At 59.0% G+C, this 57,671-nt stretch carries 51 protein-coding genes, 1 tRNA gene and 2 pseudogenes (3 of these 54 only partly in view); 35 read left to right on the plus strand and 19 right to left on the minus strand.

The window, feature by feature from the left end:
* Positions 1-18, plus strand: partial view of an LPS-assembly protein LptD gene (locus ACYZT3_RS26860; protein WP_462031091.1) — the 3' portion only. The gene continues 2,784 nt to the left of window position 1, outside the view; 18 of the gene's 2,802 nt are visible here — the last part of the coding sequence; its start codon lies beyond the left edge, outside the window; the stop codon is at positions 16-18.
* Positions 1-1,315: the 3' portion of a peptidylprolyl isomerase SurA gene (surA, locus tag ACYZT3_RS26865; RefSeq protein ID WP_462031092.1), read on the plus strand. 2 nt of this gene lie to the left of the window's left edge; the window shows 1,315 of its 1,317 coding nt (coding positions 3-1,317); the start codon is cut by the window's left edge — 1 of its three bases falls inside, at position 1; its stop codon occupies positions 1,313-1,315. The genes ACYZT3_RS26860 and surA overlap by 20 nt, the downstream gene beginning before the upstream one ends.
* The gene (pdxA, locus tag ACYZT3_RS26870) at positions 1,312-2,301 is read left to right on the plus strand and encodes a 4-hydroxythreonine-4-phosphate dehydrogenase PdxA (RefSeq protein ID WP_282381913.1); all 990 of its coding nucleotides are present in this window, start codon (positions 1,312-1,314) and stop codon (positions 2,299-2,301) included. The genes surA and pdxA overlap by 4 nt, the downstream gene beginning before the upstream one ends.
* A complete protein-coding gene (rsmA, locus tag ACYZT3_RS26875; protein WP_462031093.1) occupies positions 2,298-3,116 on the plus strand; it encodes a 16S rRNA (adenine(1518)-N(6)/adenine(1519)-N(6))-dimethyltransferase RsmA in 819 nt (272 codons plus the stop codon). The genes pdxA and rsmA overlap by 4 nt, the downstream gene beginning before the upstream one ends.
* 123 nt (positions 3,117-3,239) lie before the next feature.
* Positions 3,240-3,620: a Co2+/Mg2+ efflux protein ApaG gene (gene apaG, locus ACYZT3_RS26880; protein WP_123368659.1), complete on the plus strand. Its 381-nt coding sequence runs from the start codon at positions 3,240-3,242 to the stop codon at positions 3,618-3,620.
* Positions 3,620-4,501, plus strand: a complete 882-nt coding sequence (locus tag ACYZT3_RS26885; protein WP_282381895.1) for a symmetrical bis(5'-nucleosyl)-tetraphosphatase — start codon at positions 3,620-3,622, stop codon at positions 4,499-4,501. Before apaG ends, ACYZT3_RS26885 begins: the two co-directional genes overlap by 1 nt.
* 33 nt (positions 4,502-4,534) lie before the next feature.
* Positions 4,535-4,864 carry a thiosulfate sulfurtransferase GlpE gene (glpE, locus tag ACYZT3_RS26890; RefSeq protein ID WP_046045372.1) on the plus strand — a complete coding sequence of 110 codons (330 nt, stop codon included), beginning with the start codon at positions 4,535-4,537 and terminating at the stop codon, positions 4,862-4,864.
* Positions 4,865-5,160: 296 nt separating this feature from the next.
* Positions 5,161-7,083: a PrkA family serine protein kinase gene (locus ACYZT3_RS26895; protein ID WP_033056218.1), complete on the plus strand. Its 1,923-nt coding sequence runs from the start codon at positions 5,161-5,163 to the stop codon at positions 7,081-7,083.
* A 202-nt stretch (positions 7,084-7,285) separates the two neighbouring features.
* Positions 7,286-8,557, plus strand: a complete 1,272-nt coding sequence (locus ACYZT3_RS26900) for a YeaH/YhbH family protein (protein WP_282381882.1) — start codon at positions 7,286-7,288, stop codon at positions 8,555-8,557.
* A complete protein-coding gene (locus ACYZT3_RS26905) occupies positions 8,554-10,116 on the plus strand; it encodes a SpoVR family protein (protein WP_282381879.1) in 1,563 nt (520 codons plus the stop codon). Before ACYZT3_RS26900 ends, ACYZT3_RS26905 begins: the two co-directional genes overlap by 4 nt.
* 63 nt (positions 10,117-10,179) lie before the next feature.
* Positions 10,180-11,409, plus strand: coding sequence for a multifunctional CCA addition/repair protein (locus ACYZT3_RS26910; protein ID WP_282381876.1), 1,230 nt, complete (start codon positions 10,180-10,182; stop codon positions 11,407-11,409).
* Positions 11,410-11,475: 66 nt separating this feature from the next.
* On the opposite strand, the gene ACYZT3_RS26915 is transcribed toward ACYZT3_RS26910, so the two are convergent.
* From ACYZT3_RS26915 to folB, 3 genes are all read right to left on the minus strand, one after another.
* The gene (locus ACYZT3_RS26915; RefSeq protein WP_462030744.1) at positions 11,476-12,471 is read right to left on the minus strand and encodes an IS110 family RNA-guided transposase; all 996 of its coding nucleotides are present in this window, start codon (positions 12,469-12,471) and stop codon (positions 11,476-11,478) included.
* Between the two features lie 292 nt (positions 12,472-12,763).
* Complete coding sequence (gene folK / locus ACYZT3_RS26920) at positions 12,764-13,282, minus strand: 2-amino-4-hydroxy-6-hydroxymethyldihydropteridine diphosphokinase (RefSeq protein WP_282381452.1); 519 nt, start codon at positions 13,280-13,282, stop codon at positions 12,764-12,766.
* Entirely contained in the window at positions 13,273-13,629 is a 357-nt protein-coding gene (gene folB / locus ACYZT3_RS26925; RefSeq protein ID WP_282381450.1) for a dihydroneopterin aldolase, read from the minus strand. Before folB ends, folK begins: the two co-directional genes overlap by 10 nt.
* 74 nt (positions 13,630-13,703) lie before the next feature.
* On the opposite strand from folB, the gene plsY reads away from it, so the two are divergent.
* Positions 13,704-14,273 carry a glycerol-3-phosphate 1-O-acyltransferase PlsY gene (gene plsY / locus ACYZT3_RS26930; RefSeq protein ID WP_462031094.1) on the plus strand — a complete coding sequence of 190 codons (570 nt, stop codon included), beginning with the start codon at positions 13,704-13,706 and terminating at the stop codon, positions 14,271-14,273.
* Between the two features lie 35 nt (positions 14,274-14,308).
* Here plsY and tsaD read toward each other — a convergent pair whose 3' ends face one another.
* Complete coding sequence (gene tsaD / locus ACYZT3_RS26935) at positions 14,309-15,334, minus strand: tRNA (adenosine(37)-N6)-threonylcarbamoyltransferase complex transferase subunit TsaD (RefSeq protein ID WP_282381444.1); 1,026 nt, start codon at positions 15,332-15,334, stop codon at positions 14,309-14,311.
* 199 nt (positions 15,335-15,533) lie between these two features.
* On the opposite strand from tsaD, the gene rpsU reads away from it, so the two are divergent.
* The 6 genes and pseudogenes from rpsU to ACYZT3_RS26965 form a co-directional block, all read left to right on the plus strand.
* The gene (rpsU, locus tag ACYZT3_RS26940) at positions 15,534-15,749 is read left to right on the plus strand and encodes a 30S ribosomal protein S21 (RefSeq protein WP_002551877.1); all 216 of its coding nucleotides are present in this window, start codon (positions 15,534-15,536) and stop codon (positions 15,747-15,749) included.
* Positions 15,750-16,231: 482 nt separating this feature from the next.
* On the plus strand, positions 16,232-18,211 hold the full coding sequence (gene dnaG / locus ACYZT3_RS26945; RefSeq protein ID WP_282381440.1) for a DNA primase: 1,980 nt from the start codon (positions 16,232-16,234) through the stop codon (positions 18,209-18,211).
* Positions 18,212-18,278: 67 nt separating this feature from the next.
* A complete protein-coding gene (rpoD, locus tag ACYZT3_RS26950) occupies positions 18,279-20,129 on the plus strand; it encodes an RNA polymerase sigma factor RpoD (protein ID WP_282381437.1) in 1,851 nt (616 codons plus the stop codon).
* 121 nt (positions 20,130-20,250) lie between these two features.
* A complete protein-coding gene (locus ACYZT3_RS26955) occupies positions 20,251-23,997 on the plus strand; it encodes an EAL domain-containing protein (RefSeq protein ID WP_282381434.1) in 3,747 nt (1,248 codons plus the stop codon).
* Positions 23,998-24,012: 15 nt separating this feature from the next.
* Positions 24,013-24,089, plus strand: a tRNA-Ile gene (locus ACYZT3_RS26960).
* Between the two features lie 403 nt (positions 24,090-24,492).
* Positions 24,493-24,602 (plus strand): annotated as a pseudogene (locus tag ACYZT3_RS26965) (DUF3077 domain-containing protein); the annotation flags it as partial.
* Here ACYZT3_RS26965 and ACYZT3_RS26970 read toward each other — a convergent pair.
* Complete coding sequence (locus ACYZT3_RS26970; RefSeq protein WP_462032431.1) at positions 24,601-25,227, minus strand: peptidase M41; 627 nt, start codon at positions 25,225-25,227, stop codon at positions 24,601-24,603. The pseudogene ACYZT3_RS26965 and the gene ACYZT3_RS26970 sit on opposite strands and share 2 nt — an antisense overlap.
* A 165-nt stretch (positions 25,228-25,392) precedes the next feature.
* Here ACYZT3_RS26970 and ACYZT3_RS26975 point away from each other — a divergent pair, with 165 nt between their 5' ends.
* The 10 genes from ACYZT3_RS26975 (at position 25,393) to ACYZT3_RS27020 (ending at position 36,293) form a co-directional block, all read left to right on the plus strand.
* Entirely contained in the window at positions 25,393-25,854 is a 462-nt protein-coding gene (locus ACYZT3_RS26975) for an Lrp/AsnC family transcriptional regulator (protein ID WP_007980298.1), read from the plus strand.
* A 156-nt stretch (positions 25,855-26,010) separates the two neighbouring features.
* Positions 26,011-27,693, plus strand: coding sequence for a flavin monoamine oxidase family protein (locus tag ACYZT3_RS26980; protein WP_462031095.1), 1,683 nt, complete (start codon positions 26,011-26,013; stop codon positions 27,691-27,693).
* Between the two features lie 12 nt (positions 27,694-27,705).
* On the plus strand, positions 27,706-28,500 hold the full coding sequence (locus ACYZT3_RS26985) for a carbon-nitrogen hydrolase family protein (RefSeq protein WP_462031096.1): 795 nt from the start codon (positions 27,706-27,708) through the stop codon (positions 28,498-28,500).
* A gap of 38 nt (positions 28,501-28,538) precedes the next feature.
* Positions 28,539-30,971: a pyrroloquinoline quinone biosynthesis protein PqqF gene (gene pqqF / locus ACYZT3_RS26990; protein ID WP_462031097.1), complete on the plus strand. Its 2,433-nt coding sequence runs from the start codon at positions 28,539-28,541 to the stop codon at positions 30,969-30,971.
* A 155-nt stretch (positions 30,972-31,126) separates the two neighbouring features.
* Positions 31,127-31,201, plus strand: coding sequence for a pyrroloquinoline quinone precursor peptide PqqA (gene pqqA / locus ACYZT3_RS26995; RefSeq protein ID WP_009045898.1), 75 nt, complete (start codon positions 31,127-31,129; stop codon positions 31,199-31,201).
* 87 nt (positions 31,202-31,288) lie between these two features.
* On the plus strand, positions 31,289-32,200 hold the full coding sequence (pqqB, locus tag ACYZT3_RS27000) for a pyrroloquinoline quinone biosynthesis protein PqqB (RefSeq protein WP_462031098.1): 912 nt from the start codon (positions 31,289-31,291) through the stop codon (positions 32,198-32,200).
* 129 nt (positions 32,201-32,329) lie between these two features.
* A complete protein-coding gene (pqqC, locus tag ACYZT3_RS27005; protein ID WP_462031099.1) occupies positions 32,330-33,082 on the plus strand; it encodes a pyrroloquinoline-quinone synthase PqqC in 753 nt (250 codons plus the stop codon).
* Positions 33,079-33,354: a pyrroloquinoline quinone biosynthesis peptide chaperone PqqD gene (gene pqqD / locus ACYZT3_RS27010; protein ID WP_282381417.1), complete on the plus strand. Its 276-nt coding sequence runs from the start codon at positions 33,079-33,081 to the stop codon at positions 33,352-33,354. The genes pqqC and pqqD overlap by 4 nt, the downstream gene beginning before the upstream one ends.
* Complete coding sequence (pqqE, locus tag ACYZT3_RS27015) at positions 33,347-34,501, plus strand: pyrroloquinoline quinone biosynthesis protein PqqE (RefSeq protein WP_282381454.1); 1,155 nt, start codon at positions 33,347-33,349, stop codon at positions 34,499-34,501. Before pqqD ends, pqqE begins: the two co-directional genes overlap by 8 nt.
* Positions 34,467-36,293, plus strand: a complete 1,827-nt coding sequence (locus ACYZT3_RS27020) for an alpha/beta hydrolase family protein (protein ID WP_462031100.1) — start codon at positions 34,467-34,469, stop codon at positions 36,291-36,293. Before pqqE ends, ACYZT3_RS27020 begins: the two co-directional genes overlap by 35 nt.
* Positions 36,294-36,335: 42 nt before the next feature.
* Here ACYZT3_RS27020 and ACYZT3_RS27025 read toward each other — a convergent pair whose 3' ends face one another.
* The 3 genes from ACYZT3_RS27025 to ACYZT3_RS27035 form a co-directional block, all read right to left on the minus strand.
* A complete protein-coding gene (locus ACYZT3_RS27025; RefSeq protein WP_007904205.1) occupies positions 36,336-36,494 on the minus strand; it encodes a YqaE/Pmp3 family membrane protein in 159 nt (52 codons plus the stop codon).
* A gap of 70 nt (positions 36,495-36,564) precedes the next feature.
* Positions 36,565-36,885 carry a helix-turn-helix domain-containing protein gene (locus ACYZT3_RS27030; protein WP_462031101.1) on the minus strand — a complete coding sequence of 107 codons (321 nt, stop codon included), beginning with the start codon at positions 36,883-36,885 and terminating at the stop codon, positions 36,565-36,567.
* Positions 36,878-37,234, minus strand: a complete 357-nt coding sequence (locus ACYZT3_RS27035) for a type II toxin-antitoxin system RelE/ParE family toxin (protein ID WP_462032432.1) — start codon at positions 37,232-37,234, stop codon at positions 36,878-36,880. The genes ACYZT3_RS27030 and ACYZT3_RS27035 overlap by 8 nt, the downstream gene beginning before the upstream one ends.
* Before the next feature lie 277 nt (positions 37,235-37,511).
* On the opposite strand from ACYZT3_RS27035, the pseudogene ACYZT3_RS27040 reads away from it, so the two are divergent.
* Positions 37,512-37,666 (plus strand): annotated as a pseudogene (locus ACYZT3_RS27040) (LysR family transcriptional regulator); the annotation flags it as partial.
* 227 nt (positions 37,667-37,893) lie between these two features.
* Here the strand turns inward: ACYZT3_RS27040 and ACYZT3_RS27045 are convergent.
* From ACYZT3_RS27045 to bioB, 10 genes are all read right to left on the minus strand, one after another.
* On the minus strand, positions 37,894-39,672 hold the full coding sequence (locus ACYZT3_RS27045) for an acyl-CoA dehydrogenase C-terminal domain-containing protein (RefSeq protein WP_462031102.1): 1,779 nt from the start codon (positions 39,670-39,672) through the stop codon (positions 37,894-37,896).
* 187 nt (positions 39,673-39,859) lie between these two features.
* Positions 39,860-41,656: an acyl-CoA dehydrogenase C-terminal domain-containing protein gene (locus tag ACYZT3_RS27050; RefSeq protein ID WP_462031103.1), complete on the minus strand. Its 1,797-nt coding sequence runs from the start codon at positions 41,654-41,656 to the stop codon at positions 39,860-39,862.
* 90 nt (positions 41,657-41,746) lie between these two features.
* Positions 41,747-43,036, minus strand: coding sequence for a GGDEF domain-containing protein (locus ACYZT3_RS27055; RefSeq protein ID WP_282381408.1), 1,290 nt, complete (start codon positions 43,034-43,036; stop codon positions 41,747-41,749).
* Between the two features lie 197 nt (positions 43,037-43,233).
* Entirely contained in the window at positions 43,234-45,039 is a 1,806-nt protein-coding gene (locus tag ACYZT3_RS27060) for a phenylacyl-CoA dehydrogenase (RefSeq protein ID WP_282381406.1), read from the minus strand.
* 277 nt (positions 45,040-45,316) lie between these two features.
* Positions 45,317-45,613, minus strand: a complete 297-nt coding sequence (locus ACYZT3_RS27065; RefSeq protein ID WP_150658478.1) for a pyrroloquinoline quinone biosynthesis protein PqqE — start codon at positions 45,611-45,613, stop codon at positions 45,317-45,319.
* A 121-nt stretch (positions 45,614-45,734) separates the two neighbouring features.
* Complete coding sequence (bioD, locus tag ACYZT3_RS27070; RefSeq protein ID WP_462031104.1) at positions 45,735-46,415, minus strand: dethiobiotin synthase; 681 nt, start codon at positions 46,413-46,415, stop codon at positions 45,735-45,737.
* Positions 46,415-47,224 (minus strand): malonyl-ACP O-methyltransferase BioC, encoded by an 810-nt coding sequence (gene bioC / locus ACYZT3_RS27075; RefSeq protein ID WP_282381394.1) that lies wholly within the window; start codon positions 47,222-47,224, stop codon positions 46,415-46,417. Before bioC ends, bioD begins: the two co-directional genes overlap by 1 nt.
* Positions 47,217-47,948, minus strand: a complete 732-nt coding sequence (locus ACYZT3_RS27080) for an alpha/beta fold hydrolase (RefSeq protein ID WP_282381392.1) — start codon at positions 47,946-47,948, stop codon at positions 47,217-47,219. Before ACYZT3_RS27080 ends, bioC begins: the two co-directional genes overlap by 8 nt.
* Complete coding sequence (gene bioF, locus ACYZT3_RS27085; protein WP_462031105.1) at positions 47,941-49,119, minus strand: 8-amino-7-oxononanoate synthase; 1,179 nt, start codon at positions 49,117-49,119, stop codon at positions 47,941-47,943. Before bioF ends, ACYZT3_RS27080 begins: the two co-directional genes overlap by 8 nt.
* Positions 49,120-49,196: 77 nt before the next feature.
* Complete coding sequence (gene bioB, locus ACYZT3_RS27090; RefSeq protein ID WP_462031106.1) at positions 49,197-50,252, minus strand: biotin synthase BioB; 1,056 nt, start codon at positions 50,250-50,252, stop codon at positions 49,197-49,199.
* Between the two features lie 91 nt (positions 50,253-50,343).
* Between bioB and ACYZT3_RS27095 the strand changes: the two genes are divergently transcribed.
* The 5 genes from ACYZT3_RS27095 (at position 50,344) to rarD (ending at position 55,986) form a co-directional block, all read left to right on the plus strand.
* The gene (locus ACYZT3_RS27095; RefSeq protein ID WP_282381386.1) at positions 50,344-51,084 is read left to right on the plus strand and encodes a ComF family protein; all 741 of its coding nucleotides are present in this window, start codon (positions 50,344-50,346) and stop codon (positions 51,082-51,084) included.
* A gap of 63 nt (positions 51,085-51,147) precedes the next feature.
* Positions 51,148-51,912, plus strand: a complete 765-nt coding sequence (locus ACYZT3_RS27100) for a TOBE domain-containing protein (protein ID WP_282381384.1) — start codon at positions 51,148-51,150, stop codon at positions 51,910-51,912.
* Between the two features lie 58 nt (positions 51,913-51,970).
* On the plus strand, positions 51,971-53,872 hold the full coding sequence (locus ACYZT3_RS27105; RefSeq protein ID WP_282381382.1) for a PhoX family protein: 1,902 nt from the start codon (positions 51,971-51,973) through the stop codon (positions 53,870-53,872).
* Between the two features lie 114 nt (positions 53,873-53,986).
* The gene (locus tag ACYZT3_RS27110) at positions 53,987-54,961 is read left to right on the plus strand and encodes a serine/threonine protein kinase (protein ID WP_282381380.1); all 975 of its coding nucleotides are present in this window, start codon (positions 53,987-53,989) and stop codon (positions 54,959-54,961) included.
* 137 nt (positions 54,962-55,098) lie between these two features.
* Entirely contained in the window at positions 55,099-55,986 is an 888-nt protein-coding gene (rarD, locus tag ACYZT3_RS27115) for an EamA family transporter RarD (RefSeq protein ID WP_282381378.1), read from the plus strand.
* A 215-nt stretch (positions 55,987-56,201) separates the two neighbouring features.
* Here rarD and ACYZT3_RS27120 read toward each other — a convergent pair whose 3' ends face one another.
* A complete protein-coding gene (locus ACYZT3_RS27120; RefSeq protein ID WP_282381376.1) occupies positions 56,202-56,720 on the minus strand; it encodes a glycine cleavage system transcriptional repressor in 519 nt (172 codons plus the stop codon).
* A 479-nt stretch (positions 56,721-57,199) separates the two neighbouring features.
* Between ACYZT3_RS27120 and ACYZT3_RS27125 the strand changes: the two genes are divergently transcribed.
* Positions 57,200-57,671, plus strand: the beginning of a protein-coding gene (locus tag ACYZT3_RS27125) for a malate synthase G (RefSeq protein WP_462031107.1). Its footprint extends 1,706 nt past the window's final position; the window shows 472 of its 2,178 coding nt (coding positions 1-472); its start codon is at positions 57,200-57,202; its stop codon lies off the right edge, out of view.

The raw sequence follows: 57,671 nt of genomic DNA on the forward strand, positions 1-57,671 counted from the left end.
GAAGACCAAGCTTTCTGATTGTCTGCGCCCGCTGATGCTGGGCGCGCTGTTCCTGGGTACCGCGGCGAACGCCGCGGTACAGTCCATCGATAAAGTGGTGGCCATTGTCGACAACGACGTGGTCATGCAGAGCCAACTGGACCAACGCGTCCATGAAGTTCAGCAAACCATCGCCAAGCGCGGTTCAGCCGTGCCGCCGGCCGGCGTGCTGGACCAGCAGGTGCTTGAGCGCCTGATCGTCGAAAACCTGCAACTGCAGATCGGCGAACGTTCCGGTATCCGCATTACCGATGAAGAACTGAACCAGGCTGTCGGCACCATTGCCCAGCGCAACAACATGTCCGTGGATCAGTTCCGCGCCGCCCTGACTCGCGATGGCCTGTCTTATGAAGACGCCCGCGACCAGATTCGCCGCGAGATGGTCATCAGCCGTGTGCGTCAGCGTCGTGTGGCCGAGCGCATCCAGGTTTCCGAACAGGAAGTGAAGAACTTCCTCGCTTCCGACCTTGGCAAAATGCAGTTATCCGAAGAGTTCCGTCTGGCCAACATCCTGATTCCAACGCCGGAAAGCGCCAACTCCGACGCTATTCAGAATGCGGCCAAACAAGCCGACGCGGCTTACCAGCAGCTCAAGCAAGGCGCTGACTTCGGTCAGTTGGCAATCGCCAAATCCGCCAGCGAAACCGCACTGGAAGGTGGCGACATGGGCTGGCGTAAAGCCGGTCAACTGCCACCGCCGTTCGATCGCATGCTGAGCACCATGACTGTCGGCGACATCACTCAACCGATGCGCACCCCGGGCGGCTTCATCATCCTGAAGATCCTCGACAAGCGTGGCGGCGAGACCCAGGTGCGTGACGAAGTGCACGTGCGTCATATCCTGGTCAAACCGAGCCCGATCCGCGACGAGGCTAAAACCAAGGCGTTGGCTGAGTCGCTCTATACCCGTATCAAAGCGGGCGAAGATTTCGGCGAACTGGCGAAAAGCTTTTCGGAAGATCCGGGTTCCGCCCTCAACGGCGGCGACCTGAACTGGATCGACCCGAATGCATTGGTGCCTGAATTCCGCGAAGTGATGGCCAAGACCCCGCAAGGTCAGCTGTCCAAGCCATTCCAGACCCAATACGGTTGGCACGTTCTGGAAGTCCTTGGCCGTCGCGCCACTGACAGCACCACCCAGGCCCGTGAGCAACAAGCGATGACCGTACTGCGTAACCGCAAATACGACGAAGAGCTGCAAACCTGGCTGCGTCAGATCCGTGATGAAGCGTACGTAGAGATCAAACTCCCTGGTGCAAACCAGGCAGCGCAGTGAAACCCAAGCGTTTCGCGCTGACACCCGGCGAGCCGGCCGGCATAGGTCCTGACCTGTGCCTGCTGCTCGCCTCGCAAGCCCAGCCACACCCCCTGATTGCCATTACCAGCCGCGACCTGCTCCTAGAGAGGGCCGCGCAACTGGGCGTGGTTGTCGATTTGTTGCCGGTCACCCCGGACAGCTGGCCGGATGTACCTGCGCCGGCCAACAGTCTGTATGTCTGGGATACACCGCTCAACGCCAAGGTTACCGCCGGGCAACTGGACAAGGCCAACGCGGCTTTCGTCCTGGAAACCCTGACCCGAGCTGGCCAAGGCTGCCTGGACGGGCATTTTGCCGGCATGATCACGGCCCCTGTGCACAAGGGCGTGATCAATGAATCCGGGATCGCCTTTTCCGGGCACACAGAATTTCTCGCCGACCTGACCCATACCGCACAAGTGGTGATGATGCTCGCCACTCGCGGATTGCGCGTGGCGTTGGTCACCACTCACCTGCCTCTTCGCGAGATTGCCGATGCGATCACGCCGGAGCGACTGGAACGGGTCACGCGAATTCTGCACACCGATCTACAAGAAAAATTCGGCATCGCCCAGCCGCGCATCCTCGTGTGTGGGCTCAACCCCCATGCCGGCGAAGGCGGACACCTGGGCCATGAAGAAATCGACATTATCGAACCTACATTAGAGCGCCTGCGCGGCGAAGGAATGGACCTTCGCGGCCCCCTGCCCGCCGACACTCTGTTTACCCCCAAATATCTGGAGCACTGCGACGCGGTGCTGGCGATGTACCACGACCAGGGCCTGCCGGTGCTGAAGTACAAAGGCTTCGGCGCAGCAGTCAACGTGACCCTCGGCTTGCCGATCATCCGCACATCGGTCGACCACGGCACTGCCCTGGACCTGGCCGGCAGCGGCAAAATCGACACTGGCAGCCTGCAAGTCGCCCTGGAAACCGCTTACCAGATGGCCGAGACCCGTTTATGACCGAGCATTACCAACACAAGGCGCGCAAACGCTTTGGCCAGAACTTCCTGCACGATGCCGGCGTTATCGACCGCATCCTGCGCGCCATCCGCGCCAAACCCGAAGACCGCCTGCTGGAAATCGGCCCGGGCCAGGGCGCACTGACTCAAGGCCTGCTCAACAGCGGCGCGCAGTTGGACGTGGTGGAGCTGGACAAGGACCTGATACCAATCCTCAACCAGCAGTTCGCCGGCAAGGACAACTTCAACCTGCACCAAGGCGACGCGCTGAAGTTCGACTTCAACAGCCTGAATGCCGCGCCGAACAGCCTGCGTGTGGTCGGCAACCTGCCGTACAACATCTCCACGCCACTGATTTTCCACCTGCTAAACAACGCCGGCATCATTCGCGACATGCACTTCATGCTGCAAAAGGAAGTGGTCGAGCGTCTGGCGGCAGGCCCTGGTGGCGGTGACTGGGGTCGTCTGTCGATCATGGTTCAGTACCACTGCCGGGTCGAGCATCTGTTCAACGTCGGCCCGGGCGCGTTCAATCCGCCGCCGAAAGTCGACTCGGCCATCGTGCGCCTGGTACCCCACGCGGTACTGCCGCACCCGGCCAAGGATCACAAGTTGCTGGAGCGCGTTGTGCGCGAAGCCTTCAACCAGCGCCGCAAGACCCTGCGCAACACCCTCAAATTGCTGTTGAGCAACGATGAGATCGAAGCCGCCGGCGTCGATGGCAGCCTGCGCCCCGAGCAACTTGATCTGGCCGCTTTCGTGCGTCTGGCTGACAAGCTCAGCGAACAAGTCCTACAAAGGCCTGCTGATATCTGACAGGCCGGAAGCGTTATCGGGTAGGACACCGGCCGTCATGTCTGGTTTACTACCCGATACTTGGCCTAGACTGAGTTCCATCAGCTACGCCCCGCGTTCCGCTTCGATTTTAAGGCCTCTTGCATGTCCGATCCTCGTTATCAGGTCGACGTCAGCGTCGTCACCCGCTATCTGGCAGAACAATCGCAACCCGAGCAAAACCGCTTTGCCTTCGCCTACACCATCACCGTGCACAACAATGGCGAGCTACCGGCCAAACTGTTGTCGCGGCACTGGGTAATCACCGACGGTGACGGGCATGTCGAAGAGGTTCGCGGTGCCGGCGTTGTTGGCCAGCAGCCGTTGATCGACGCGGGCGAAAGCCACACCTACAGCAGCGGCACCGTCATGACCTCCAAGGTCGGCACGATGCAGGGCACTTATGAAATGGTTGCCGACGACGGCAAACACTTCGACGCCATCATTGCCCCATTCCGTCTGGCGGTGCCCGGAGCCCTGCACTGATGGCAACGTACGCCGTCGGCGATCTGCAAGGCTGTCTTCAAGCATTGCAATGCCTGCTCAAGCAAGTCGCCTTCGACCCGACACGGGATCGTCTGTGGCTGGTCGGCGATCTGGTCAACCGTGGCCCGCAGTCCTTGGACACCTTGCGCTTCCTCTATAGCATCCGCGAATCGCTGGTGTGCGTGCTCGGCAACCATGACCTGCATTTACTGGCCGCCGGGAAAAACATCGAACGCTTGAAGAAGTCCGACACCCTGCTCGAGATTCTCGCAGCGCCCGATTGCGCGGAACTGCTGGAGTGGCTGCGTCAGCAAAAGCTCATGCACTACGACGAACAGCGTGATGTCGCCCTGGTACATGCTGGCATTCCGCCCCAGTGGTCGCTGCGCAAGGCCTTGAAGTGTGCCGCCGAAGTCGAGACCGCATTGCGCGATGACAACCTGTTGCCGCCCTACCTCGATGGTATGTACGGCAACGATCCGGCGAAATGGGACAACGACCTCAAAGGCGTGACACGCCTGCGGGTGATCACCAACTATTTCACCCGCATGCGGTTTTGCACCGCCGAGGGCAAGCTTGACCTCAAAAGCAAGGAAGGTCTCGACAATGCCCCACCGGGTTACAAACCCTGGTTCCAGCACAAGGAACGCAAGACCAAGGGCCTGAAGATCATCTTCGGCCACTGGGCCGCGCTGGAAGGCCGGTGCAACGAACCGGGCATTTCGGCCCTCGATACCGGCTGTGTCTGGGGTGGCGCCCTGTCCCTGATGAATGTCGACAGCGGTGAACGGCTGTCTTGCAAATGCGACGAGCACGGCCTTGCCCTGCCGCCAGTCGCCCCACTTAGTCCCGAACCCTCGTCAGCCAGCGCCCCGCGCTAGACTGCGCTTTCAGCCGTGCCACAGGAGCCCGCCATGAGCGAATTCAAACGTATCCCCCCGGAACAGGCCCAGGCCTTGCGCGAACAAGGCGCAGTGGTGGTCGATGTCCGCGACCCTGCGACCTTTGCTGCGCTGCACATCGCCGGCTCGAAGCATTTGGACAATGTTTCCATCTCGGATTTCATTCGTGCCGCCGACCTCGACGCACCGACTGTAGTGGTCTGTTATCACGGCAATTCCAGCCAGAGCGCCGCTGCGTACCTGATCAGCCAGGGCTTCTCCGACGTCTACAGCATGGATGGCGGTTTTGAGCTGTGGCGTACGACTTATCCTTCGGAAACGGCGCAAGGCACTTCCGAATAATTTTTTTGTAACGTGCAAGCCCCGGCCCCCGCGGGCTCGCGCGGTGGCAGACGAACGGTCTGCCACAACTAATTACGTATCTCGCCTTTACCTGCCGAATTCCCAACTATCCTTAAGCGCAGGCCATCCAAAACAGGGGAGAGCCGGTACACCGGCGCGCGGGTCATCGGGAGTAGCTTTCGGGGTAGTCAGCTTCGAAAGAGTTCTGGGGGGTAAACAGCGACTGCATATTCGGTCGCTGCCAGCATCGACTGAATGATCCGGCGTCGGCTCCACGTATCGAGCGAGGTGACGTCATGAGTATCTTTAGCCACTTCCAACAACGCTTCGAGTCCACACGCCAGGAAGAACTCTCGCTGCAAGAGTATCTTGAGCTGTGCAAAAGCGACCGCAGCGCCTACGCTTCCGCCGCCGAGCGTCTGTTGCTGGCCATCGGTGAACCGGAGCTTCTCGACACCTCGGCCAACTCGAGACTGTCGCGGATCTTTTCCAACAAGGTGATCCGCCGCTATCCGGCCTTTGAAGACTTCCACGGGATGGAAGAATGCATTGACCAGATCGTGTCGTATTTCCGCCATGCCGCTCAGGGCCTTGAAGAGAAGAAACAGATTCTCTATTTGCTCGGCCCTGTGGGTGGCGGTAAATCGTCCCTGGCCGAAAAGCTGAAACAGTTGATCGAAAAAGTGCCCTTCTACGCGATCAAGGGCTCACCCGTCTTCGAATCACCTCTGGGTCTGTTCAACGCCACTGAAGATGGCGCGATCCTCGAGGAAGACTTCGGCATTCCACGGCGCTACCTCAACACCATCATGTCGCCATGGGCGACCAAGCGCCTGGCCGAATTCGGCGGCGACATCAGCCAGTTCCGCGTGGTGAAGCTCTATCCTTCGATCCTCAACCAGATCGCCGTGGCCAAAACCGAGCCTGGAGACGAAAACAACCAGGACATCTCGGCACTGGTAGGCAAGGTCGATATCCGCAAACTCGAAGAATTCCCGCAGAACGACGCCGACGCCTACAGCTACTCGGGCGCACTGTGCCGGGCCAACCAGGGCCTGATGGAGTTCGTCGAAATGTTCAAGGCACCGATCAAGGTGCTGCATCCATTGCTGACCGCCACCCAGGAAGGCAACTACAACAGTACCGAAGGTCTGGGGGCGATTCCGTTTACCGGGATCCTGCTGGCCCACTCCAACGAATCGGAATGGCACACCTTCCGCAACAACAAGAACAACGAAGCCTTCATCGACCGGATCTACATCGTCAAAGTGCCGTACTGCCTACGCGTCAGCGACGAAGTGAAGATCTACGACAAGCTCCTGTTCAACAGCTCCCTGGCCAAGGCTCACTGCGCACCTGACACCCTGAAAATGCTCGCCCAGTTCACCGTACTCTCGCGCCTCAAAGAGCCGGAAAACTCCAACATCTACTCCAAGATGCGAGTGTATGACGGCGAAAACCTCAAGGACACCGATCCGAAGGCCAAGTCGATCCAGGAATACCGCGACAACGCCGGTGTCGACGAAGGCATGAACGGCCTGTCGACCCGTTTCGCGTTCAAGATTCTGTCGAAAGTGTTCAACTTTGATCCGCACGAAATCGCCGCCAACCCGGTGCATTTGCTCTACGTGCTGGAACAACAGATCGAGCAGGAACAATTCCAGGCCGAAACCCGCGAACGCTATCTGCGCTTCCTCAAAGAGTACTTGGCACCGCGTTATATCGAATTCATCGGCAAGGAGATCCAGACCGCCTATCTCGAGTCTTACAGCGAGTATGGCCAGAACATCTTCGATCGCTATGTGCTGTACGCCGACTTCTGGATCCAGGACCAGGAATACCGCGACCCGGAAACCGGCGAGATCCTCAACCGCGTAGCGCTGAACGAAGAACTGGAGAAAATCGAAAAACCGGCCGGCATCAGTAATCCGAAGGATTTCCGCAACGAAATCGTCAACTTCGTGCTGCGCGCCCGGGCCAATAACAACGGCAAGAACCCGACCTGGCTCAGCTACGAAAAACTGCGGGTGGTCATCGAGAAGAAGATGTTCTCCAACACCGAGGACCTCCTGCCAGTCATCAGCTTCAATGCCAAGGCCAGCAAAGAGGACCAGCAGAAGCACAACGACTTCGTCACACGGATGGTCGAGCGGGGCTACACCGACAAACAGGTACGACTGCTGTCCGAGTGGTACCTGCGGGTCAGAAAATCACAATAACCCGCTGCCGGTCAGACCGGTTGTCGTCAGTCAGAGGCCTGTGTGCGCATTTTCTGTTACACAGACCTTTGGAAGGTGTTCGAAAGTCGGTAGCGAGGTTCAGTCAGCGTCCAAAAGCGCTTGGGGGAGCGTGAACATCCCTTGGCACGGTCGATGCTGCATAACCGCTCGCCCCTTTCAGGACAGCTTCTAAGGAGCAGTCATGAGCTATGTGATCGACCGACGTCTCAATGGCAAGAACAAGAGCACGGTGAACCGTCAGCGGTTTCTGCGGCGTTACCGTGATCACATCAAAAAGGCTGTCGAAGAGGCGGTCAGCCGGCGCTCCATTACCGATATGGAACACGGCGAACAGATCAGCATCCCCGGCCGCGACATTGACGAGCCGGTGCTTCACCACGGTCGGGGTGGCAAGCAGACCGTCGTGCATCCGGGCAACAAGGAATTCACCAGCGGCGAGCACATTGCCCGCCCGCCTGGAGGTAGTGGTGGCAGAGGCCCCGGCAAGGCCGGTAACTCGGGCGAAGGGATGGACGAATTCGTCTTCCAGATCACCCAGGAGGAATTCCTCGAATTCATGTTCGAGGACCTTGAGCTGCCGAATCTGGTCAAGCGCAACCTGACCGGCACCGACACCTTCAAAACTGTTCGTGCCGGGATCAGTAACGAGGGCAATCCGTCACGGATCAACATCATCCGCACCTTGCGCTCGGCCCATGCACGGCGAATCGCCCTGTCTGGCAGCAGCCGGGCAAAATTACGTGAAGCCAAAGAGGAACTACTGCGACTCAAGCGGGATGAGCCTGACAACTTCGGCGATATTCAGGAAATCGAATCAGAGATCGAAAAACTCAGTGCGCGCATTCATCGCGTACCGTTCCTCGATACCTTCGACCTCAAGTACAACCTGCTCATCAAGCAACCCAACCCCAGTTCCAAGGCAGTCATGTTCTGCCTGATGGACGTGTCCGGTTCCATGACGCAGGCGACCAAGGATATCGCCAAGCGCTTCTTTATCCTGTTGTACCTGTTTCTCAAGCGTAACTACGACAAGATCGACGTCGTATTCATCCGCCACCACACCAGTGCCCGGGAAGTGGATGAAGAGGAGTTTTTCTACTCGCGCGAAACCGGCGGCACCATCGTTTCCAGCGCCTTGAAACTGATGCAGGAGATCATGGCCGAACGCTATCCGACAAACGAGTGGAACATCTATGCCGCCCAGGCCTCCGACGGCGATAACTGGAACGACGACTCGCCGATCTGCCGCGACATTCTGATCAACCAGATCATGCCGTTCGTGCAGTACTACACTTACGTTGAGATTACCCCGCGCGAGCACCAGGCCCTGTGGTTCGAGTACGAACGCATCGCCGAAGCCTTCTCTGACAATTTCGCCCAGCAACAACTGGTCTCGGCCGGGGATATCTATCCGGTCTTCCGTGAACTCTTCCAGCGCAGGTTAGTGACATGACCGCCAAAGAGCAGAAGCGCCAACCCATTTCCACCGGCTCCGAATGGACGTTTGAGCTGATCCAGGCCTACGACAAAGAAATCAGTCGCCTGGCGGCTCGTTATGCCCTGGATACCTACCCCAACCAGATCGAAGTGATCACTGCCGAGCAGATGATGGACGCTTATGCTTCCGTCGGCATGCCGCTGGGCTATCACCATTGGTCCTACGGCAAACACTTCCTCAGCACCGAGAAATCCTACAGCCGTGGGCAGATGGGGCTGGCCTACGAGATCGTGATCAACTCGGACCCGTGCATCGCCTATTTGATGGAAGAAAACACCATCTGCATGCAGGCCCTGGTGGTTGCTCACGCCTGCTACGGCCACAACAGCTTCTTCAAGGGCAATTACCTGTTCCGCACCTGGACCGATGCCAGTTCGATCATCGATTACCTGGTCTTCGCCAAGCAGTACATCATGCAGTGCGAAGAGCGCCACGGTATCGACGCGGTCGAGGACCTGCTGGATTCCTGCCATGCGCTGATGAACTACGGTGTCGACCGCTACAAACGTCCGTATCCGATTTCCGCCGAAGAAGAACGCCGTCGGCAAAAGGATCGGGAAGAGCATTTGCAGAAACAGATCAACGATCTGTGGCGGACCATTCCAAAAGGTGCGGACAAGTACAGCGACAAGGACAACGCGCGTTTCCCCGCAGAACCTCAGGAAAACATCCTTTACTTCATCGAAAAACACGCACCGCTGCTGGAGCCATGGCAGCGGGAAATTGTGCGGATCGTGCGCAAGATCGCCCAGTATTTTTATCCACAGCGTCAGACGCAGGTGATGAACGAAGGGTGGGCCACGTTCTGGCACTACACCCTGATGAACGACTTGTACGACGAAGGACTGGTAACCGACGGCTTCATGATGGAGTTTCTGACGTCGCACACCAGCGTGGTCTATCAGCCCGGCTTCGACAGCCCCTACTACAACGGCATCAACCCCTACACCCTGGGTTTTGCCATGTATCGGGACATCCGACGCATGTGTGAAAAGCCTACCGAAGAGGACTACCGTTGGTTCCCTGAGATTGCCGGCACTGACTGGCTGTCGAGCATCAAGTTCGCCATGAGCAGCTTCAAGGATGAAAGCTTCATCCTGCAGTACTTGTCACCCCAGGTGATCCGCGACCTGAAATTGTTCAGCATTCTCGATGACGACCAGAAGGACGATTTGCTGGTCCCCGCCATTCACGATGAACCCGGCTACCGGATCATCCGTGAAACCCTGGCGGCGCAGTACAACCTGGGTAATCGTGAACCCAACGTGCAGATCTACAGCATCGACCGGCGCGGCGACCGCTCTCTGACCCTGCGTCACCAGCAACATGACCGCAAACCGCTGGGCGAGTCCACCGAGGAAGTGCTAAAGCACCTGCATCGCCTTTGGGGTTTCGATATTCACCTGGAAACCCTGCAAGGGGATCAGATAATGAAAACCCAGCATGTTCCGCCCAGAAGTGAACACAGCGAGGGGGATTACGGCCGGCTGGACCTGGCTGTCATCCATCTTTGATCCTGTTTCGGCCTCCGGAAGTTCGACGCAAAGGTTATTCTGTCGAGCTAACGGAGGTTTTTTATGCAGATTTATAAAGTTGGCGGTGCGGTACGCGATCGCCTGCTGGGCAAGCCTGTCACCGACATCGACTGGGTCGTGGTTGGCGCCACCACTGAAGAAATGCTCGCCAAGGGCTTCCGCCCGGTGGGTGCGGACTTCCCGGTTTTTCTTCACCCCAAAAGCGGTGAGGAATACGCTCTCGCCCGGACCGAACGCAAAAGCGGACGCGGTTACGGCGGCTTTACCTTTCACGCCAGCCCCGAAGTCACCCTCGAAGAAGACCTGATCCGTCGTGACCTGACAATCAATGCCATGGCAGAAGACGATCAGCAGAACCTGACCGATCCTTACCATGGCCAACGGGATCTCAAGGATCGCCTCCTGCGCCACGTTTCCCCCGCATTCGCCGAAGATCCTCTCAGGGTTCTGCGCGTTGCCCGCTTCGCTGCTCGTTATGCGGGGCTCGGTTTCACCGTCGCACCTGAGACACTGGAGCTGATGCGTCAACTCAGCGAATCAGGTGAACTCGAAGTCTTGACCGCGGAACGAAGCTGGAAAGAAATCTCTCGCGCCTTGATGGAAGACCAGCCCCAGGTGTTCGTTGAGGTACTTCGCGAGTGCGGTGCGCTCAAGGTGTTGATGCCGGAACTCGACGCGCTGTTCGGCGTACCGCAACCGGAAGCCCATCACCCGGAAATTGACACGGGCTTGCACACCCTGAGCGTGCTGGAGCAAGCGGCACTGCACAAACAACCCCTCGTCGTGCGCTGGGCCTGCCTGCTGCATGACCTGGGCAAGGGACTGACGCCCGAGGAAGAATGGCCCCGACACATTGCCCACGAGCACAAGGGCCTGAAACTGATCAAGGCGGTCAACGAACGCTTCAAGGCGCCGAGGGACTGTCAGGAACTGGCTCTGCTGGTCGGCAAATATCACACCCACGGCCATCGCGCCCTGGAGCTGAAGCCGTCGACCTTGCTGGAGTTGCTGCAAAGTTTTGACGTTTACCGTCGACCGCAGCGGTTCGAGGATTTTATCGCGGCGTGCGAGATGGACGCGCGTGGACGCAAAGGTCTGGAACAGCGAAGTTATCCACAGGCGGATTATTTACGGGGCGCGGCGAATGCCGTTCGGACCGTGGCGATTCAGCCGTTGCTGGAGAAAGGATTCAAAGGGCCGGAGCTGGGTGAGGCGATCAAGCGTGAACGGCTCAAGACGTTGAAGACTTACAAAGACACGGCGCCTGCCTGAAAGCTTCGCGGGCAAGCCTCGCTCCTACAAGGGTCGGCGTAGAACCTGTAGATACTCTGTTCACGGTCAAGCTTTCGCGAGATGTTTTTCGCTAAAAAGCTTGGCCGTATCAAATTCTTCGCCGGAGCGCATGCAAGCCCATAAACCCGTCAGGTACTTGCGCATCACCGCTCCAATGGCCTGCATTTTCTTCTTGCCCCGGGCCACCAGAGCTTCGTAGAAGGCTTTCACGTTCTCATCGCAACGGATTGCCGTCATTGCCGGCATGAACATCGCTGCGCGTAAGTAGGCGTTGCCACATTTCGACATTCGGCCAGGGCGGTTCACACTTGTTCCTGACTGGGTCAATCTCACGTCCAGCCCCGCATAACGGCTCACCTGTGCCGATTTGAGCGTTACAGGTAGCGTCGTCAACTCAGCCAGTGCAGCAATCGCTGAAGCCTCTCCCACGCCGGGTGCCGCCATCATGCAGCGAAACTGCAAGGTCAGGTTCGGGCACTTGGCGATGGCGTCGCGCGCAGCCTTTTTCAAACGGTCAACGCGTATATCCAATGCAGCAATCGCGTCTTTCTCATCTGCGATTAGCAACTCAATACTCGTATCTGTCGCTTGTAGCGCATGCAGCTCATTCTTGGCTCTGGTCCGATGGCCAATCAGTCGATTGATATGACGGCCAATCGCACGCAGCATCATTTGATCCGCCGTAGGCGGGACCCAAAGCCTGGGTGCCATGCGCTCGCCATATTCAGCCAGCAACTGCGCATCGATCTGGTCAGTCTTGCTGTTTTGCAACATCAACTTGGCAAAGTTGTGGAAGCTTTTTGGGTTGATCACCGAGACCGGTAAGCCCGCGGCATGCAACTCCAACGCAAGATCCAGGTAGTAAATACCGGTGGCCTCCATGACCACGCTCAGCGGTTTGAGGCCCATCATCTTATTCACCGCGGCCTTACGACCCTTGGGCGTGTGCTGAATGTCCCACTGGCCGACTGTTTTGCCGTTCTGCCGCCATCCCATGGCAGACGTTTTGGCACCAATGTCTATGCCGACATGAGTATTCATGCTTTTCACTTCCCTGACTTTAGGTAAGATTGCTTCCGGTTCCCCCGACCTCGAACTTCATGCCACTGCAACCTTGTAATGCGAAGTCCGACTTGTCGGCTTCTCGATACTCTTCGTGGTGGGCAATGAGGCGGGGGGGCCTCTCTACAGACAAGGTCAGGAGCAAATCCTGCCTTCAGGAGCGATCGGCCTCCCCCAGAAACGCACTTGCTGTTGAATGAATCCTTGAGCGTAACCTCTCTCGCTGGAGTCAGGGTCAACATACAAGGAGCGAGGCTTGCCCGCGAAGGGGTCAACGCAGATTTGAAGGGGTCAATTGTTCACCGCGCCACTCAAACGCCACCGGCGCCAACACCTGATCAATCTGCGCCTCGCGCCACAACATAGCGAAGCTTTTACCTACCCCCGGATGCACTCGATCCGGTGCAATCAGCGACAACGGCCACAGCACGAAGGCATTTTTCAGAATTTCTGCCCGCGGCAAAATCAAACCATCAAAGTTGCCCACCAGATCCCCGAACAGCAGCACGTCGATATCCAGCGGCAAACCCTTGCGGTCCGGTGCATAACGGCCGTTGTCCGCCTCGATGAATTTCAACCGGCGATCCAGTTCCATCAGCGGTAAATCGGTAAACGCCGACACCACAAAATTGAAGAACGGCCCGCTCTTGATCCCCACCGGCTGGCTTTCGAACACCGCCGAGCAGCGTATATCCACCATGAAACCTGCCAAGGCTTCCAGGCCAGCCTGCAAATGGGATTCACGCTCGATATTGCTCCCGAGCCCGAGATACACCTGAGTCAGCGACATCCGCGCTCGATCTCCACGCCCACACCACCCGTGGCAGCCGGGATCGCACCTGGCTTAGTCAGTTTGAGGCGCATCCAGGTGATCTTGAATTCGCTCATCAGCACTTCAGCCAGACGTTCGGCGAAGGTCTCGACCAGCTGGAACTGCGCCTGCTCGGAAAAAGCCTGGATGCGCGACGAAACGCTCGCATAATCGAGCGCCAGCGTCAGGTCATCACCGGCGGCGGCTGGGCGATTATCCCAAGCGAAGCTCAGATCAAGACGCAAGCACTGTCGGATGCCTCGCTCCCAGTCGTAGGCACCAATCACGGTGTCGACTTCCAGGCCCTCGATAAACACTCTGTCCAAGCACTTTTCTCCGCTGCACGACAAGGGCGCATTGCGCCGTTAGAATCAGGGCGTCCTCGCCCGGAATAGTTAGCATGTTTTGGTTATTGGCGATCCTCGCCTACCTGCTCGGCTCTCTGTCCTTCGCCATTTTGCTCAGCCGCCTGACCGGTAACCCCGATCCGCGAATGAGTGGCTCGGGCAATGCCGGCGCCACCAACATGTTGCGCCTGGCCGGCAAGAAACTTGCCGGCCTGACCTTGCTCGGCGACCTCTGCAAAGGCCTGCTGCCGGTGCTGATCGCAGGCATCGCGGGCCTTTCGCTGCAAGAACAGGCCTGGATCGGCGTCAGCGCCGTCATCGGCCACCTGTTCCCGCTGTACTTTCGCTTTCGCGGTGGCAAGGGTGTCGCCACCGCTGCCGGCATGCTGCTGGGCCTCTACCCGCCTGCTGCACTGCTGGCGGTCTGCGCCTGGCTGCTGACGTTCTACCTGACCCGCACCAGCTCACTGGCCGCATTGATCGCCACACCGCTGACCCTGCCGCTGCTGGCCTGGCAAGAACCGGCGGCACTGCTGCCCATGAGCGCACTCACGGGACTGATCGTCTGGCGCCATCGCGGCAATCTACGCGACCTGTTTGCCGGGCGCGAACGGCATTTTTAAATACCGGGCATGAGCGCCGCTCATCCCGCACGTCATCACAGTGCCGACAATTGCTCCATCGGCCAACGCGCCTGCACGCTGATCGCCAGGCTTTCGTGCTGACCGGCCTGCAAGCGCTGGCAGCCGGCAAACGCGATCATCGCGCCGTTGTCGGTGCAGAACTCCGGACGGGCATAAAACACATCGCCCTTCATGTCGCCGAGCATTTTCTCCAGTGAAGTGCGCAGTGCCTTGTTGGCGCTGACGCCGCCAGCGATCACCAGACGCTTCATGCCCGCCTGTTTCAGGGCACGCTTGCACTTGATGGTCAAAGTCTCCACCACGGCCTGCTGGAACGCCAGCGAGATGTCGCAACGGGCTTGCTCGCTGTCGTCCCCGGCGCTGACGCTTTGCTGCCAGGTGTTCAGGGCGAAGGTTTTCAAGCCACTGAAGCTGAAAGCCAGCCCTGGACGGTCGCACATCGGGCGCGGAAAGACGAAACGCCCTGCAACCCCTTGCTCCGCGAGGCGCGCGATTTCCGGGCCACCCGGATAATTGAGGCCCATCATCTTCGCGGTCTTGTCAAAAGCCTCACCGGCGGCATCGTCGAGGGTCTCGCCCAAGAGCGTGTATTGACCGATCCCGTCGACCTGAACCAGCTGCGTATGACCGCCCGACACCAACAAAGCGACGAACGGGAATTGCGGTGGTTGCGGCTCCAGCATGGGCGCCAGCAGGTGACCTTCCATGTGGTGCACACCCAGCGCCGGAATGCCCCAGGCGAAGGCCAGCGCCTGCGCGCAGGAGGCGCCCACCAGCAAGGCACCGACCAGGCCAGGACCCGCGGTATAAGCGATGGCGTCGATCTCGGTCGGCACACAGTCAGCTTCGGCCAACACCTGACGAATCAAGGGCAGCATGCGTTTGACGTGGTCACGCGAGGCCAGCTCCGGCACTACCCCGCCATAGGCGCGGTGCAGGTCGATCTGGCTGAACAGCGCGTCGGCCAGCAGGCCGCGTTCACTGTCATATAATGCGACACCGGTTTCGTCGCAGGAGGTTTCTAATCCCAGTACTAGCATGGGTTTGCGCCTTGTTTAGGCTGAGTTCGAAGGCGCGCATAATAGTCGCCATGGGATGCCCCGACTAGCGGTTTTCGATCAGAGGCTTTGCATTCCGAGCGATGAGGGGTTAACATCCGCAACCCTTAAAAACCGACGTCTTCAAGTGCTCTTTTGCCACGAGGATGTTGACCCCGGTAATGAATGAAGGTAGCTCTGGATGCCAGCCGTCAAAGTAAAAGAGAACGAACCCTTCGACGTAGCTCTGCGTCGTTTCAAGCGCTCCTGCGAAAAAGCCGGTGTACTGGCTGAAGTTCGTAGCCGCGAATTCTACGAGAAGCCTACTTCTGAGCGTAAGCGCAAAGCAGCAGCCGCTGTTAAGCGTCACGCCAAGAAAGTTCAGCGCGAACAGCGCCGCGCCGTTCGTCTGTACTAATACACAGACGTTCGTAGCAAGCTTCTGCCAAGCCCGGCCCTCAGCCGGGCTAATGGCATTTGCGGACAACGCTCGATGCTTCACCGTCAAAGCCGCACACGCGACCGAGACAAATCTGCTTCACAGCGTCAGACCTGGCTCTTTTGCCAGCAGTGCACGTCTTTTCTGACGAGCCTTCCAAGGCTACTGACGAGCACACCCACTGATTCCTCTAACGACGATCAGCCCAAGGCACCTTCTTGCGTGCCAGCTTATGAGCTATCCGAGGCCATCGACAGGCCGCAGCCGGATTCAGCGCAACACTTTCAAATAGTCGAATACTGATTGGTACTAACGTCAGTGGATTTTCGGCAGATACACTTCCCGACAGCGATTACGCAGACGACACTGGTCGAGCCGCATATTTTGCGCGCCTCAAACAACGACCCGCGCTCAGCCGCTCTTCGTTTCGGATTCATTGCAGCGCAGATGACGAGAACGCCATGGCCGGGCTAATTCCCCAGAGCTTCATTGACGACCTTCTGAACCGCACCGACATCGTCGATGTGGTCAGCTCGCGCTTGCAGATGAAAAAGGCTGGCAAGAATTACACCGCCTGCTGCCCGTTTCACAAAGAGAAAACCCCCTCCTTCAGCGTCAGCCCCGACAAGCAGTTTTATTATTGCTTTGGCTGCGGCGCTGGCGGCAACGCCCTCGGCTTCATGATGGACCACGACAACCTGGATTTCGTCCAGGCTGTCGAAGAACTGGCCAAAGCCGCCGGAATGGAAATCCCCCGCGAAGAAAGCGGACGGCCGCACAAACCGCGGCAGCCGACCGATTCGCCGCTCTACCCGCTGCTCACCGCCGCCGCCGACTTTTACCGCCAGGCCCTGAAAAGCCATCCGTCGCGCAAAGCAGCTGTGGATTATTTGAAAGGACGCGGGCTGACCGGCGAGATCGCCCGGGACTTCGGCCTCGGTTTCGCCCCGCCCGGCTGGGACAACCTGTTCAAGCACTTGAGCAGCGATACCCTGCAACAAAAAGCCATGATCGATGCTGGTCTGCTGATCGAGAACGCCGAAACCGGCAAACGCTATGACCGCTTCCGCGATCGCGTGATGTTCCCGATCCGTGACAGCCGCGGACGAATCATCGCTTTCGGCGGCCGGGTATTGGGCGACGACAAACCGAAATACCTGAACTCACCGGAAACCCCGGTTTTCCATAAAGGCCAGGAGCTCTACGGCCTTTATGAAGCGCGCAAGAACAACCGCAACCTCGACGAAATCATCGTCGTCGAAGGCTACATGGATGTTATCGCCCTCGCACAGCAAGGCCTGCGCAATGCTGTCGCGACCTTGGGCACCGCCACCAGCGAAGAACACTTGAAGCGGCTGTTTCGCGTCGTGCCCAACGTGCTGTTCTGTTTCGACGGAGATCAGGCAGGCAGAAATGCCGCCTGGCGGGCATTGGAGGCGGCACTGCCGAGCTTGCAGGATGGGCGGCGCGCACGCTTTCTGTTCCTGCCCGAGGGCGAAGACCCGGACACACTGGTCCGCTCCGAAGGCACTGACGCCTTCCGCGCACGGATTAACCAGCACGCCCAACCGTTAGCGGATTATTTTTTTCAACAGCTGACCGAGGAATCAGACCCACGCTCGCTCGAAGGCAAGGCCCACATGGCCACCCTCGCCGCGCCGCTGATCGACAAAGTCCCGGGCGCCAACCTGCGAATCCTGATGCGTCAGCGCCTGACCGAAATTACCGGGCTCAGCGGTGAGGCCGTGAGCCAACTGGTGCACAGCGCGCCTCAGGAAGCGCCACCGGCTTACGATCCGGGTATCGATTACGACGCCATGTCGGATTACAGCGATTACCATCAGCCGCAGGCACAAGAGATGTACGGGCCGCAGCAGGACTGGACGCCGAAGAAACCCGGTGCGGGCGGCAAGAAGTGGGACAAGAAACCGTGGGACAAGAACGGTAAACGTGGCGGTGATCGCGACCAACACAGCGCCCCACGCACACCGATTGCAGTCGAAGCCCCAACGCTGATAGCGCTGCGCACCCTCATTCATCATCCGGAGCTGGCGGGCAAGGTAGAAACCGCCGATCACTTCGCGAATGAGAGCAACACGTACGCGCAACTGCTGGTAGCCCTCATCGGGGCCGTGCAGAAAAATCCTAAGCTAAACTCTATCCAGCTAATGGCGCGCTGGCATGGGACTGAACAGGGGCGCCTGCTTAAGGCTTTAGCGGAAAAGGAGTGGCTGATTGAAGGCGACAACCTTGAACAACAGTTTTTAGACACCATTACTAGGTTATCGGCAAGTCAACACACAGATAGCCTGGAAGTACTTATCAGAAAAGCAAGGCAGCCAGGATTGACTGCGGAGGAAGCAATTCAGATCGCAAATCAGATGCGCGACCTATTAAAACGCAATATGGCTGTATCAGACCCGACCTCAACTGGCGCGTGAGGTCATAGCTCAGGTATAATCCTCGGCTTGTTTTTTGCCCGCCAAGACCTTCAGTGGATAGGGTGTTATGTCCGGAAAAGCGCAACAGCAGTCTCGTATCAAAGAGTTGATCACACTTGGTCGTGAGCAGGGCTACCTGACTTACGCGGAGGTCAACGACCACCTGCCGGAGGATATTTCAGATCCGGAACAGGTGGAAGACATCATCCGCATGATCAATGACATGGGGATCAACGTATTCGAGGTTGCGCCAGATAAGGATTCCCTTATGCTGGCCGACGCCGATACCGACGAAGCCGCGGCCGAAGAGGCAGCGGCAGCGTTGGCAGCGGTCGAGACCGACATTGGTCGCACCACCGACCCAGTGCGCATGTACATGCGTGAAATGGGTACGGTAGAGCTCCTCACACGTGAAGGCGAAATCGAAATCGCCAAACGTATTGAAGAGGGCATCCGTGAAGTGATGGGCGCAATCGCGCACTTCCCTGGCACGGTTGACCATATTCTCTCCGAGTACACTCGCGTCACCACCGAAGGTGGCCGCCTGTCCGACGTCCTGAGCGGTTATATCGACCCGGACGACGGCATTGCGCCGCCTGCAGCGGAAGTGCCACCGCCTGTCGATCCGAAAGCCGTGAAAGCGGACGACGACACCGAAGACGATGACGCCGAAGCGACGACTGATGACGAAGAAGAAGCCGAAAGCGGTCCGGATCCGGTCATCGCTGCACAGCGCTTTGGTGCTGTCTCCGATCAGATGGAAGTCACCCGCAAGGCGCTGAAAAAGCACGGCCGTGGCAACAAGCTGGCAATTGCCGAGCTGGTGCTCCTGGCTGAGCTGTTCATGCCGATCAAACTGGTTCCGAAGCAATTCGAAGGCCTGGTCGAGCGTGTTCGCAGTGCCCTGGATCGTCTGCGTCAGCAAGAGCGCGCGATCATGCAACTGTGCGTTCGTGATGCTCGTATGCCGCGTGCCGACTTCCTGCGCCAGTTCCCGGGCAATGAAGTCGACGAAAGCTGGACCGACGCACTGGCCAAAGGCAAAAGCAAATACGCTGAAGCCATTGGTCGCCTGCAACCGGACATCATTCGTTGCCAGCAGAAGCTGACCGCGCTGCAAACCGAAACTGGTTTGACGATCGCCGAGATCAAGGACATCAACCGTCGCATGTCGATCGGTGAGGCCAAGGCCCGCCGCGCGAAGAAAGAGATGGTAGAAGCGAACTTGCGTCTGGTGATCTCCATCGCCAAGAAGTACACCAACCGTGGTCTGCAATTCCTCGATCTGATCCAGGAAGGCAACATCGGCTTGATGAAAGCGGTAGACAAGTTCGAATACCGTCGTGGCTACAAATTCTCGACTTATGCCACCTGGTGGATCCGTCAGGCGATCACTCGCTCGATCGCCGACCAGGCCCGCACCATCCGTATTCCGGTGCACATGATCGAGACGATCAACAAGCTCAACCGCATTTCTCGCCAGATGTTGCAGGAAATGGGTCGCGAACCGACCCCGGAAGAGCTGGGCGAACGCATGGAGATGCCTGAGGACAAAATCCGCAAGGTATTGAAGATCGCTAAAGAGCCGATCTCCATGGAAACCCCGATCGGTGATGACGAAGACTCCCACCTGGGTGACTTCATCGAAGACTCGACCATGCAGTCGCCAATCGATGTCGCCACCGTTGAGAGCCTTAAAGAAGCGACTCGCGAAGTTCTGTCCGGCCTCACTGCCCGTGAAGCCAAGGTTCTGCGCATGCGCTTCGGTATCGACATGAATACCGACCACACCCTCGAGGAAGTTGGTAAGCAGTTCGACGTGACCCGTGAACGGATTCGTCAGATCGAAGCCAAGGCGTTGCGCAAGCTGCGCCACCCGACGAGAAGCGAGCATTTGCGCTCCTTCCTCGACGAGTAATAACTAAACCCCCGGCCCAGGCCGGGGGTTTTGCTTTATGCAGATAATATCCCCCGCACTTCGCTCCCGCCGAATTGCCCGTCTACACTCGAAACACTCCCCGAGCCATAACGAGACCGTTATGCCCAGACTGCCGACCGTGCTTTTTTTGCTGTCGCTATTGACCTGGACCGCAACGGCTGGCGCGCTGACTCTGACCGACGAAGAACGTAGCTGGCTGGCGGCACACCCGGATTTACGCCTGGGTGTCGATGCGTCATGGCCTCCCTTCGAGTTTCGCGACGATCAAGGCCGCTATCAGGGCCTTGCGGCAGACTATATCGACCTGATTCGCCAACGCCTGGCCATCAAGCTGACGCCCATCGAGCCCGTTAGCTGGACAGTCGTCCTGGAGCAGGCCAAACAAGCCAAGCTCGACTTGTTGCCGGGCATCATGTCGACACCGGAGCGCCAGACTTACCTGTCATTTACCCGCCCCTACCTGGACTTTCCGATTGTCATCCTTGCCCATGTCGGAGGCCCCCAACCACGCAATCTCGAAGACCTGTACGGCCTGAAAATCGCCGTGGTGGAAAACTACGCCCCCCACGAGCTGTTGCGCACCCACAATCCCGACCTGAATCTGGTGGCGATGCCCAATGTCAGCTCAGCGCTGCAAGCGCTGGCAACCGATGAAGTGGACGCAGTGGTAGGCGATCTCGCCTCCAGCGTCTGGAGCCTGCGCCAGCTCAAGCTCGACGGGCTCTACGTCAGCGGCGAAACCCCCTATCGCTACCAACTGGCCATGGGCGTGCCTCGGGACAACAAATTGCTGGTCGGCATTCTGGATAAAGTCCTGGCCGACATGACCCCGGACGAAATCAATGCCATTCAGGAGCATTGGGTCGGCAACGTTCTCGATCATCGAACCTTCTGGACCGATCTGCTGGTTTACGGTCTACCGGGGTTGCTGGTGCTGATCATCGTGCTGGCAGTAGTTCTCCGGATCAACCGCCGACTGAGTTCAGAAATTGCCCGTCGGGTCGATCTGGAACAAGAACTGCGCAGCAGCGAATACCACTACCGCGGGCTGGTGGAGAGCCTTTCGGCCATCGCCTGGGAAGCGCGGATCAGCGATTTCACTTACAGCTATGTGTCGCCCCATGCCGAGGATCTACTCGGCTACCCCCTGTCTCACTGGCTGATTCCGGGCTTCTGGCGCAACATTATTCACCCGGCCGACCTGACTCGCGCCCAGACCTTCTGCGATCACGAAGTACTGGCCGGGCGCGATCACAGCCTCGATTACCGGGTCATCACCGCCGATGGCCGCTGCATTTGGGTACGCGATATCGTCAGCCTGATTGAGCACGGCCATGAACCGGTGATGCGCGGGCTGATGATCGACATCAGCGAAGCCAAGCGCACTGAAGAGGCGTTGCGCCTGTCGGAACAGAAGTTTGCCTCGGTCTTCCAGCAATGCCCGGACATTCTAGTCATCGCGCGGCTCTCCGACGGCTGCCTGCTGGAGGTCAACGAAGCGTTCGAAGAACAGATCGGCCTCAAGGCCGAAGACGTCATCGGCCAGACGGCCACCGACCTGAACATCTGGGGCATACCCGGCGTCGGGCCGGGTTTGTTGCAGCGTTTGCAGGCCGGCAGCATCCGTAACCTGGAGATGCCCTTTCGCCGCAACAATGGCCAGGTATTTACCGGCCTGATCTCCGCAGAACCTTTCGACCTCGATACAACCCCTGCGCTGGTGGTGGTCGTGCGGGACATCAGCCAACTCAAGGAAACCCAGCAACAGCTGCAGACCTCCGAAGAGAAATTCGCCAAGGCCTTCCATGCCTCCCCCGACGGTTTGCTATTGTCCCGACAGAGCGACGGTTTACTGCTTGAGGTCAATGAGGGTTTCAGTCGCATTACCGGTTTCAATAGCGCGATGTCCGTGGATCGCTCCGTCCTCGAGCTGGGGATCTGGGTCAACCTCAACGAACGCAAACAGATGCTCGATTTGCTTCACCGGGACGGTTTCGTCCGCGACTTCAGTTGCCATATACGCCGCAGCGACGGGCAGATCCGCCTTTGCGAGGTGTCCAGCCGTCCGCTGCCGATCGGCGATGAAGACTGCATGCTGACCATCGCCCGGGACATCACCGAGCGACACCTGATGCAGGAGAAACTGCAACAGGCCGCCACAGTATTCGAGAGCACCGCCGAGGGTGTATTGATCACCGACACTCAACAGCACATCAGCGCGGTCAATCGTGCGTTTACCGAAATCACCGGCTACAGCGAAAGCGAAGCATTGGGTCACACCCCTCGCCTGCTCGCCTCGGGCCTGCACGACAGCGCGTTCTATGCCGCCATGTGGCATCAGCTGACCGCCGAAGGTCATTGGCAGGGCGAAATTTCCAACCGGCGCAAGAATGGCGAGCTCTACCCGAGCTGGCTGACCATCAGTGCGGTGCGCAACCGGGACAAATTTGTCACCCACTTTGTCGCAGTGTTCGCGGACATTTCCAGCCTCAAACACGCCCAGGCCAAGCTCGATTATCAGGCACACCACGACCCGCTGACCGGCCTGCCGAATCGCACGCTGTTCGAGAGCCGATTGCTGACTGCGCTCAACAACCAACAGGAAAACGGCGGCCAGGGCGCGGTGCTGTTCCTGGACCTGGACCGTTTCAAACACATCAACGACAGCTTGGGTCACCCTGTCGGCGACCTGCTGCTCAAGGGCATTGCCGTGCGCCTCAAGGAACAGTTGCGCGACATCGACACTGTGGCGCGCCTGGGCGGCGACGAATTCATCATCCTGCTGCCCGGCCTGCAGCAATCCAGTGACGCCGACAACATCGCGACCAAGTTGCTCAATTGCTTCGGCGCACCGTTCCAGGCCGGCGAACATGAGTTTTTTATCAGCGCCAGTATCGGCACCAGCCTGTATCCCAAGGATGGCTGCGACGTCGCCACGCTGGTTAAAAACGCCGATGCGGCCATGTACCGCTCCAAGGCCAAGGGTCGCAACCGGGTCGAAAGCTACACCCGCGACCTCACCGCTCAAGCCAGCGAGCGAGTGGCACTGGAACATGAACTGCGACGCGCGATCGAGCGCAATGAGCTGCACCTTCATTATCAACCGAAGATCAGCTTGGTCGACCATCGCCTGGTCGGGGCAGAAGCGCTCATTCGCTGGCGCCACCCGACCTTCGGCGATGTGCCGCCGGAGCACTTCATTCCGCTGGCCGAAGAAAACGGCATGATCCTGCAAATCGGCGATTGGGTTCTCGAAACCGCCTGCCGGCAGATGTTTGAGTGGAATCAGGTGTACGAACCCGTCGGCCCGCTGTCGGTCAACCTCGCGGGCGCTCAGTTGCGTCAGCCGAACCTGCTCGGCCGGATCGAACAATTGCTCAAGGACAACCGCCTCAAGCCCGGTTTCCTGCAACTGGAAATTACCGAAAACTTCATCATGAGCCAGGCTGAAGAAGCACTGGCAGTACTGCACCAACTCAAACACCTGGGTGTGCAACTGGCGATCGACGACTTCGGCACCGGTTACTCGTCCTTGAGTTACCTCAAACGTCTGCCGTTGGACATTCTCAAGATCGACCAGTCTTTCGTCCGCGGCCTGCCGGATGATCCCCACGACGCAGCCATCGTTCGCGCCATCATCGCCCTGGGCCGCAGCATGCAATTCACCATCATTGCCGAGGGCGTCGAAACCCTCGCGCAGCAGCAATTTCTCGCTGCCGAAGGCTGTGAACAGATCCAGGGCTACATCGTCAGCCTGCCCTTGCCACCCGACGAATTTTCCGCGACGTTTCTTCGTATAGCCATTTCAGACTTTTCGGATAGCACAGCGGAGAAACCGTCGCTATAATCCGCGGCCTACTGAGGGCCTATAGCTCAGTTGGTTAGAGCAGGGGACTCATAATCCCTTGGTCGTAGGTTCGAGTCCTACTGGGCCCACCAAACAAGAAAGCCGCGCAATGCGCGGCTTTTTCGTACCTGACGTTTTAATTCAGTTTGCTTCGCGTGTCGCTAAGTCGGATGACGCCCGCAGACCTTGTAGGCAAGCTCTGAAACTTGCATTTTGGCGCTTTGCTGCCATGTTGTGCTTTTCTTCGACGGGATACTCTCCGGACGTCGCTGACCATTCAGCGATCGGGCTTGGAAACCCGACGAGCGAATCGCAACAACGCGCCCAACATGACCGCAGACGTTTTACGGCTGCAATCCCTGTGTCATGGCGGCTGTGCGTGGGACGTCTTCGGACGTGCCGGTTTCCTAGGCTCCCGGTTTCCAACCTGCGCACAGCTGCCACCCATTCGCTTGGAAACGAACGTGGCAGCTCCTCAAGCTTAGGAGATACACCATGAGCAAAACAGACTCGTCCCAACCTTCAGAACTGAAACCATCGGCTTCACCCCTTTGATTTATCGCTCGAACCAAGCGCTATTCAACGTCCGCGGCGGCGTCCCTATCAGCTAGCCTGCACGGGCCACATCCGTTCAAGCATTTCCCCCGTCAACACGACCTCATACGTATCCGCCGCCCTACCCCACTGCTCCACGATGACCATGCCGTCCACCAGTGCTCCTGCCAATCCGATAATCGTATCGGCCAATTCCTCTACGATTTCTTGAGTCCGAAACCACACGCGATCGGTAATCTCTTTCAGCTCAGCCGTTACGCGATCAGACGACGCCAGATCCGTATTGGGGTAGGCAATATTGCGCAGCAAGTGCCGTAATTCCCTTATTTTTGCGTAGTCCTGTTCCGCCCCAAGCTCTCCTTTGAGGATGGCTATCACTTTCGACTTATCGACGCGTTTTTCGGCCGAATGTTTTGAAGGTAATGTCTGCCCCATAGCGCCTGCAAGGAGGACCATCATCCGGGCTTCCAAATGCTCCTTCATCGCGTCTATCGACGAAATGGATCGCACCAAGGTGATGGAAGCGCCCCCTTGATGCCTTAAGTCCATGGTCACTGTCAGGGTCACGCCGCCCGTTACAAACCCCAGGGCTCGGGCCATGACGTAATGCCCCATTTCGTGATGGGCAATCTGCAATGCATGGTCCCCTATAGCGGGGGGCATCTTGTTCGTCATTTCAATCGCCTCGCATCCCTTGATGTCGCATTCGACTACGAGTGCCCTGGTGGTGTCCATGTCTAGTCCTGAAATAGGTTTACACCTGTTTCACCCCCCCCGAGCGCTGCGCGGGCTGTGCCTGTAACATGCCAACCCATTGATCTGTGCCGCTGGAGACGACCTTTGCCTGACACTCGCCCACCCGTTCTTGACGAAATCGACCGCCAGTTGATCGCAGCCCTGCAAATCAATGCCCGCGAGAGCGTAGCCATGCTCGCCCGACAATTGGGCATCGCTCGCACCACCGTCACTTCGCGATTGGCTCGACTGGAAAAGGCCAAAGTAATCACCGGTTACGGCGTGCGCTTAGGTCAACGTGTCGTGGATGGCGGCTTGCAGGCGTATGTCGGGATCACGGTGCAACCGCGTTCGGGCAAGGAAGTGCTGCGACGTCTCAGCGCGATGGCTCAGGTTCAGCAGCTGTGCGCGGTCAGCGGTGAATTTGATTACGTGGCGTGGTTACGCACCGACTCACCTGAGCAACTGGATCAGTTGCTCGATCAAATCGGCAGCGTGGATGGCGTGGAGAAGACCACGACCTCGATCATTCTCAGCAGCAAGATTGATCGCGGCCAGCCGGTTTAATCCATTTTGTTCGTCGCACTCGTCTAATTGCAGTATTTACAAGAAAAACGACGACACATTGCGTCTTATTAACGTGTTCTACGCTCTCTAGAATGGCTGCCATCTTTTCCTATACTCAGACGCGCATCCCGCGTCGGGTCGCCAGCAAGGTCAGCCATGAACAAGAACAATCGCCATCCTGCAGACGGTAAAAAACCAGTCACCATTTTTGGTCCGGACTTTCCCTTCGCCTTCGACGACTGGATCGAGCACCCGGCCGGCCTGGGCAGCATCCCTGCGCACAACCATGGCGCCGAGGTAGCGATCGTCGGCGCCGGTATCGCCGGTCTGGTGGCAGCGTACGAATTGATGAAACTGGGCCTCAAACCCGTCGTCTACGAAGCCTCGAAAATGGGCGGCCGTCTGCGCTCCCAGGCATTCAACGGTGCTGAAGGCATCGTCGCCGAGCTCGGCGGCATGCGCTTCCCGGTGTCGTCCACCGCGTTTTATCACTACGTCGACAAGCTGGGCCTGCAAACCAAACCCTTCCCGAACCCGCTGACACCTGCCTCGGGCAGCACGGTGATCGACCTCGAAGGCCAGACCCATTACGCACAGAAACTGGCGGATCTTCCTGCACTGTTCCAGGAAGTCGCCGACGCCTGGGCCGATGCGCTGGAAGCCGGTTCGCAATTCGCTGACATCCAGCAAGCTATCCGTGACCGGGATGTGCCGCGTCTTAAAGAGCTGTGGAACACCCTCGTTCCGCTGTGGGACGACCGCACGTTTTATGACTTCGTTGCCACCTCCAAAGCCTTCGCCAAGCTCTCGTTCCATCACCGCGAAGTGTTTGGCCAGGTCGGTTTCGGCACCGGCGGCTGGGACTCGGACTTCCCGAACTCGATGCTGGAAATCTTCCGCGTGGTCATGACCAACTGCGACGATCACCAGCACTTGGTGGTCGGTGGCGTGGAACAAGTGCCGCTGGGCATCTGGCGTCATGTGCCGGAGCGTTGCGTGCATTGGCCTGAAGGCACCAGTCTCAGCTCGTTGCACAGCGGCGCACCGCGTTCCGGTGTGAAAAAAATCGCCCACGCACCGAACGGCCGTTTTACGGTCACTGACAACTACGGCGACACACGCGAATATGCGGCGGTACTGACCACCTGCCAGAGCTGGCTGCTGACCACCCAGATCGAATGCGACGAAACCCTGTTCTCGCAAAAGATGTGGATGGCCCTCGACCGCACGCGCTACATGCAATCGTCGAAAACCTTCGTGATGGTCGACCGGCCGTTCTGGAAGGACAAGGATCCGGAAACCGGCCGCGACCTGATGAGCATGACCCTCACCGATCGCCTGACCCGCGGCACTTACCTGTTCGACAACGGCGACGACAAGCCCGGCGTGATTTGCCTGTCGTACTCGTGGATGAGCGACGCGCTGAAAATGCTCCCGCACCCGGTGGAAAAGCGCGTGAAGCTGGCACTGGATGCGTTGAAAAAGATTTACCCGAAAGTCGACATCGCCGCACGGATCATTGGCGACCCGATCACTGTGTCCTGGGAGGCTGACCCGCATTTCCTCGGTGCTTTCAAAGGCGCCCTGCCCGGCCACTACCGCTACAACCAGCGCATGTACGCACACTTCATGCAGGCCGACATGCCGGCCGAGCAGCGCGGGATTTTCATCGCCGGCGACGACGTTTCGTGGACACCGGCCTGGGTCGAAGGCGCGGTGCAGACCTCGCTTAACGCGGTGTGGGGCATCATGAAACACTTCGGCGGTGAAACTCACGCCGAGAATCCGGGTCCAGGAGATGTGTTCAACGAAATCGGTCCGATCGCCTTGCCCGAGTAAGAGGAATCCGAAATGCGCGTAGCCCTTTACCAATGTCCACCGCTGCCCCTGGATGTCGCAGGCAACCTGCAACGTTTGCATCAACTGGCGCTGGAGGCAAAAGGCGCCGATTTGCTGGTGCTGCCGGAGATGTTCCTGACTGGCTACAACATCGGCGTCGATGCGGTCAGCGTCCTCGCGGAGGTGCATAACGGTGAATCGGCGCAGCAAATTGCGCGCATTGCCAAGACGGCCGGGATTGCCATTTTGTATGGCTACCCCGAGCGTGCGGAGGACGGGCAGATCTACAACGCCGTACAGTTGATCGACGCTCATGGCGAGCGGTTGTGCAACTACCGCAAGACTCACCTGTTCGGCGACCTCGATCACTCGATGTTCAGCGCCGGAGGGGATGATTTCCCGCTGGTCGAGCTCAATGGCTGGAAGCTCGGTTTCCTGATCTGTTACGACATGGAGTTCCCGGAAAACGCCCGGCGCCTCGCCATGGCCGGTGCCGAGCTGATTTTGGTGCCGACGGCGAACATGATTCCCTTCGATTTTGTTGCCGATGTCACCGTCCGTGCCCGGGCTTTCGAAAACCAGTGCTATGTGGCTTACGCCAACTATTGCGGCATCGAAGGCGAGATCCAGTATTGCGGCCAGAGCAGCATCGCCGCACCGGATGGCAGCCGTATCGCCCAGGCCGGGCTGGATGAAGCGTTGATTGTGGGCGAGCTGGATCGACAGTTGATGGTCAATTCCCGCGCTGCCAATCGCTATCTGCTTGATCGTCGTCCCGAGCTTTACAGCGAGCTGAACAAGCGCTGATCCGCTAGCATTAGCGCTTCTCTGTTCTGGAAGTGCTCATGCCTGCGCTGAACCACCCCCACCTTCACACTGAAACCCTGGCCAACGGTCTGCGGGTGACGTTGCGTCATGTGCCCGATTTGAAGCGCAGTGCTGCTGCGTTACGAGTCGCTGCCGGCAGCCATGACGTGCCGCTGGCATGGCCCGGGCTGGCGCACTTTCTCGAACACTTGCTGTTTCTCGGTACAGAGCGCTTTCCCGCTGGCCTTGGGCTGATGGCCTACGTCCAGGGTCATGGCGGTCAGGTGAATGCCAAGACCAGCGAACGCACCACGGACTACTTTTTCGAATTACCGCCTCAGGCGTTTTCCGGGGGACTGGAGCGTCTGTCGGATATGCTCGCTCATGCGCGTATGACTTCGGACGATCAATTGCGGGAACGGGAAGTGCTGCACGCAGAATTTATCGCATGGTCTCGGGATACGGCCGCTCAGCAGCAATTCGCGCTGTTCGACGGTCTTTCAGCGGCGCATCCACTGCGGGCGTTTCATGCCGGCAACCGCTACAGCCTGCCGGTCCCGCAACCTGAGTTCCAGCAAGCCTTGCAGGATTTCTATCAGCGGTTTTACCAGACCGGGCAGATGACCTTGAGCCTGGCCGGGCCGCAGAGTCTGGATGAGTTGAAACGGATGGCCCACGCATTCGCGGCCGTCATTACCGAGGGCAAAACAGTCCCGCAACAAACGCCTACGCCGCTGATGGAATCTTCGGACAATAGCTATCAACAAGCTGGAGAGCGTCGGCTGGACCTCCTGTTCGCTTTTGAAGCGCTACCAGAGGTATCGCCCGACGCATTGGCGTTCCTGTGTCATTGGCTGAACGCCGCGAAACCCGGTGGCCTGCTCGCGCAATTGCGTGAGCGCGGGCTGGCTGACAGCCTGAAAGCCGCGCCGCTGTATCAGTTCGCCGGTCAGGCCTTGTTGCACATTGAACTCACGTTGCCTGCCAAAGCGACGCCCACCGGAATCCGCGAGCAGCTACTGGATTGGCTTGGATTCTTTGCCTCGCAGCAACCCTGGACCAGGTTGCGCGAAGAATACGCCGCCCTGCTGCAACGCCAGCAGCAAGTCAGGGGCGCCCTGCAACTGGCCCGACTGGACAGCGAACAGCGCGAAGCCGGGTTATCCGAATCGGGCGTTACAGCGCTCAAGGAAATACTGAAACAAATCGGCGCTGTGGACAACTTCACCGGCCAATGGCAACTGCCAACACCCAATCCGTTTTTGCGCGCCGAGGCCCCGGCACCGAGTGCCGGACTGATCCGCGGCCAGACCAGTAAACACCGAGGCCTGCGGACCTTTGCCCAGGATCGTTCGCGAGGCCGTCGCGAACGTTCGCCCATGCAGTTCAGTCAGGCGTTGCCGGATAACACTGCCGAAGGTGCCGTTTACCTGCGCTGGCGTCTGCACTCGGCACCTCGTAGCAACCTTCAGGCGAGCCTGGAAAACCGTCTTCAGCCATTACGTGAAGACGCTCGTCAGGCAGGTGTCGATTGTTCCTTCAGCGCATCAGGCAATGAATGGCTACTGAAAATGACCGGGCTACAGGAGCCGATGCCGACCGTCCTCGAACATGCGCTGAAAGAACTGACAAAACCTGATGACGATTTCTCGCAAGGAGAGCCGACGAGCGTTGCGCTGATGCCGATTCGACAGCTGCTTAAAGCGCTGCCCGATCATTGCCTTCTGCGCACTGCCGACTCGGACGATCTGATGCAGCTTTGGTCGAGCGCGCGCTGGGATGGGATGGCGACAGGTCTGTCCGCCCAGACACAAGCGGCGATAGGCCTTGTCTTGAGTCGTGTGCCCGGCACTGCGGACAATCAACTGACGCCGCCCTCCCCGATAAGCACGCAGCGTCTCTGGAGCGCTGTCGATACCGAGTCCAGCGAACACGCGCTGTTGCTCTTCTGTCCGACCGCAACCCAGGACATCGCTGACGAAGCCGCCTGGCGCTTGCTGGCTCACCTCTGCCAGACGCCGTTTTACCAACGCCTGCGGGTCGAACTGCAGCTCGGTTATGCGGTGTTCAGCGCCCTGCGGCAGATCCATGGGCAGACCGGGCTACTGTTCGGCGTGCAATCGCCCAGCGTCGCCCCTCTGGATCTGCTGGAACACATCGAACATTTCCTGAGCGGATTGGCCGGGATGATCGACGACATCGATGACGTGACCTTCATCGACCAGCGCCAGGCATTGGCCGATCAATTCGATAGTGCGGCACTACCCCATGCCCAGGCTGCCGAACTGCTCTGGCAAAGCAAACTGGCTGGCCACTCGTCGGATTATCTGGAGCTTCTGCCGCAGACGATTCTGATGATCGACCGTGAAATGTTACTGGCCGCAGCCCATCGACTGAATCAGGCAGAAGGCGGTTGGCGCTGTCTGGCCAGCGGACAGTGCCCAGCCTCGCTTTGGCAAGCGGCAAAATGATCATTACCGGTGCTGCAATTAGCTTTCTCAAAGATTCCCGGCCAATCGCCCTGTAATTTTGAGTAACATAGCCACCTAACTATCTGAACATCTCCGGCGGGAGGTGGACTATATGTATAGATCTCAACTGTCCCATCACCTGAAGGAGCGCTCCTATGTCCTGGTCCAAACCTGCTTACACCGACCTGCGTATCGGCTTTGAAGTCACCATGTACTTCGCAAGCCGCTAAGTTCTGCCGTTTAGGTAGAAAGCTTGGTTCAGCGCCTCGGTTTGCCGAGGCGTTTTTATTTTCAGCTTTCAAAATGATGGAGCGGCCATGTTTGTTCAGATTCTAGGTTCCGCCGCCGGCGGTGGTTTCCCGCAGTGGAATTGCAACTGCGTGAATTGCGCAGGTTTTCGCAACGGCAGCCTGCGGGCCAAGGCGCGGACCCAGTCGTCCATCGCGATTTCCGATAACGGCGTGAACTGGGTGTTGTGCAACGCATCGCCGGACATCCGCGCCCAGCTCCAGAGCTTCGCCCCGATGCAACCGGGCCGCGCCCTGCGCGATACCGGCATCAATGCGATCATCCTGATGGACAGCCAGATCGATCACACCACCGGCCTGCTCAGCCTGCGCGAAGGTTGCCCGCACCAGGTCTGGTGCACCGACATGGTCCATGAAGACTTGAGCACCGGTTTCCCACTGTTCCCGATGCTGACCCACTGGAACGGCGGGCTGACCTGGAACCGCATCGAACTTGACCAAAGCTTCACCATCCCGGCCTGTCCGAGCCTGCGCTTCACCCCCTTGCCGCTGCGCAGCGCCGCACCGCCGTACTCGCCGCACCGCTTCGACCCACACCCGGGCGACAACATCGGCCTGATCGTCGAAGACCTCAACACCGGTGGCAAACTGTTCTACGCACCGGGCCTGGGCAAGGTCGACGCACCGCTGCTGGAAATCATGGCCGACAGCGATTGCCTGCTGGTGGACGGCACGATGTGGGATGACGATGAAATGCAGCGCCGTGGCGTCGGCACTCGCACCGGTCGGGAAATGGGCCACCTGGCACAGAACGGCCCCGGCGGCATGCTGGAGGTGCTGGAACAACTGCCCAAGCAGCGCAAAGTACTTATCCACATCAACAACACCAACCCGATTCTCGATGAGGATTCGCCAGAGCGTGCAGAACTGACTCGGCGCAATGTTGAAGTGGCCTACGACGGCATGAGTATTGTGCTGTAGCGGATGGCCCCTTCGCGGGCAAGCCTCGCTCCTACAGGGGAATGCCTTCCAAATGTAGGAGCGAGGCTTGCCCGCGAAGGCGTCCGAACTGACACCTCAGAATCAACCGGTTGTTCCCGGAGAACCGAAATGACTGACACAGCAATGTCCCCCGCCGAGTTCGAAGCGGCCCTGCGCGCCAAGGGCGCCTACTACCACATCCATCACCCGTATCACGTGGCGATGTATGAAGGCCGGGCGACGCGCGAACAGATCCAGGGCTGGGTCGCCAACCGTTTCTATTATCAGGTGAACATTCCACTCAAGGACGCCGCGATCCTCGCCAACTGCCCGGACCGCGAGATTCGTCGTGAGTGGATTCAGCGCTTGCTCGACCATGACGGCGCCCCCGGCGAAGACGGCGGCATCGAAGCCTGGCTGCGCCTGGGCCAGGCCGTCGGCCTCGACCTGGATCAGCTGCGCTCTCAGGAATTGGTACTGCCGGGCGTGCGTTTTGCCGTGGACGCCTACGTCAACTTCGCCCGCCGGGCCAGTTGGCAGGAAGCCGCCAGCAGCTCGCTGACCGAACTGTTCGCGCCGCAGATCCACCAGTCGCGCCTGGACAGCTGGCCGCAGCATTACCCGTGGATCGATCCGGCCGGTTACGAGTATTTCCGCACCCGCCTGGGTCAGGCGCGCCGTGATGTAGAACACGGTTTGGCAATCACTTTGCAGCACTACACGACGCGGGTCGGCCAAGAGCGCATGCTGGAAATTCTCCAGTTCAAACTGGACATTCTTTGGAGCATGCTCGATGCCATGAGCATGGCCTACGAATTGAATCGCCCGCCGTACCACAGCGTGACCGAACAACGGGTTTGGCACAAAGGAATCACCTTATGAGTTTCGATCGCAGCAAGACCCCAACCTGGCGTACCGGCTACCGCTTCCAGTACGAACCGGCGCAGAAAGGTCATGTGCTGCTGTACCCGGAAGGCATGATCAAACTCAACGAAAGCGCCGCGCTGATCGGCGGTTTGATCGATGGCGAGCGTGATGTCGCGGCGATCATCGCCGAACTGGGCGCGCAGTTCCCCGGCGTGCCTGAGCTCGGTGAAGACATCGAGCAATTCATGGAGGTCGCCCGTGCTCAGCACTGGATCGAACTTGCCTGATTCCGCGTCAGACAAGTTACCGCCCAAGCCCGAAATCGGTCTGCCTTTGTGGCTGCTCGCCGAGCTGACGTATCGCTGCCCGCTGCAATGCCCGTATTGCTCCAATCCGCTGGACTTCGCCGAGCAAGGTAAAGAACTGAGCACCGAACAGTGGATCAAGGTGTTCCGCGAAGCACGGGAGATGGGCGCGGCGCAGTTGGGCTTTTCCGGCGGCGAACCGCTGGTGCGCCAGGACCTCGCCGAGCTGATTGCCGAGGCGCGCAAGCTGGGCTTCTACACCAACCTGATCACCTCAGGCATCGGCCTGACCGAGCAGAAAATCAGCGCCTTCAAGAAGGCCGGTCTGGACCACATTCAGATCAGCTTTCAGGCCAGCGACGAGCACGTGAACAACTTGCTGGCCGGCTCGAAAAAGGCCTTCGCCCAGAAGCTGGAAATGGCTCGCGCAGTGAAAGCCCATGGCTATCCGATGGTGCTGAATTTCGTAACCCATCGGCACAATATCGACAAGATCGACCGGATCATCGAGTTGTGCATCGCCCTTGAGGCGGACTTTGTGGAACTCGCCACTTGCCAGTTTTACGGTTGGGCCCAGCTCAATCGGGTCGGTCTGTTGCCGACCAAGGAACAACTGGTCCGCGCCGAACGCATCACCAACGAATACCGCGCCAAACTGGAAGCCGAAGGGCATCCGTGCAAACTGATTTTCGTCACCCCGGACTATTACGAAGAGCGCCCGAAAGCCTGCATGAACGGTTGGGGCAGTATTTTTCTGACGGTCACGCCGGACGGAACCGCCCTGCCCTGTCACGGCGCCCGACAGATGCCGGTGCAGTTTCCCAACGTGCGCGACCACAGCATGCAGCACATCTGGTACGACTCGTTCGGCTTCAACCGCTTCCGCGGCTACGACTGGATGCCCGAGCCATGCCGCTCCTGCGACGAGAAAGAAAAGGACTTCGGCGGCTGTCGCTGCCAGGCATTCATGCTCACGGGGGACGCGAGCAATGCCGACCCGGTGTGCAGCAAGTCGGAACATCACGGCGTGATCCTCAAGGCTCGCGAAGAAGCCGAGCACGCGACCCAGACCATCGAACAACTGGCCTTTCGCAATGAACGAAATTCACGACTCATCGCTAAAAGTTGAACCCTTCAGCGCTGCCAGGGCTGTCGCGGCCGGCATCGACTTCGCCGAGTTGCAGGTCGGCCGGCACGGCTTGTTCTGGAACGAGTACCGACCCGAGGACGCCGCCTGCCGGATCTGGCATTGGCGTGATGGCCAGGCGCATTGCCTGACGCCAGCGGGCTTCAGTGCGCGCAGTCGGGTGTACGAATATGGCGGTGGAGCGTTTTGTCTGACCGATGACGGGATCGTGTTCGCCAACGAGGCGGACCAACAGCTGTATCGGCAATCGCTGGCAGGCGAAACACCTGAGTTGCTGAGCTCAGGCGAATGCCGATACGGCGATCTGCAGTTCGCTGATGGGCAGGTATTGGCGGTTGAAGAAAACCGCGATCGGCATCGCCTGGTGGCTATTGATGTGGCTGACGGCGTACGTCATCTGCTGGCCGAAGGCGCCGACTTCTATGCCGCGCCGACGTTAAGTCCCGACGCGCAACGACTGGCGTGGATTGAGTGGAGTCGTCCGGATCAACCATGGACCGCGACTCGCCTGATGGTTGCCGAACGCCAGAACGATGGCAGCTTTGCTCTGCCGCGTTGCGTGGCTGGCGAAGACGCGGAGGAATCGCTGCAACAACCGAGGTTCGATGCAAGTAGCCGCCTGTTTTGCCTGACTGATCGCGGCGGCTACTGGCAGCCTTGGGTGGAATCGACAGACGGTCTGAAACCGCTACCGAGTGCCGCTGCCGATCATGGGCCAGCGCCATGGCAGCTGGGTGGCAGCACCTGGTTGCCGCTGAGCGAAGGCAGCTATCTGGCAAGCTGGACCGAAAACGGGTTTGGCAGACTGGGTCTTTGTGGTGACTCCCGTGAAGATTTCACTGGCGATTACAGCCGGTTCCGCCATCTCGCGCTGGATGAGCGGTTCATTTACTGCATCGCCGCCTCGCCAGTCAGTTCGTCGGCAGTCATTGCCATCGACCGCCAAACCCGGCAGGTCAAAACATTGGCTGGCGGTGTTGCACCGTTGCCCGCCGAACAGATCAGCGTCCCGCAAACCCTGCGCTACCCGAGCGGTTCGGGCGAGGCACACGGCTTTTTCTATCCCGCGATGAACCGTGAGGAAAAACCGCCTCTGGTGGTGTTTATCCACGGTGGCCCGACTTCGGCCTGCTACCCGATGCTCGATCCGCGCATCCAGTATTGGGCACAACGCGGCTTCGCTGTGGCCGACCTCAACTACCGCGGCAGCAGTGGCTATGGCCGGGCTTATCGACAAGCGCTGCATTTGAGCTGGGGCGAAGTGGATGTGGAGGATGCCTGCGCCGTCGTCGCTCATCTTGCCGAACGCGGACTGATCGACGGCAACCAGGCGTTTATTCGCGGTGGCAGTGCCGGTGGCTACACCACACTGTGTGCGCTGGCCTTTCATACAGTCTTCCGCGCCGGCGCCAGCCTGTATGGCGTTAGTGATCCGGTGGCACTGGGCCGGACGACCCACAAGTTCGAAGGCGATTATCTGGATTGGCTGATCGGCGACCCGGTGCAGGATGCCGAACGCTACGCTGCACGAACACCGCTATTGCATGCGGGCAATATCAGTGTTCCGGTGATTTTCTTTCAGGGTGAGCTGGACGCCGTGGTGGTTCCGCAACAGACCCGCGACATGGTCACGGCGTTGCAGGACAACGGCATTCTGGTTGAAGCGCATTATTACGCTGACGAACGCCATGGCTTTCGCAAGGCCGGCAATCAGGCCCACGCACTGGAGCAGGAGTGGTTGTTTTATCGAAGGGTGATGGCGCTGTCGGAATGAAATCGCAGCGCTCCATTCGCGGGCAAGCCTTGCCCGCGAAACTCAGCGCTTGGCGATGATGTACACCGCATGCACGATCCCAGGGATGTAACCGCACAACGTCAGCAGAATATTCAGCCAGAACGCGCCGGCGAAACCGACTTGCAGAAACACACCCAGTGGCGGCAACAGAATGGCGATGATGATGCGAATAAAGTCCATGGGGTAAGTTGGCTCGTGTGAGCCTACAGCTAATCGACCTGTACCGTTCGTCAGGGTTCAGTGCGGTTCTTCAGGCCAGTATCTCAAGACCGTGTTTCTGAACGATGCTCAGCAACTTCAGCGCCATGCCACTGGGGTGCTTGTCTCCCGCTTCCCATTGTTTAACCGTCGAGGCGCTGGTGTTCAGATAACGCGCGAACACCGGTTGGCTGACATTGTTGCGCTCGCGTAGCGCTTTGATCTGCTCAGCGGGGATCGCGTCTGGAACCGTTGCAAGGCACGAATCATCGAATTCACGCATGGTTGCCTTGCTGATTGCACCGATGGCAAACAAGGTACTGGCCGATTCGTGTATCGATTCAAATACTTCACTTTTGAATTTTTTACTCATGGGGTATCTCCACAAACTCCTTAGCGTCCAGCAAGTGCTGGACTTGCATCTCGGTCAATGCGCCATAGACCTTGGCTAAACCGCGCAATTCTGTAAGCTCCGCAAAATTGATATTGCTCCGATCCTTCTTTGCAAACAGCAACTGATAAATCCAGTAATGCCCACCCCTTGCCAGAACAATCGATCGATGGCGATTGGCATTCAAGCGCTTCTTCCAGACCCCGCCGTCGAGATTGTCCGCCTGGCCATTGAGCATTTCGGTGAATGCCTCCCGAAGCTCATCATCACCGACCCAGGCCTTTCCGGCCTGCATCGCAAAACGCTTTGTCTTGAATAACCTTGGTGGCATCGGCATCCCTTCCATAAACATACCACTCAGTGGTATGGAACTCAAAGCCAGTTCCACAACAATGTTGTTTCACCGGCACCGGCATTCCTTGCCGGTCCTTTTAAAAAACCATTGATCCCGCTACCGCTCAAGCACTGAAATGCGTTTGGCAAAACGCAGAGACAAAAAAACGCCCCACGCCAAAAGAATCAGGCAGGGGGCGATGCGTTGTACCGCGAGACGGTTCGGGAATTCGTGTAGGGCGGGTCTGATCAGACGGCAATCCCTTTGCGGCACTGCCGAGCCGCGGGTGCCGCTGAAAGTCGGATTGGTGTGTCGGGATGTGCCGCGACAACAAGCCTCGCTGGCGTTATGGCGTACGCTGCTGGAAGAAGTGATGAATGGCTCGGAGGGCGTTTGAACAGCCCGGCAAGACTGGATGATATAGGCTGAACACTTTTCTGCAGGTAAAAGAAAACCCCGCCGAAGCGGGGCTTTACAGACTGTTTCCCTGACATCCATTTCACTCCACCGTCCTGGCAGAATCCTACGTGTCCGTGTTGTTGCTTTGCGCTTCCTGCGCGACGTCCATGTAAAGTAGATTAGCTGTGGATCCAATTTGCTTCTATGGGAGAAGAGCAGCACGTCATGTAAGAAAATGCTTACACGACGTTACATTGTCAGAACTGTCCTGCGTCCAGCAGAAACAACGACTCGCTGCCGGCCTTCACCGACGCGCTCAATGAGTGAATACGCGGCAGCAGGCGTGCGAAATAGAACCGCGCCGTGCCCAGCTTGCTTGCGTAGAAATCGTCCTGCGCTTCTTTACCCAAGGCCGCCTTGGCCATCAGTGCCCACATGTAGGCGTAGGCCACATAACCGAATGCTTGCAGGTACTCGACCGAGGCAGCGCCGATTTCGTTCGGGTTGTTTTTCGCACGGTCGAGCAACCAGGCCGTCAGCTCGTCGAGGGTGGTCACCGCTTCGTTCAGCGGCTTGGTGAACTCCACCAGGTCAGCGCTGGCGGTCGCGGTGAAATGACGGATCTCGTCAGCGAACAGGTTGTAGAACGCCCCGCCGGTGCCGACGATCTTGCGTCCTACAAGGTCCAGCGCCTGAATGCCGTTGGTGCCTTCGTAGATCTGGGTGATGCGCACGTCGCGCACCAGTTGCTCCTGGCCCCACTCACGGATGTAACCGTGACCGCCGAAAATCTGCTGGCCGTGAACCGTGGTTTCCAGACCCAGGTCGGTCAGGAACGCCTTGGCCACCGGAGTCAGCAGGGCCACCAAATCTTCCGCGCGTTTGCGGGTCGTGGCGTCTTCACTGAATTTGGCGGTGTCCAGTTGCATGGCCACGTAGGTCGAGAAGGCACGGCCGCCTTCGTTCGAGGCTTTCATGGTCAGCAGCATGCGACGCACGTCCGGGTGGACGATGATCGGGTCAGCGACCTTGTCCTTGTTCTGCGCACCGGTCGGCGAACGGCTTTGCAGACGGTCGCGGGCGTACTCGACGGCGTTCTGGTACGAGCGCTCGCCGGTGGCCAGGCCCTGGATACCCACACCCAGACGCTCGTAGTTCATCATGGTGAACATCGCCGCCAGGCCTTTGTTCGGCTCGCCGACCAGGTAACCCACGGCTTCGTCGAAGTTCATCACGCAAGTCGCTGACGCCTGAATGCCCATCTTGTGTTCGATCGAACCGCAGCTGGCCGGGTTACGCGCACCGAGAGTGCCATCGGCGTTGACCATGAACTTCGGCACCAGGAACAGCGAAATGCCTTTCGGACCCGCCGGCGCATCCGGCAGTTTGGCCAGCACCAGATGGATGATGTTTTCGGTCAGATCGTGCTCACCACCGGTGATGAAGATCTTGGTGCCACTGACTTTGTAGGAACCGTCGGCCTGAGGTTCGGCCTTGGTGCGGATGATGCCCAGATCAGTACCGGCGTGGGGCTCGGTCAGGCACATGGAGCCGGCCCAGACGCCGGCGTACATGTTCGGCAGGTACGCGGCTTTCAGCGCTTCGCTGGCGTGGGCGTTGATCGACAGGCAGGCGCCGGCGGTCAACATCGGATACAGACCAAACGACAGACTGGCGGAGTTGACCATTTCTTCGACCTGAGCCGAAACCGCCTTGGGCATGCCCATGCCGCCGTAGGTCGGATCGCCACCGACACCGACCCAACCGCCTTCAGCGTAAGTCTGATAAGCCTGTGGGAAACCGGCCGGCGTGGTGACGGCACCATCGGCCCAATGGCAACCCTCTTCGTCAGCCGCACGGCTCAGGGGCGCGATGCTTTTGCTGGTGACCTTGCCGGCTTCTTCAAGAATGGCTTCAACCGTTTCCGCATCGACAGTCTCGGCGAGCGCAGGCAGTTCGGCCCAGAGTTTAGCGACCTCGAACACTTCATTGAGGACGAAGCGCATATCGCGCAGGGGCGCTTTGTAGTCAGCCATGGCAAACCTCGCAAGATCTAAACAGGTGATTCGTAGGAATGTTGCTTTCGTTGGGTTCGAGTGTAACCCAACAACTTTTACGACACATAGGGTCAGCACGTGACCGTTTTGTTATTTTTAGTCACCAATAATCCGACCATTAAAGAAGCCCGCAGCTAGGCGGGCTCTTTTCCGACGGTTTGAAAAACTATAGCGCGAACAACTCCGCAGGCAGCTTCATCAGGCAATCGCTGCCCGCTTCGATGGCCGCGCGATGAGCAGCCGTGCGTGGCAACAAACGTTTGAAGTAAAACTCGCTGGTCGCCAGTTTCGCCTGGCAGTAATCGGCATCATCACTGCCCGAATCGAGCTGTGCCTGAGCGACCAACGCCATGCGCAGCCACAGATAGCCGAGGATGATGTAACCGCTGTACATCAGGTAATCCACCGAGGCCGCGCCCACTTCATCCGGATTTTTCATCGCGGCCATGCCGACCTTGGCGGTCACCTCTCCCCACTGCTGATTCAGGTCGTTGAGCTGCGCCACGTAGCTGGCGAGTTGCGGATGCCCGGCGTTTTCCGCACAGAACTTGTGGACGATTTTGGTGAACCCGCGCAGCAATTTCCCTTGGCTGCCGAGGACTTTTCTTCCAAGCAAGTCCAGCGCCTGAATGCCGTTGGTGCCTTCATAGATCGGTGCGATCCGGCAGTCACGAACCAACTGCTCCATGCCCCACTCGCGGATGAATCCGTGACCACCAAACACCTGCATGCCGTGGTTGGTCACTTCCAGTCCGGTATCGGTCATGAAGGCTTTGCAGATCGGCGTGAGGAACGCCAGCAGGTCTTCGGCCTCCTGACGCGCCGTTTCATCCGGGCTCAAATGCGCCACGTCCAGCAACTGCGCGGTGAAGTAAGTCAGCGCCCGATTGCCTTCGTTGAAGGCCTTCATGGTCAGTAACATCCTGCGCACGTCAGGATGAACAATGATTGGATCAGCGGCTTTTTCCGGTGCTTTCGGACCGGTCAGCGAGCGCATCTGCAGACGGTCGTTGGCGTACTTGATCGCGCCCTGAAAGCTCGCCTCCCCCAGACACAAACCCTGCATGCCGGTACCCAGCCGCGCATGATTCATCATGGTGAACATGCAGTTCAGGCCCTTGTTCGGCTCACCGATCAAGAAACCCCTGGCGTCGTCGAAATTCAGTACGCAGGTGGCTGAAGCCTTGATGCCCATTTTGTGTTCAATCGAGCCGCAGGAAACGCCGTTGCGCTCGCCAGCATCACCCTCGTCATTGGGTAGGAATTTAGGAACGATAAACAGCGAAATGCCCTTGGTGCCGGCCGGAGCATCCGGCAGTTTCGCCAGCACCAGGTGAATAATGTTGTCGCTCATGTCGTGCTCGCCGGCGGAGATGAAAATCTTGCTGCCGGAGATCGCGTAACTGCCATCGGCCGCAGGCACCGCGCGGGTTTTGATGATGCCCAGGTCGGTGCCGCAATGGGCTTCGGTCAGGCACATGGTGCCGGTCCATTGGCCTGCAGTGAGTTTGCTCAGGTAAGTCTGTTTTTGTTCTTCAGTGCCATGGGCGTGAATTGCCGACATCGCGCCGTGGGTCAGGCCGGGGTACATGCCCCAGGAGGTGTTGCTGGAGCCGACCATTTCGCTGATGACCAGCCCCAGTGAACTCGGCAAACCCTGGCCACCGTAAACCGGATCAGCCGCCAGGCCATGCCAGCCGCCTTCAACGTATTGTGCGAATGCCTGCTTGAAGCCTGTAGGCGTCGTGACCACACCATTGTCGAAATGGCAGCCTTCTTCGTCGCCGCTGCGGTTCAGCGGTGCGAGAACGTTCTCACAGAATTTGGCACCTTCCTCGAGGATCACATTGACCATGTCCGGGCTGGCATCGGTGGCGCCCAGCGCGGCGTAGTTGCTGTGAAAATCGAAGACGTGGTCGATCAAAAAGCGCATGTCGCGCAGGGGAGCTTTGTACTCAGGCATGGTCATTTCTCCGGCAGCAGATTCCCCAAACCTACTGCCGCGCACCCGCCCTCACAATCACAGTCCAGACGCTGAATGCGTCATCATCACTCAATCATTAGCGGCGTCCATGCGCACCGCGCCACGGCGGTTCTGACCGAACGCCACCACACAGTTTCGCCCCGCTCCCTTGGCGCTGTAGAGCGCCTCGTCAGCGGACTTGAGCACTTTTTCGGGGGTACGCTGCTCCAATCGTTCGGCGACACCAATACTGACGGTGACCGACACACTTGAGGCGCCCGAACCCGCCCGGCGCTGGCGACCTTGCTGGTCATCCTGGGGGCGGCTGTCCTGATTGCGCAGCTGAATGTTGTAGGTGGCGATGGACTCGCGGATGACTTCCAGGTGCGGCATGCACTCTTCTAGGGTCTTGCCCGCGAACACCAGGGCGAATTCCTCACCGCCGTAGCGATATGCCTTACCGCCTCCGCCGATTTTCGACAGTTTGCTGGCGACAAGTCGCAGCACCTGGTCGCCGACATCGTGGCCGTGGGTGTCGTTGAATTTCTTGAAGTGGTCGACGTCGCTCATTGCCAGCACGTAATTGCGCCCCAACCGCTGCATCCGCTCGTTCAAGGCGCGGCGGCCCGGCAGACCGGTAAGCTCGTCACGGAAGGCCATTTGATAGGCCTCATGGGCGACCGCTGCGGCAATCATCAACATCACCTGACTGCACATGATGTTCAGGGTGAACGGCAGGATGAACGTTTTCGGCAACATCCAGAACAACCCGAGCAAGCCCACCAATTGGGCAGCATGCAAGGGTCTCGGGTTGCGCCAGTATTGCCAGGCCAGTAACGCAAACGAGGCGATGAACACTGGATAAGACAACTGGATCAAGCTCATCCAGGCGCCATGCAAGGCTGGCCAACGGATCTGCGACAGCCACATCAACAGCGCTTGTGGGTAACTTTGTTCCAGCCCCAACGCTACGCTACCGAAGGCCATCAATACCGCGAAGCGCGCCACCATGTCCTGGAACAGGTGGGTGCGCTCCTGCCAGGCGGCGAACACGCCAAAGAGCAGCGGCAGCAACAGGCAGCACAGATGGAAGACCACCGCGGCGTCTTCACGGACTTTGCCATTGTCGCGGTAGTAATCCGTCTGGGTGTCGAGCAGGAAGTAGGCGATATACACCGTGACCATCAGAAACAGCTCACGCTGACGTCGGTAAACCGCGCAGTAAGCACCGCCGAGCAACAACACCAGCGTTGGCAGTACGTTGAACAGCGAGGTGAAAAAGACGTTCAGATCCTTCACGTACGCAGCCGCAAGCCCCGCAAGCAAAAGCACTAATGACGGCAGGAAATGGCTGTAACGCACAGCGGAAGAACGCGGCAAGGGTAAAGCTCCAACCCGGCAAACAGGATGGCATTGTGCCTGCTCCTTGAGCAGCATGTCACATCGCCATCCTCTTTAACGGCAGCAAAGGCGTTCTTCTTAGCGTTTTAGTCAGGAATATTTACGCGTTGATATCGCGCACAAAAAAACCGCTGCTCCCGAGGAAACAGCGGCTTTTTTAAGAACTGCGTTAAGGCTTAGTAGCCCAGCGCGAAGTTCTCTTCTTTCATGTCCATCAGGTTGTTGGCGCCCGATAGCATGGTGACAACATGAGTGCGAGTACGCGGCAGGATGCGCTGGAAGTAGAAGCGCGCAGTCTGCAGCTTGGCGGTGTAGAACGCCTCTTCGGTAGTACCGGCAGCCAGTTTCTCGGCAGCCAGACGCGCCATGTCAGCCCAGAAATAAGCCAGGCAGGCGTAACCGGAGTACATCAGGTAGTCCACCGACGCCGCGCCGACTTCTTCGCGGTCTTTCATGGCAGCCATACCGACCTTCATGGTCAGCTCGCCCCACTCTTTGTTCAGTGCAGCCAATGGCTCGACGAACTCTTTGACCGCTTCGTTGCCTTCGTTGGTCTGGCAGAACTTGTGGACGATCTTGGTGAAGCCTTTCAGAGCCTCGCCTTGAGTCATCAGCACTTTACGGCCCAGCAGGTCGAGTGCCTGGATACCGGTGGTGCCTTCGTACAGCATCGAAATGCGGCTGTCGCGAACGTTCTGCTCCATGCCCCACTCGGCGATGAAGCCGTGGCCGCCATAGATTTGTACGCCGTGGTTGGCGGACTCGAAGCCGACTTCAGTCATGAAGGCTTTGGCAATTGGCGTCATGAAAGCCAGCAGTGCGTCGGCTTTCTTCTTCTCTTCTTCGTCCACGCCGTATTTGACGATGTCGACTTGCTTGGCGGTGAAGTAAACCATCGCACGGTTGCCTTCGGCGAAGGCTTTCATGGTCAACAGCATGCGACGTACATCAGGGTGAACGATGATCGGGTCAGCGGCTTTTTCTGGCGCTTTCGGGCCGGTCAGGGAGCGCATTTGCAGACGATCGCGAGCGTATTTCAGGCCGCCCTGGAAGCCAATCTCGGCATGAGCCAGACCTTGCAGCGCAGTCCCCAGGCGTGCGGTGTTCATGAAGGTGAACATGCAGTTCAGGCCTTTGTTTGCCGGGCCGATGAGGAAACCGGTCGCCGCGTCGAAGTTCATCACGCACGTGGCGTTACCGTGGATACCCATCTTGTGTTCCAGGGAACCACAGGTCACGGCGTTGCGAGCGCCGATCGAACCGTCTTCGTTCGGCATGAACTTGGGAACGATGAACAGCGAAATGCCTTTGGTGCCAGCCGGTGCATCCGGCAGGCGTGCCAGCACGATGTGGACGATGTTGTCGGCCATGTCATGTTCGCCGGCCGAGATGAAGATCTTGGTGCCGGATACTTTGTAGGAACCGTCGGCCTGAGGTTCAGCCTTGGTACGCAGCATGCCCAGGTCGGTGCCGCAGTGCGGTTCGGTCAGGCACATAGTGCCGGTCCACTCGCCGGAAACCAGTTTGGTCAGGTAAGCCTCTTGCTGCTCAGGCGTGCCGTGCTCGGAAATGGTGTTCATCGCGCCATGGGACAGGCCTGGGTACATGCCCCACGACCAGTTGGCTTCGCCAACCATTTCGCTGACAGCCAGACCCAGAGACTCCGGCAGGCCCTGGCCACCGTGCTCTACGTCGTGGGCCAGGCTTGGCCAGCCGCCTTCGACGAATTGTTTGTAGGCTTCTTTGAAGCCAGTCGGGGTTTTAACGCCGGACTCGCTCCAGGTGCAACCTTCGGTGTCACCCACGCGGTTCAGCGGAGCCAGCACCTGCTCACAAAACTTGGCGCCTTCTTCGAGAATGGCGTCAACCATGTCTGGAGTTGCGTCCTGGCAAGCCGGAAGGCTCTGATAGTGGGCTTCGTAGCCGAGCAGTTCGTCACGAACGAAGCGAATATCACGCAAGGGGGCCTTGTAGTCAGGCATAGCGATAAACCTCTGCTGATGTAACCGGGAATGAACGACCGTGTTGATTTGTTGTGACGGTCAAACAGTTGTTTGAAACATACGTTTACGCCTAAATCTTGTCAAGCGCCGATCTTTTGCCATTCGTCATCACGCCGTGGGAATACCGGGCACAGCGCAGGGCAACACCGTTGACTGAGCAACACGCTGTGCAGGAAAGATTAGTTGAGCGAGAAAGACTTACGCAGAAAAACGCCGCGAAAAGTCGCGGCGTCGAAGAAGCGGATTGAGCGAGGGATCAGGCGAACGTATCGATCAACGTACCGAGCACTTCGTCGGATGCCTTGGCGACTTTGACACCCAGCTCAACCTGAAATTTACCTTGGGACATCTCGACCATGTTACTGGCCAGGTCCGACTGCTGACTGCGATCTACCGAACGCAGACGATCAACCTGAGCCTCGGAAGACTGGCTGGTCACCGAGCGCTCGATCGTCGTGTTGGCGATCTGGCCAGAGGCTTGATCGACACGGTTCTGCCCTGTCTGAATAGTGCTCAGACCGGCATAAAAAGCGGTGTTTCCTGAGATTTCCATGGGGGAACTCGTCCTTGCAAAGGATCAACAGCAGCCATTGAACCAGACCCGCCGGCAAAAGGCCCGACAAAAACACTAATGGCACAGTGCCTTGTCATAGTTAAAGCCCACCCAAAAAATTTCAGTCCAGCAAATCCAGTTGAAGATGCTCGGCCACCGCCTCGGCGGTCACCAACTTGAGTTTCGGCACCCGCCCCAGGCACGGTGCCGGGATCCGCTCGGCCAGGGTCGCAAGGTTTTCTTCCAGACGTGAAGTCTTCGCATCAATGATATTGGCCACCCACCCCGCCAACTGCAAACCGTCCTGAGCAATTGCCTCGGCCGTCAGCAGCGCATGGTTGATGCAACCCAGGCGCACACCCACCACCAGGATCACCGGCAGATCCAGCGCCATCGCCAGGTCCGACAGATTATCCTGATCTGCCAAAGGCACCCGCCAGCCGCCAGCACCTTCGATCAAGGTAAAATCCGCCTGCATATTGAGAATTTCCCGCATGGGCGCCAACAATGATTGCACCGTCAATGCCACACCGGCCTCCCGTGCCGCCAGATGCGGAGCGATGGCGGGCTCGAACGCCACAGGGTTGACCTGTGCATAAGTCAAAGGCACCGAACACTCCGCCAGCAACGCCAATGCATCGGCATTGCGCAAGCCCTTGGGCGTCACATCGCAACCGGAGGCGACCGGCTTGCCCGCCGCCGTACTCAATCCCGCCAACCGCGCGGCATGCAGCAAGCCTGCGGCAACCGTGGTCTTGCCAACATCGGTGTCCGTACCGGTGATGAAATACGCTGCGCTCATTAGGGTTTCTCCAAAACGGCGTACACCACTTGATAAGTCGCCGGCAGACCTTCGGCCTGACGAAATTGCTCATAAGCCTCGATCAAGCCGAGGATCCGCGCCCTGCCGGTCAAACCACCCGGCCGACCGGGGTTCAGGTTGTGCGCGCCCAGCGCCTTGAGTTCATGGGTCAGGCTGCGCACATCCGGGTAATGCGACACGTGCGGTCGGGTTTCCAGGCTTGCGACGCTCAAACCGCTGGCCGCGCACAGCTGTTGATAAACCCCGAACTCGCGGAAGCGGTTGACGTGCACCATGCCGTCCACCTGACGCCAGCTGTCACGCAGCTCAAACAACGTGCCCACGCACAGACTAGCAAACGCGAAAATTCCGCCCGGTTTCAGCACCCGATGCGCCTCACTGAGCACCGAGGCGAAGTCTGCACACCACTGCACCGCCAGGCTGGAGAAGATCAAATCGCAGGTCGAATCCTGCAACGGCAACCGCTCGGCATCGCCTGCGATGAAATGCGTTGCCCCCCCCAATGGCCGGGCGTGATTGAGCATGCCTTCGGCGATATCCAATGCCAGTCCGTTACTGGCAGGAAATCGCTCGCCCAATGCACGGCTGAAATGCCCGGTGCCGCAGCCCAGGTCCAGCCAGACACCCGGCACAAAGTCCGCTGGCAAACGACTCGACAATTCACTGCCAACATCACGCTGCAATTCGGCCACGCTGTCATAGCTCGCCGCCGCGCGGGAAAAGGATGCCGCCACCTGGCGTTTGTCGGGCAAGCCGCCGGGCAGGTTGGGAAGGGATAAATCAGTCATCACCGAACTCATGCAAAAAGGCCTGGATCGCCCCCGCCACACCGTGGGGGTCTTCCAGGAGAAACGCGTGACTGGCCTGTTCAATCAGACCGATTTCGACGTCCGGCAGTAGCGCCAAAAGCTCCCCGGCAGCTTCTGCCGGGACTAGCCCGTCGAGGCCGGCGAACAAATGCAGTTGCGGCCCTTGAAAGTCCAGTAAGGCCTGACGCGTGCCCAACCCACCCAACAGTTCCAAGCCACTGAGCAGCACAGGTGCCGTAGTTTTGGGGGCTGCCGCTAATAAAAGCCGAGCAAGCGACCGCGGGTCAGTAGATCCTTGGGAGCAAAGCAGGCTGAAGCGTTTCAAGGTCGCGCCTGGGTCAAGACGACAGGCGTTAAGGAACGCAGTGAAATCCTCTTCGTGCATGGCATTGGTCCAGCCAGCCCAAGCCACGAAGCTTGGATTGCTCGCCAGCGTCAGCAAGCCGCAGCAACGATCGCCGCGCCGCGCCGCCAACTCGGAAGCGAGCATACCGCCCAGGGACCAGCCACCGAGCCAGACATCCTGTGGCACCGTCGAATCCAACTCATCAAGCCACTCCTCAAGATCGCTTGATTCCAGTTCCGGCAACGGTTCGATCTCGACCCGCAGGTGTTCATCCAGCCCTTGTAACGCGGCCGCCAAGGGCTCCAGAGGAGAAATCCCGAGACCCCAGCCGGGTAGCAGAATCAAACGATTACGCATGGCTTGGCTCCGGTCCAAGTTGTTGAAAACAATCGGCCAGTCCCTTTAACAATAGCTGCACCTGCGCCTCGCTGTGGGCGGCGGTCAGGGTCACGCGCAGACGAGCGCTGCCGGCGGGCACGGTCGGTGGGCGGATCGCCGTCACCATCAGACCGCGTTCGCGCAACATCTGCGACAGTCGAACCGCACGCCCGGCATCGCCGATCATGATCGGTTGGATCGGCGTGAAGCTGTCCATCAACTCCAGGCCGATCTGCTCGGCACCGTGGCGGAATTGGCAGATCAGCGTTTTCAGATGCTCACGTCGCCAGTGTTCGCTACGCAGCAGTTCAAGGCTTTTCAGCGTCGCGCAAGCCAGCGCCGGCGGCTGGCTGGTGGTGTAAATGTAGGGACGGGCGAACTGGATCAGGCTCTCGATCAGCTCCTCGCTGCCAGCCACAAAAGCCCCGGCCGTACCGAACGCCTTGCCGAGGGTGCCGACCAATACCGGCACGTCTTCCTGACTCAGGCCGAAATGCTCGACAATCCCGCCGCCATGGGCGCCCAGCGGACCAAACCCGTGAGCGTCATCGACCATCAACCATGCACCTTGGGCTTTTGCCTCCCGAGCCAGCGCCGGCAGGTCGGCGATGTCGCCGTCCATGCTGAACACGCCGTCGGTGACGATCAGAGTGTTGCCGGTCGCCTTCTCGAGACGCTTGGCCAGACTCGCCGCGTCGTTGTGCAGGTAGCGATTGAAGCGCGCACCGGACAACAGCCCCGCATCCAGCAACGACGCGTGATTGAGCCGGTCTTCCAGCACCGTATCGCCCTGCCCGACCAGCGCGGTGACCGCGCCGAGGTTGGCCATGTACCCCGTGGTGAACAACAGCGCGCGCGGGCGACCGGTGAAATCGGCCAAGGCCTCTTCCAGCGCGTGATGCGGGCTGCTGTGGCCGATGACCAAATGCGACGCCCCGCCGCCGACGCCCCAACGAGTTGCTCCGGCGCGCCAGGCTTCGATCACTTGCGGGTGATTGGCGAGGCCCAGGTAGTCGTTGTTACAGAACGCCAGCAACGGCTGACCATCAACCACCACTTCCGGGCCTTGAGGGCTTTCGAGCAATGGGCGATGGCGATAAAGATTTTCGGCACGACGGGCAGCAAGGCGCGCGGCGAGATCGAAAGACATGCAGGCCTCGCGAGTAAGAAAAAACACACGATCCCTGTAGGAACGCCGAACCGCTCGCTCCTACAGGGCGGGGGAAGTCAGACCGCAGCGTTATAAAACTGCTCGCTGCTCTTCTGCTCAACCAACGCCTGCTCGATAGCCGCCTGATGGACTTCGTCAGCGTGCTCTTCGCGCGCTTCCGGCAGGATCCCTAAGCGCCCGAACAGTTGCATGTCCTTGTCGGCCTGCGGGTTGGCGGTGGTCAGCAATTTATCGCCGTAGAAAATCGAGTTGGCACCGGCGAAGAACGCCAGGGCCTGCATCTGCTCGTTCATCGCTTCGCGGCCGGCGGACAGGCGCACGTGGGATTGCGGCATCAGGATGCGGGCGACAGCAAGCATGCGGATGAAGTCGAACGGGTCGATATCGTCGGCGTTTTCCAGCGGCGTACCGGCGACTTTCACCAGCATGTTGATTGGCACCGACTCAGGATGCTCTGGCAGGTTGGCCAGCTGGATCAGCAGATTGGCGCGGTCATCAAGCGACTCGCCCATGCCGAGGATCCCGCCGGAGCAGATCTTCATTCCCGAGTCACGCACGTAAGCCAGGGTTTGCAGGCGCTCACTGTAAGTACGGGTGGTGATGATGCTGCCGTAGAACTCAGGCGAGGTATCGAGGTTGTGGTTGTAGTAGTCGAGGCCGGCTTGGGCCAGCGCTTCGGTCTGATCCTGATCCAGACGACCGAGGGTCATGCAGGTTTCCAGGCCCATGGCTTTCACGCCTTTGACCATTTCCAGTACATACGGCATGTCTTTAACCGACGGGTGCTTCCACGCCGCGCCCATGCAGAAACGGGTCGAACCGATGGCCTTGGCGCGAGCGGCCTCTTCGAGGACCTTCTGCACTTCCATCAGTTTTTCTTTTTCCAGGCCGGTGTTGTAGTGACCGGACTGCGGACAATATTTGCAATCTTCCGGGCAGGCGCCGGTTTTGATCGACAGCAGCGTCGACACCTGGACCCGGTTGGCGTCGAAATGTGCGCGGTGCACCGTCTGCGCCTGGAACAACAGGTCGTTGAATGGCTGAACGAAGAGTGCTTTGACTTCGGCCAAAGACCAGTCATGACGCAGGGTTGCAGTGGTGCTGGCGCTCATGGGCGTTTCCTTGTTTTATGCATGGCTTGCGGCTGGGGAATGGAATACCCACAGACGCGACACGGATGTTCGGCATATTTAAGGAAGAGCGATGCGCTGTCAACCACGATACGCAGGACCGGTCTACATCTGGTTAAACAATGACCAACACTGTTTACTCTGCAGTGAAGCAACCGAAGGACCCACGCCCATCTGCATGGCGTGCGAAACCGATCTGCCCTGGCTTGGCGATCATTGCCAAACCTGCGCGCTGCCGCTGCCCACCGCAGGCCTGACCTGTGGCCAATGCCTGAAACAACCGCCCGCCTTCGAGCGAGTGGCCGCGCCATGGACGTACAGCTTTCCGGTAGACACGTTGATCATGCGCTTCAAACATTCTGCGAAGTGGCCGTTTGGCCGCCTGCTCGCCGAACTTCTCGCGCAATTCCTGCAAAATTGCTTCGATGAGGATCTAGAACGGCCCGACGCTCTGGTCCCGGTGCCGCTGGCCGCCAGGCGCCTGCGCCAACGGGGTTTCAATCAGGCCGCAATGCTGGCCCGCTGGCTCAGCGCCAGCCTCGACATTCCTTGTGATGAAACGCTGCTGTTGAGGATTCAGGACACCCGCGCGCAACAGGAGCTGAATGCCGACGCCCGCAAAAAAAACCTGCGCAATGCCTTCACTCTTACGCCCGATGCGTCCATCAAGGGTCGACATTTGGCAGTGGTCGACGACGTGCTCACCACCGGCGCCACAGCCCAGGCCCTCGCTCGGCTGTTGATGGACGCCGGCGCTGCGCGGGTGGACGTCTATTGCCTGGCCCGCACACCCAAACCCGGCGATGTGCCCTGACTTGACTCCCGGGCCCCAAGCCGCCAACGTCCTTCTCATCGCCACAGCCCAAAGCGTCTTGCCATGTCCTTGCCTACGTTGTTGTCCCAGCACATCGTCCGTCGTCCACAGCGCATCGCGTTACTGCAGCACATCGCCGAACAGGGCTCGATCACCCGCGCCGCCAAAAGCGCGGGCCTGAGTTACAAAGCGGCCTGGGACGCCATCGATGAGTTGAACAACCTCGCGCAAAAACCGTTGGTGGAGCGCAGTGTCGGCGGTAAGGGCGGTGGCGGCGCCAAACTCTCCAGCGAAGGCGAGCGCGTATTGCGCCTGTATCAAAAGCTGCAAGCCTTGCAGGCTCAGGTGCTGGAAGCCGCCGAAGATGCCAGCGACTTGGACCTGCTCGGTCGGCTGATGCTCAGAACCAGCGCGCGCAATCAATTGCATGGCAAGGTTGTGGCGATCGATAACCAAGGGCACAACGACCGGATTCGTCTTGAATTGGCAGAAGGCTTGACCATCGATGCGCAGATCACCCACGACAGCACTCTGCGGCTGGAATTGGAAACCGGCACCGAAGTGGTCGCCCTGATCAAGGCTGGTTGGCTCGACCTGCTGGGTATCGAGGACGACGCAACGCCGGGACACAATTGCCTGGCGGGCATCATCGAAGAAATTCTCGACGCCGAGAACGGCCCCAGCGAAGTGCGCGTCGGCTTGCCCAACGGCCAGACACTGTGCGCGCTGGCCGAACCGCTGCACTTGAAAACCCTCGGCCTCGCCGCCGATAAACCGGTGCGGGTGCAATTCGCGCCGTCCAACATCTTGCTCGGTACACCGCTCTGAAACATTAGCGTCATTAACGCGCTTTAAGGTGACTGCAAAAACCCGCAGGGAGCTTGATATGAGCCTATTAGAAGACAACCAATCCACCGACCTCGAGAATATGGTCGGCCTCAGCCGTCGAGGCTTCATCAGCGCCGGCGCCCTTTGCGGTGCAGCAATGTTCCTGGGTGGCAACCTGCTGAGCCGCAGCGTGCTGGCCGCCAGCGTCAGCGCCGGCTCCAGCAAACTGTTGGGTTTTGACAGTATTTCCGCCGCCACCAGCGACGCCATCAGCCTGCCGCCAGGCTACACATCTTCGGTGTTGATCAGCTGGGGGCAGCCCCTGCAGAACAACGGCCCGGCGTTCGACGCGAGTGGCAACGGCACGGCCGAGCATCAGGAAATCCAGTTCGGCGACAACAACGACGGCATGAGCCTGTTCGAATTCCCCGATGACAACAACCGGGCGCTGATGGCGATCAACAACGAATACACCAACTATCGCTACCTCTACGCTCACGGCGGCATGCCGCAGTCGGCTGCAGACGTGCGCAAGGCGTTGGCCTGTGAAGGCGTGTCAGTGATCGAAGTGCAGCGCAAGAACGGCCAGTGGCATTTCGTCCAGGGCTCGCGCTACAACCGGCGCATTCACGGCAACGCGCCGATCAGTCTGAGCGGCCCGGCCGCTGGCCACGAGCTGTTGAAAACCAGTGCCGACCCACACGGCAAGAACGTCCTTGGCACCTTCCAGAACTGCGCCAACGGCAAGACGCCGTGGGGCACGTATCTGACCTGCGAAGAGAACTTCACCGACTGCTTTGGCAGCAGTAATGCCGAGCAAAAGTTCGACGCCGCGCAGAAACGCTACGGCGCGGTGGCGGCCAGCAAAGAGATCAACTGGCACCCGCACGACGAGCGCTTCGACTTGGCGAAAAACCCCAACGAACTCAACCGTCACGGCTGGGTGGTGGAAATCGACCCGTTCGACCCGCAATCGACGCCAGTCAAACGCACCGCGCTGGGTCGTTTCAAACATGAAAACGCCGCCCTTGCCGAAACCAATGACGGTCACGCCGTGGTGTACATGGGCGACGACGAGCGCGGCGAGTTCATCTACAAATTCGTCAGCCGCGACAAGATCAACCACAAAAACCCCAAGGCCAACCGCGACCTGCTGGACCACGGCACTCTGTACGTGGCGCGTTTCGACGCGGGTGACGGCAATGCCGATCACCCGAAAGGCCAGGGCGAGTGGGTCGAGCTGACCCACGGCAAAAACGGCCTCGACGCCAGCAGCGGTTTTGCCAGTCAGGCCGAAGTGCTGATTCACGCGCGCCTCGCGGCCACGGTGGTGAAAGCCACGCGTATGGACCGTCCGGAGTGGATCGTCGTCAGCCCCAAGGATGGCCAGGTGTATTGCACGCTGACCAACAACGCCAAGCGTGGCGAGGATGGCCAGCCGGTGGGCGGACCTAACCCGCGCGAGAAAAACGTCTATGGGCAGATTCTGCGCTGGCGCACCGACCGTGACGATCACGGTGCCAAAAGCTTTTCCTGGGATCTGTTCGTGGTCGCCGGTAACCCGGGCGTCCACGCCGGCACGCCGAAGGGCGGTTCGTCGAACATCACGCCACAGAACATGTTCAACAGCCCGGATGGGTTGGCTTTCGATGATGCCGGACGGTTGTGGATTCAAACCGATGGCGACTCGAGCAATGCCGGTGATTTCGCGGGTATGGGCAACAATCAGATGCTCTGCGCTGACCCGGTAACCGGAGAGATTCGGCGCTTCATGGTCGGGCCGGTGGGCTGTGAGGTGACGGGGATCAGCTTCTCGCCCGACCAGAAAACCTTGTTTGTCGGGATTCAGCATCCGGGGGAGAACGGTGGGTCGACGTTCCCTGAGCATCTGCCGAATGGCAAGCCACGGTCTTCGGTGATGGCGATTTCCCGGGAAGATGGCGGGATCGTCGGCGCCTGACCGGGCCTCTTGATGATCGTTCCCACGCTGCGTGGGAACGATCCCACTAAAGAAGCCCCGTCTGCGCTACCATGCTTGGCCGGACGCGGCAGCCTGCCGCGCGCAGGAGTCAGCATGGCCCACCCGTTTGCAACCCTCACCCCAGACCTCGTGCTCGATGCCGTCGAAAGCATTGGCTTTCTCAGCGACGCGCGCATTCTGGCGCTCAACAGCTATGAGAACCGTGTCTATCAGGTCGGCATCGAAGACTCCGAGCCGCTGATCGCCAAGTTCTACCGTCCGCAGCGCTGGACCAACGAAGCGATTCTCGAAGAGCACCAATTCACCTTCGAACTCGCCGAGTGCGACGTGCCGGTGGTCGCGCCGATGATTCACAACGGTGCCAGCCTGCATGAACACGCCGGTTTCCGATTCACCCTGTTCCCCCGCCGTGGTGGCCGTGCGCCAGAGCCTGGCAATCTCGATCAGCTGTATCGCCTGGGGCAACTGCTCGGTCGCCTGCACGCCGTCGGCGCTACAAAGCCGTTCGAACACCGCGAAGCGCTGGGCGTGAAGAATTTCGGTCATGACTCGCTGACGACATTGCTCGAAGGGAATTTCATACCGCGCAGTTTGCTGCCAGCCTACGAGTCGGTGGCCCGCGACCTGCTCAAGCGTGTGGAAGAGGTTTACAACGTTACGCCGCACAAGAACATCCGCATGCACGGCGACTGCCACCCCGGCAACATGATGTGCCGCGACGAGATGTTCCATATCGTCGACCTGGACGACTGTCGCATGGGCCCGGCGGTGCAGGACATCTGGATGATGCTCGCCGGTGATCGTCAGGAATGTCTCGGTCAGTTGTCGGAATTGATGGACGGCTACAGTGAGTTCCACGACTTCGATCCGCGGGAACTCGCGTTGATCGAACCCCTGCGCGCCTTGCGCCTGATGCACTACAGCGCCTGGCTCGCCCGCCGCTGGGACGACCCGGCATTCCCGCACAGTTTTCCGTGGTTCGGCACGGAGCGGTATTGGGGTGATCAAGTGTTGGCGTTGCGCGAACAACTGGCCGCACTCAACGAAGAGCCATTAAAACTTTTCTGACAACCGCATCTCCTGTAGGAGCGAGGCTTGCCCGCGAAGAACGATAACGCGGACTGCCTGATATACCGCGCTATCCTTCTTCGCGGGCAAGCCTCGCTCCTACAAGGGATTGTTAGCTGCCTAAGCAAGGATTCTGCATGCAAGCCGCCAACCCGCGTCGCGGGTACATCCTGGGCCTGAGTGCCTACATCATCTGGGGACTTTTCCCGCTCTACTTCAAAGCCATCGCCAACGTGCCCGCCGTGGAGATCATCATCCACCGCGTGCTCTGGTCCGCGCTGTTCGGCGCCTTGCTACTGATGGTGTGGAAACATCCGGGCTGGTGGCGCGAGTTGCGTGACAACCCGAAACGCCTGGCGATCCTGGCCCTGAGCGGCACGCTGATTGCGGCCAACTGGCTGACCTACGTCTGGTCGGTGAACAACGGGCGCATGCTCGAGGCCAGCCTCGGTTACTACATCAACCCGCTGGTGAACGTGCTGTTGGGCATGCTGATCCTTGGCGAACGGCTGCGGCGCATGCAATGGCTGGCGGTTGGGCTCGCGGCGGTTGGCGTTGCGCAACAGGTCTGGCAAGTCGGCAGCCTGCCGTGGGTGTCACTGGTGCTGGCGCTGACCTTCGGTTTTTACGGACTGATCCGCAAGCAGGCACCGGTCAAAGCATTACCTGGACTGGTGGTGGAAACCTGGATGCTGGTGCCGATTGCCGTCGCGTGGTTGCTGTTCAACCCCACCGCGAGCAGCGCTCAAGCCGAATTCTGGACCACGTCCGAAGCCTGGTGGCTGGTGGCCGCCGGTCCGGTGACGCTGGTGCCGCTGGTGTGTTTCAACGCCGCTGCACGGCATTTGCCTTACACGACGCTGGGATTTCTCCAGTACTTGGCGCCGACGCTGGTATTGCTGCAAGCCGTTCTGCTGTTTGATGAACACTTGTCATCCAGCACCCTCGTGGCGTTCATCTTTATCTGGGCTGGCCTGGCGGTTTACAGCGTCGATGCGATGATAAGTTTGCGTCGCCGCCGCTGATCAAAAAACACACAAACCCCTGCAGGCCTCGGTTCCCGTGGCCTGTACCGATCCGTCCCAAGGTTATCCACAGCGTGATCCCCGGCGTTTGTGCGCAAGTCCCTGAAACTGCTGGTTTTTTGATCATATTCTGAAGAGCCCCGGCCGACGTGGCCTGGCGGGCTGTCTCTACAGGTTATCCACAGGCAGGTGCACGTATAACTTGGATAACCTTTTCAGGATTCACTGCGCAGTACCAATTCGACCATCAAATCGTCCGCCAGGGTTTCCAGTCGCGATTGCAACACGTCCAGAGACAGCGTCAGCGGCACGGCGAGAATCGCTTCAGCGTGGAACAAAGGCTCGCTGCTCATCGGCGCCGGACGTACTTCGGTCACCAGACGCTCCAGGTTCACCCCCTGCTCACTCAGCAAACGCGTGATGTCGCGCACGATCCCAGGGCGATCATTGCCCACCAATTCCATGGCAATCGGCTTCCAGGTGCACGATTGCTCGATGCCGCTTTCGGCAATCAGCACGCGAATGCCATGGGCGGACAACGCCTGTAGGGCATCCACCAGTTCATCGTAGGCCTCGGCCGGCACGCCCACACGAAGAATCCCGGCGAACTGCCCGGCCATGCGTGACATCCGACTTTCCAGCCAGTTACCGCCGTGCTCGGCAATGCACTGGGCGATGCGCTCGACCTGCCCTGGCTTGTCTGGAGCGAATACAGTGAGTACGAGGTGGTCCATGGCGCAGCCCTCTTGTCATGACTTTTGTTATAGAAGACCAAGTATAGGCAAGGGGCGGGAATCGGCTCGGCGCCTCGGAAAACCAAAGCGCCATAGCAGTGAACCGAAGATTATGTGTACAAGTTTTTATATTTAACTGGAACAATCCAATAGTTTTTTGAGAACATCCCGCTCCCCGACATGACTGCAATGCGTCATAGGGTCGCAGAACGACGTAATTAGTCTAATTTTCACAACCGCAATTCATCATGTAGTATGCCGCAGCGCGCACTACATAACGTTGGATCGATGTCTGCCACAGGCACAGTCGCAACCCTGAAAGCCCCGTCAGCAAGGCATCCAAGCCGTTGATTGGACCTAACCCAGCCGCCCGAACGGGCATGTACTGGCAGACGGGTTTGTGGTTTAAATGGCCAGAGGCTTCATTGTCAAAATTGAAGAGCTGAAAAGCGAAATAGCTGAGCAGAGTGAGGCAAGCAATGACTGAACACGTTCAAGTCGGTGGCCTGCAGGTCGCCAAAGTCCTGTTCGACTTCGTGAACAACGAAGCCATTCCCGGTACCGGCCTCACCGCCGATAAGTTCTGGGCCGGTGCCGACAAGGTCATTCATGACCTGGCGCCGAAGAACAAAGCCCTACTCGCCAAACGCGATGATTTCAAGGCTCGTATCGATGGCTGGCACCAATCCCGTGCCGGTCAACCACACGACGCCGTGGCCTATAAAGCCTTCTTGCAAGACATCGGTTATCTGCTGCCAGAAGCGGCTGATTTCCAGGCAACGACGCAAAACGTCGATGACGAAATCGCCCGCATGGCCGGTCCACAGCTCGTGGTCCCGGTGATGAACGCCCGCTTCGCGCTCAATGCCTCGAACGCCCGTTGGGGTTCGCTGTATGACGCGCTCTACGGCACCGACGCCATCAGCGAGGCTGACGGCGCGGAAAAAGGCA

It is taken from the genome of Pseudomonas sp. MDT1-16 (genome assembly GCF_054898115.1).

Excerpts from the sequence above, each read along its gene's own strand:
- rsmA (WP_462031093.1), top strand. The coding sequence starts at position 2,298 with ATGACCGAGCATTACCAACACAAGGCGCGCAAACGCTTTGGCCAGAAC.
- apaG (WP_123368659.1), top strand. The coding sequence starts at position 3,240 with ATGTCCGATCCTCGTTATCAGGTCGACGTCAGCGTCGTCACCCGCTAT.
- ACYZT3_RS26885 (WP_282381895.1), top strand. The coding sequence starts at position 3,620 with ATGGCAACGTACGCCGTCGGCGATCTGCAAGGCTGTCTTCAAGCATTG.
- glpE (WP_046045372.1), top strand. The coding sequence starts at position 4,535 with ATGAGCGAATTCAAACGTATCCCCCCGGAACAGGCCCAGGCCTTGCGC.
- ACYZT3_RS26895 (WP_033056218.1), top strand. The coding sequence starts at position 5,161 with ATGAGTATCTTTAGCCACTTCCAACAACGCTTCGAGTCCACACGCCAG.
- ACYZT3_RS26900 (WP_282381882.1), top strand. The coding sequence starts at position 7,286 with ATGAGCTATGTGATCGACCGACGTCTCAATGGCAAGAACAAGAGCACG.
- ACYZT3_RS26905 (WP_282381879.1), top strand. The coding sequence starts at position 8,554 with ATGACCGCCAAAGAGCAGAAGCGCCAACCCATTTCCACCGGCTCCGAA.
- ACYZT3_RS26910 (WP_282381876.1), top strand. The coding sequence starts at position 10,180 with ATGCAGATTTATAAAGTTGGCGGTGCGGTACGCGATCGCCTGCTGGGC.
- ACYZT3_RS26915 (WP_462030744.1), bottom strand. The coding sequence starts at position 12,471 with ATGAATACTCATGTCGGCATAGACATTGGTGCCAAAACGTCTGCCATG.
- folK (WP_282381452.1), bottom strand. The coding sequence starts at position 13,282 with ATGTCGCTGACTCAGGTGTATCTCGGGCTCGGGAGCAATATCGAGCGT.
- plsY (WP_462031094.1), top strand. The coding sequence starts at position 13,704 with ATGTTTTGGTTATTGGCGATCCTCGCCTACCTGCTCGGCTCTCTGTCC.
- tsaD (WP_282381444.1), bottom strand. The coding sequence starts at position 15,334 with ATGCTAGTACTGGGATTAGAAACCTCCTGCGACGAAACCGGTGTCGCA.
- rpsU (WP_002551877.1), top strand. The coding sequence starts at position 15,534 with ATGCCAGCCGTCAAAGTAAAAGAGAACGAACCCTTCGACGTAGCTCTG.
- dnaG (WP_282381440.1), top strand. The coding sequence starts at position 16,232 with ATGGCCGGGCTAATTCCCCAGAGCTTCATTGACGACCTTCTGAACCGC.
- rpoD (WP_282381437.1), top strand. The coding sequence starts at position 18,279 with ATGTCCGGAAAAGCGCAACAGCAGTCTCGTATCAAAGAGTTGATCACA.
- ACYZT3_RS26955 (WP_282381434.1), top strand. The coding sequence starts at position 20,251 with ATGCCCAGACTGCCGACCGTGCTTTTTTTGCTGTCGCTATTGACCTGG.
- ACYZT3_RS26970 (WP_462032431.1), bottom strand. The coding sequence starts at position 25,227 with ATGACGAACAAGATGCCCCCCGCTATAGGGGACCATGCATTGCAGATT.
- ACYZT3_RS26980 (WP_462031095.1), top strand. The coding sequence starts at position 26,011 with ATGAACAAGAACAATCGCCATCCTGCAGACGGTAAAAAACCAGTCACC.
- ACYZT3_RS26985 (WP_462031096.1), top strand. The coding sequence starts at position 27,706 with ATGCGCGTAGCCCTTTACCAATGTCCACCGCTGCCCCTGGATGTCGCA.
- pqqF (WP_462031097.1), top strand. The coding sequence starts at position 28,539 with ATGCCTGCGCTGAACCACCCCCACCTTCACACTGAAACCCTGGCCAAC.
- pqqB (WP_462031098.1), top strand. The coding sequence starts at position 31,289 with ATGTTTGTTCAGATTCTAGGTTCCGCCGCCGGCGGTGGTTTCCCGCAG.
- pqqC (WP_462031099.1), top strand. The coding sequence starts at position 32,330 with ATGACTGACACAGCAATGTCCCCCGCCGAGTTCGAAGCGGCCCTGCGC.
- pqqD (WP_282381417.1), top strand. The coding sequence starts at position 33,079 with ATGAGTTTCGATCGCAGCAAGACCCCAACCTGGCGTACCGGCTACCGC.
- ACYZT3_RS27020 (WP_462031100.1), top strand. The coding sequence starts at position 34,467 with ATGAACGAAATTCACGACTCATCGCTAAAAGTTGAACCCTTCAGCGCT.
- ACYZT3_RS27025 (WP_007904205.1), bottom strand. The coding sequence starts at position 36,494 with ATGGACTTTATTCGCATCATCATCGCCATTCTGTTGCCGCCACTGGGT.
- ACYZT3_RS27030 (WP_462031101.1), bottom strand. The coding sequence starts at position 36,885 with ATGAGTAAAAAATTCAAAAGTGAAGTATTTGAATCGATACACGAATCG.
- ACYZT3_RS27035 (WP_462032432.1), bottom strand. The coding sequence starts at position 37,234 with ATGCCACCAAGGTTATTCAAGACAAAGCGTTTTGCGATGCAGGCCGGA.
- ACYZT3_RS27045 (WP_462031102.1), bottom strand. The coding sequence starts at position 39,672 with ATGGCTGACTACAAAGCGCCCCTGCGCGATATGCGCTTCGTCCTCAAT.
- ACYZT3_RS27050 (WP_462031103.1), bottom strand. The coding sequence starts at position 41,656 with ATGCCTGAGTACAAAGCTCCCCTGCGCGACATGCGCTTTTTGATCGAC.
- ACYZT3_RS27060 (WP_282381406.1), bottom strand. The coding sequence starts at position 45,039 with ATGCCTGACTACAAGGCCCCCTTGCGTGATATTCGCTTCGTTCGTGAC.
- ACYZT3_RS27065 (WP_150658478.1), bottom strand. The coding sequence starts at position 45,613 with ATGGAAATCTCAGGAAACACCGCTTTTTATGCCGGTCTGAGCACTATT.
- bioD (WP_462031104.1), bottom strand. The coding sequence starts at position 46,415 with ATGAGCGCAGCGTATTTCATCACCGGTACGGACACCGATGTTGGCAAG.
- bioC (WP_282381394.1), bottom strand. The coding sequence starts at position 47,224 with ATGACTGATTTATCCCTTCCCAACCTGCCCGGCGGCTTGCCCGACAAA.
- ACYZT3_RS27080 (WP_282381392.1), bottom strand. The coding sequence starts at position 47,948 with ATGCGTAATCGTTTGATTCTGCTACCCGGCTGGGGTCTCGGGATTTCT.
- bioF (WP_462031105.1), bottom strand. The coding sequence starts at position 49,119 with ATGTCTTTCGATCTCGCCGCGCGCCTTGCTGCCCGTCGTGCCGAAAAT.
- bioB (WP_462031106.1), bottom strand. The coding sequence starts at position 50,252 with ATGAGCGCCAGCACCACTGCAACCCTGCGTCATGACTGGTCTTTGGCC.
- ACYZT3_RS27095 (WP_282381386.1), top strand. The coding sequence starts at position 50,344 with ATGCGCTGTCAACCACGATACGCAGGACCGGTCTACATCTGGTTAAAC.
- ACYZT3_RS27100 (WP_282381384.1), top strand. The coding sequence starts at position 51,148 with ATGTCCTTGCCTACGTTGTTGTCCCAGCACATCGTCCGTCGTCCACAG.
- ACYZT3_RS27105 (WP_282381382.1), top strand. The coding sequence starts at position 51,971 with ATGAGCCTATTAGAAGACAACCAATCCACCGACCTCGAGAATATGGTC.
- ACYZT3_RS27110 (WP_282381380.1), top strand. The coding sequence starts at position 53,987 with ATGGCCCACCCGTTTGCAACCCTCACCCCAGACCTCGTGCTCGATGCC.
- rarD (WP_282381378.1), top strand. The coding sequence starts at position 55,099 with ATGCAAGCCGCCAACCCGCGTCGCGGGTACATCCTGGGCCTGAGTGCC.
- ACYZT3_RS27120 (WP_282381376.1), bottom strand. The coding sequence starts at position 56,720 with ATGGACCACCTCGTACTCACTGTATTCGCTCCAGACAAGCCAGGGCAG.